Here is a 50,187-nt window from a genome sequence, read left to right on the forward strand (position 1 = left end):
AGCTCAGAGCAATGGGTGTGGTGGGGCCGAAAACGAAAAGGCCCGCACAGTGGCAGGCCGTGAATTAACGATTGATAGGCCCGAACGTGAGTCCTTTCAGGAAAGAGCGCTGCTCTGGAGTAACCAAGTCGGCATGTTTTGCGTTTTCGATCATGAAATTACTGATCGTCGCGTAGTTGATGAAAACGATGGTATCGACCACCACAAACGGCTTGGTTTCTTCGAGACTTCTCAGCGCCATGTCGAACCTCCGTAAACGAAAAAGCCTCTGCGTATGCAGAGGCTCTGAATAGGGCCCTCATCAGCGTGACAAGTCAGAGGCTCTGAGGGCTTGGGGAAACTTATGCAATAAAAAACCCGAATTCTCCCGGTGAGGGAGTGAAGGAATGGATTAGCGGCGTCGCCAGAGCAGACCGCCCTGACGAAGTTCGGCGTGGATGATTTCCTTGACCTGGTCGGCCTGCGCCAGAGTCAATTTCTCAACCTGCTCTTTCAGGTCTTGACCAAGATTGGTCTCGCCGATCTTGTCGGCAATGTCGCGGCGGATGTCCAAGGCGCTGCGGTCGATGATGGCGAAGCGATCTGCCGACACAACGAACTGCGACGACAAGCCCAGGCCAATGCCAGCGGCGACGTACTGGCCGCTGGTGTCCACCTGCATCTTCAGCGACCAATTGGCGGCGAGCTTGCTGTCGAGACCTTCATCACTGGAAGTATCATCTCGTTTGACGCGGAGTCGACCATCCGTATCGACATACACGCCGAGGATAGGAACGTAGAATCCAGCGCCGATCTTGGCGTTCGTGACCGAACCATCATCGACAAAGGCCTTGCTGATGTAGCCCTGATCGCCATCAACCTTTAAGGGCTCAGGTTGCTCGGGATCAGGCAGCGGTGCGTCTAAGTTGCCAAACTTCCAGCGAACGACACCGTCATGAATCACCGTAGTGCAGCCACCCGCGCGCACGATCCGCGTGCCGGCGCACTTCGCCTTCGCGAGCCGATTGGCAAGCTCTTCCTCGGTCTCGAGACGGGAGTAGCTCAGGAACAGGCGAGCATTGAATGACTCATCGCCGTAGCTTGCATCGAACTCTTCGAACTCGGCGGCGTGGCGATACTCTTCCGGAACACGTTGCAGCTCGGCCTGCATGAACTGGAGCAGGTTGGCAGCGTTCTTGGGCAAGTCGTACTTGCTCCAGCTGGTCACTTCGACCGATACCATCTGGCGCTCTGGCGCATTCGCCGCGCTACCGAGGGTGCAGGAGTTGATCTCGAAGTCACCGCCAGGGTTGAGCTTCCAGCCGGAAACGCCCGGCACGTAATTGCTTGATTGGATAGAGCCGGACATTTGCTGTGCCTCATAACGAGAAAAGCCCCAGCAAATGCCGAGACTCATAATGGGTGCAGATGGCCGGTGCTGATCTCCGACGTTTTCATACCCCGGTCCCGGACTTACGAGCGGCCTTCGGTTGTAGCGCTTCAGCTTGCGCAATCATCTGCATAAGGTGCGCGTCTTTCCGCGCTGCCCGCCAAAGACAATCACAGCGTCGACGCCCCAATGCATCGATCTCGCCGTTCCTGCCTCGCGCCACCCTGGAAGCACAGTGAGGTCAGGGTGCACGGGCTGCCGGTGTTGTTTCCGTACGTCGCACTATCCGGCCATCGACGTCCAGGCCTTCCCGAGGGCTGTGCTGGCTACAGGTGAATTTTTTTAGCGACCACAAAAAAGCCCCACTCGAAGGCGGGGCTATTTCATGAGATTACTGATGCTCTACTTAATAGATGGTTACTTCGCTGAACTGGACTTTGGAAAATGAAGGCGTGTCAGGAATTGCAGAAAACTTCCACTTTTCTCCAGGGCCAATATTACTTCCATTATCAATGGCCGTACCAACAACAGCTCCACCGCTGTCATACAGCTTGAATTTCACGTAAACGCTTCCTAAATTCTGGCTGCTCGTATTTCTTGCAATACCTTCTACTACCTTGCCATCGGCATAGGTCTTGACTTCGAATGTATCGACTTGAAGGCGGTTATCCGCGAATAGATACCCGGAAAAAATCAGCAGAATCGAAGCTAAGAAAACGCGCATTACGAAGTCCATCCATGTGAGGGCGAAGCCACATTCGGACATTTTAACGAGCCATATGTCAATATAACATCATCAAAAAACCCGGCTGTCGGCCGGGTTCAGGGCTTCGTGTGCGTTTCGCGTTACTTGTGCACTATGGGAAAAGTACCTTCAATATTCATTCGTGTCAATAACTTTATGCCGCATCCTTGTCATTTTCTGAGTGAATCACCTGCCATAGTGGTTGTTGCGCCTGTATATCCACTTCTTCGATGACCTTTCTCAGTGCAATCCACAGGTCTCGCCAATCGCGGTTCCAGTTGTTCTGATCCACCGTGGCACCGAAGAACGCCATCATCTCTGCGGATACCCGAGCCGGCCCCCACTCTGCCGATCCAGCGACCTCCCCCTTATACGACTGCAGGGCCAGAGTAACCAGGTATTGCGCCTTCACGCGCTTGGCCGAAGTCAGGTCTGGCAGCGCGGCCTTGGCAGTGATCAGCAGCACCGCATTCAGCAGGTGCCGCATGTTCATAGCCGGGTGGTACAGGTAGTGTCCGAACTGCTGCACCTGGAACGGCAGCGTGTCGATGGCGCGCAGTACCTTGCCGATGGTGGCCAGGTGCGCGGCGCGAGCGGTGGATCGGCCGGCGGGCGTACCGCGGGTCTCGCTGATGCTGATCTTCTGGCGCACAACCTGAATGCGCCCCTCCTTGTCTTCCCCAAGCGCAGCGAACACAGCCTCGGCGCGGCGCATGCGCTGCCCTTTCTTGATCGGTACCGATTGTGCTTTGTCGATGGCCACAGCGCTGATCGACGCGTTCGATTCGTGCTGAGCTTCGGTCCATACCTGCCTTGCGTTGATCAGTTTCATGCTGCCTGCCCCTTCTTCAGTTCTTTGGTCTTGGCCCGATATTCAGCGGTGATCGCCTTCAGTTGTTCGATGGTGTACCTCTTGGCCGCATGAGGCCCTTCGATCCAGGCCAGCTTCTCGGCGCCGATCTTTTCCAGCAGGCGCGGGCGGTAGCCGAGGATGTTCCCGGACTTCGATAGGTTGCAGTTCTTGTTGCATTGGAGGTGCACGTTCAGCGGCTCAAAACGCAGCTCCGGGCAGGAGCCGGTCGTCCTGTAGTGGCCCGCACAGTATTGAACGTCCGCCGTGGTGCCGCATGAGATGCATGGCTGACCAGCATCGCGCGCCCGTATCCAGGCGTTGAATGCCTGCTGCGTATCCTTGAGGTGATCCGCCCTGCTCTTCAGCTTCTCCTTGCGGACCTTGATCTCGCGGCGCCCTACTTCTGCCAAGGCCTTCCCGGCGATCGCCCGGCCTTTCTCCGACTTCCCATGAGCAATCGCGCACTCGATCTCCCCGCATACGGCTTGCGCGGCCCGGGCAGGCACGAACATCACTCGGCACGCTGGGCAGCGCCGGCGGCGTGGACCGCCGGACGCGAGCGGGGTTTTGCGCTGTAGTGGGGTGCGCTTCATACAGCCTCCTTGGCTTTCTGTTGCTCATATGTGAAGTTGCCGCGTAGGGGCATCAGGTTCTTTTCGTGCTTTACCGCATGCATGCATCTGAATTTGCACAACCATCCACCTACTCCGGCCGCCGGCCTGAATTCGTAAACCTTGCCCGTGGTGGGTGAGACGATCAGGTCGCCAGGCATTACAAAACGCACCAGTTCCGCGGTCTCGCCCAGGTACCCACCTGAAATCACCAGTGCCAGATCGCCCGGCTTGAAGTTATGGCTCATGCGGCCTCCTTGAACGCTTCGAACTCGGCCATTTCGGTCAGGCGCTCTTCCGTGAGCGTTGGCCAATCGTGCAGCACCAGGTACGCGCAGCACTGGCGCCAGAAGTCTTGGAATGTCTCCTCCCCCATCGAGTCGTAGGAAAGGCTGCGGGGTGTCTTGCGGGTGAGCTGGCCCAAGCCAGGGATGTCGAACAGTTCCTCGTCGCAGTACACACCCGACTCCAGCTGCAGGGCCTTGATAGCGTCGTGTGACTGCTTGCCAGAGAAACGGTCGATGTTCTGGCTAAGCACCCGGCCCAGGCCATGGACCAAGCCGTTAAACCTTGGGTTGCGTGGCTGCTTGAGGTCAGCGCGGATCTTCGTGTTAATCCGGAAATCCCGCTCGCGAAGGATCGACCGGTCTGCGTCGGAGGACGGCACGAATGCGGCCACCTCCTTGCCTGTGGCGGGATCTACCAGGCGGCGCAGCACCAGGTACACGGGCATTGGGCGAGGCTTTGCTGACTTGCTCATGGCCGCCCCCCCGCTTTCACCCAGCGCCGGACGTAGAATTCACAGCCACCCGTGAGGGCCACGCCATTGGCCTTGCCGATATGCGTTTTAGGCGTCCCACAGCCGCAATGGCACTTAGGTTGACGGCCGCGGCGCTTTGGGCGCACTTCCATGTACAGGATATGCTCGGCAAGGCCCCCGACTTGCCCCCAGCCAGTAGTTCCGCCACGCATTGCGGCAGATCGGGCTGCCGACGAAAGCTGATTCAAGTCAGTCATGACTGTTCTCCCTTGCTCATGGCGGCGAGCACCTTCTGTGCCGCCTCGTGTGCATCTTCGAAGCGCTGAACGTTGCTCTGCATGCAAAGCAGCCCGCCATCAACCAGATCCCAGCAGAAGCCGTACATGGAGGTCATGCCCTTGAGAGCCGTGAGCAACGCCTCGTTCTCGGCCTTGAGCTGGTCGCGCTCGGCACCCCACTGCATGGCAGCGTCTTCCCACTGCCGAGCACACAAAGCGAGATGATCGTTATCCGCGACAAGCCGGCCAAGCGCCTCACGACACTTGGCAAGTAGGTCATTGGCCTCATAAAGCGAAGCTACAGGGCGCTGACAGCGTGCTTGAAGCTTGGTGTAGTCGGTCATGGCTTCACCTGTGGCGTCAGTTTCGACTCAGCAGCAATACGGACAGCCACATAGGCAACCGCGTACAGAGCTGCGAGGATCGGGAATCCGGCATAGATGAGCGCGCCGATGTAAATCATGGAAATTAGAACGTGGAGGAGTTTCGTTGCCAAGGATCGTCCCTGAATCTTCTCCGCAATCGCTGGGCTCATCGCTAGCAACCCCAAGAACAGCAAGACAACCATGATGCTGATCACCCAGAAGACGAACATTTTCACGTCAGAGCTACCGAAAATCAGGCCTGCGATCAGCGCTGCATCAGCGAGGCGCGTTACTACTTGGCTAGAAGTCTTCATTGCGAGATCCCCTTCAGCAGATCCTGCAGCTGTTTCAGCTTGCCCACGGCTGCTGCATTGATCTCGCGCTCAGCCTCTACGGACAGCGCCACCTCCTCGATGCGAGCCGCCAGTGCCTTCATGCGCTTGCTGAAGTCATCAGCCAGGCCCACCACTTCACCGGAAAGGCTGGCCAGGACATCCAAGGCGCCTTCGGACTTCTTAATTGAAACTACGGTCTGTTTGGCTACCTGGGTCACGGCTTGCTCCTTGATTGGCTTAGGGGTTGCTGCGTCACGTTGAAACTTGCCGCCGATCGGTTCACGAATCAGGCCGGCTTCCTTGAGTTCGCCAAGGGCGCGACGGATGGCATAAGGCGATGCGCCTGTAGCCTTGGCTGTCGATACGGCGCCGTGGATTTCGTGGTTGCTCCAGCTCGTTTGGATCGGGACGTAGGAGAAGATCTTCTGGGCAATTGAGGACTGGCCGGCGAGGATTTGGGATTGTCGGGATTCGTTCATCAGATGGCCCCTTTGCGCTGTACTGCTGCAATAGCCTCGCGGGCTTTGCGCTTGCGTAGATATGTATCGACCCGGTCAACCTGGGCCTTCTTGAGTCGTTCGCGCTCCTGCCGAGCCTTGGCTGCTGTGACAATCTGACGAACCTCAGCGAGCTTTTCCCGGAGGTGTGGCGATGGCGCTACAGTTGAGCCAGTGATCAATCCAGCGATTGCTTGGCCGTCGGCGGTGATTGGCGCGATACGCAGATCAGACAGGTATTGGCTGCCCGCTTCATGGGTGATTAGCTGCATACGTACTGCCGACTCGATGGCCGTCACGCGCCGCGCAGGATCAAACCCGAGCGAGACACTCCAGGTGATCGGTACCGCTTCGGCCCGAGCAGCGGAAACCAAGCGCTCGTAAGCGCCCATGAAAGCCATCCGAGCGCCAACCTTATCGCCCAGGCGCAGTATCGGGCTGGCGGCCGTCATGGCCTGCTGGATTTCAGCGGTCATCACCACAGTCTCGATTTCGTCGCCGGCGAGCAGAGCAATCGACCAGGCCTCATCCTTTCCAGGTCGGCCATCGGAGGACTGGACGCGCTGCAGGATGTCGGCCATCGCCAGCTTGCCCTTCACCTCGAAGCGGCAAGCCTTCAGTGCGGCTTTCACGACAGGCACCGGATAAGCACAGAGGTCTTCAGCCATCATCGCTGCGGTACCTGGGTTCATTTCCTGGCCCATGGCCTCGGCGGTGGCGCAGATGGCGGCGGCCAGCCCGGCAACCTGCTGGTCGTTCATTTCAGAGGTATTCATTGCGGTCACCTGCTTGGCGTTTGGCCAGAACCATCTGGGCGGCCTGCTCCGCTGCGGAGTGGTTCGCCTCTGTCCGTTCCATCTGGCGGGCGGTTGTGCCGTTGATGCGCTGCCCGGTCACCCACTGGGTGTGATAGCTCTCGGCGTTGGCCAGCAGCTCGTTGAGGCTGTGGCACTTGCGCAGCACAGCGGCATCGCTGGTTTTCAGGAAGTGGGCAGCGACGTGGTGGGCGACGTCGGCGCCGAGACGGTCTACCAACTGTCCGAGCTGGCCGCCGACCTTGGCATTCCACACAGGCCAGGCGCTGTAGCGCTTGCGGTAAGCCATGGCGTAGTTCGCCCAGACCTTGAAGGTTTTGCAGGTCTGGTCTTTGGGGCCAGGCATGTCGGCGGGGATCTCGACCCGTGGGGTGTCGGTGCGATCAACCACCAGCACCAAGCCGCGGGACTGAGCCGGGACAACCTCGGCGGAAGCCGGGGGTGCAATTGGTTCAATGACTGGTTCCATGACTGGTTCAAGAGAGTTACTGATTCTGGGTGCAACTGCTGCACTACCCCCTGGTGCAGGAGATTCACTAGGGGGTGAACCTGCTGCACTACCCGGGTGAATCTTCTGCACTACCCCTGGTGCAGGAGGTGCACCACCACCGTCGAGGGTTAGGAAGTAAACGTTCGACGAATTCCCCTTTGGTCCACCCTTCCGGATCTCCTTGCGCAACAGTCCTGCCTCACAAAGCGCGGTGATGTGGTTCATGACGGAGCGCTTGCTGATCTCGCACTGATCGGCGATGTGCTGGTAGGACGGCCAGCACTCGCCTACGTCGCTGGCGTTGTCGGCCAACTTGATTAGCACCAGCTTGCGCAGCGGATTACCAACGCGAAGCTTCATTGCGGCAACCATAAGGCCCATGCTCATGCTGCACCTCCGGCGAACGCGCGGAAATCAATCGTCCGCACGCCCTTCCAGCTATTGCAGGACATGCAAAGGGTCTGGAGGTTGCCCAAAGAAGCCTCTCCACCTTGGCTCTCAGGTACGACGTGATCAGCCCTCAAGCGCATCAGCACCGAACAGCCGCAGCGCAGGCAGGCGTGACCATCGCGAGCGAATATTTGCGCGCGCAGTCCAGAAGGAATGGGTTTCTTTTTCGTCCGGCGCCGAGGCGGGAGAACGGGAGGCTGGAGGGCGGTGACGTGGCCCATGCGGTTCGGATTCCACTCACAGCCTTTTTCGGTTAGTCGAAATGCCTCTGTTTGCAGCTCAATCAAACCGGCCTCTTCCAGGGCCTTCAGCATGCGGTAAGCGGTGTCTGGCTTGTCAGTGAGCAGCGGTAGCTCCTCAGTGATCTTGGCCTTGCTCAGCGCGAAGAAGATCCCGTCATCAGTCTTGATTGGCTTGGCCCAGCTCGGGCAGCCATAGACGAACGCGAACAGCAGGGCCTGCTGAGAATTCAGCCCCCACTCCAGCGCCTTCACCTGGTTAATCGTGACGGTGTACTGCATGTCAGGCCTTCCCGACCTTAGCGGCCAATTCGAGGAAGCGATCCACGTACCAATGAGGCTGCGTCTCGCGGGGGCATTGAGGGCTGGTGAGGTTCTTGCCGTAGGCCATGCCCTTCTCGGTGATCGACCAGAACTCGACTGTCTCCTGCTTGGAGTTCTTGCGCTGCATGACCTTGAGGAAGCCGTGGGCAGCCAGGGCACGGTTGAAGCCCGGCGCGGTGCTGGCGATGGAGTGATCTTTGATCAGGGCGGTGATTGCCTTGGTTGGCATCGAAGACCCACCAGCAGCGTCTGGAGCGGCGTCGACGGCGTAGCCCGGGAGGAATTTGGCATCCAGCCCGTTGTTGGCAGCGATCTGAGCAAGCATCATCATTTTGCTGGAGGGTGCAGGCTTCAGTAGGCGATCGAAGCACTCAAGGATTGCCAGCTCGCCAATGACCTTGGAGTTGTTCGTCTCCTGGGCGGTGTAAGAGCCCGTCTTTCGAATGGTCGGCAGGACCTGGCCCACCACCCACTCTTCGAACTGTTCAGCGGCCGGAAGCTTGGACTTCATCACCAGTCGGTAGAGATCACGCTCAGGGATGATTTGGACTGCGCGGACCTGACCTCCCATTTCGGTATGGCAGGTACTGACCGCTTTGCAGTGAACATTGATCGCCTTCGAGGTGTTGGCGTAACCCAGGGCTTCGGCGATGTCTTTGGCTATAAACCAAGGCTCCCCGTGACCGTCGTCAATTACACGGACGGGGAAGCCATGGAAGTCGAAAGGTGTCACTGGTTTAATCCGCGCCACGTTTTCAGATTGAGAAAAACGTGGCGCGAGATTGTTGGGGGTATTGATCGATTCTGTGTGTTGGTGCATGATTCGCTCCAGTTGTTTACCGCTGTAGAAAAAGCCGACCTCGTACGTCGGCTTTTTTGTGCCTGGCATTCAGGCGATTGATTTCAGTGCAGGCTTGCCGTTGAGCAGAGCCTCAGCCTTGCGGCGCAACTCCCCCGCCTTCGCTTCAACTTGGCGGCACTGCTTGGCGAAAGCTGGCAAGTGCGGCAGATCCAGTTCGCACATCACCTGGTCGTCAAACACTTCGCTGCCGGTGTCGATCACATCGCCCAGGGCGCGGATCAGTGCGCCGAAGCTTTTGTTCGCGCACTGGTCGCTGGTCATCTGGCGGGCGCCGGTCAAGCCGTGGCGGCTCGCCAGTTCGTTCAGGCAGTGATCGCGGTATTCAGGCTCAAGGGCGTTGACCCAAGACTCCTCCAGCCAGGACGGCATTTCCTGATCGCCGTTTAGCCAGCGCTGTACACGCTTGAGCCAGCGGCCGGTCGCCTTCACGAACTCACTCACGTCGCCGGTCAGCTCGGGCGAATCGAAATCAGGGACGACCTTCTCCTTGGCGCGATCAGGGATCGACAGGTGCAGCTCGCGGCTCAGTGCCTGGGCGAAATCGTCCTGGCTCAAGCTGGTGCGCGCGATCTGATTTGCAGCGTGGGCGACCAGCACCTGATCACGGGTTTGTACGGTGTGTCTGGAACTGGACGTTTGCATGGGGACTGCTCTCTTCTAATCTGGCTTCAATGGAGCGGGGAACAGGGGTGTCAGGCGGCGCCGCGTAGGACTTTGTGCGCCAGGTCGAGAAGATCCGGTCGCAAACCAGCGATAGTGATCTCTCCACCTGATGCGTCCTGAAGGCGTTCTGCCAGGTCAGCCGAGGCCTTTCGGTGGCCGCCCGCCAACTGCCACAGGTGCCCTACCGTCGTCTTGGCAGCAGCAGCCACTGACTGGCGCCGTTCGTTTGAAGCGCTGGCGAGCCAGTCACGCAGATGGTCATTCATGGGAGCTCTCCTTAAACATAGGAGAAATTTAGCTTATGGCTAATATCGTAGCAAGGAATATTTAGCTGTGAGCACATTTAGCATTGAGCTAAACGCTGGCATTCTTGCCCGCATGGATATTTATGCGATTCGTAAACAACAACTGATCAGCCTCATAGGCAACCAGCGGAAAGGCGCGTGCGCCGAGCGCTGGGGAATGGCTCCTGCGCACCTGAGCCAGATTTTGTCGGACAAGACGGCGAAGAATCTGGGGGACGACGTTGCGCGGAGAATCGAGGCGATTGAGGGGCTGCCCAGAGGTTGGTTTGACTCCATATCGCCAGGTGAGTCGATAACTCCAGCTGAAGAGCTGACTTCGAGCGATCACTCAGGCGAGACATCCGCACAGACAGCGGCGGACCAGATAAAGCAGATGCTTTCGAGGGTCAAAGGGTTAACGAGCACGGCTCGTGACAGGATCATTGCGGCTGCTGACGAGACGAGCAACGTCATAACCGTAGACTTCTCTCGCCCCGGCCAGGTTGGCGACGAGGTGTGGATTGCGCACTACGACGTGCGGGCAGCGATGGGCGGCGGACAGATCCCGCACGAATACCCGGAAATGCTCCAGGACATACGGGTCAGCCCCAAGCATCTACGCGATCTGGGGGTCACCTTCAAAGAGCACTTCCATCTCAAGATGATCACCGGGTGGGGTCAATCGATGGCTCCAACCATCAAGGATCGCGATCCCCTACTCGTGGACATTACGATCCGGGAGTTCACTGGAGATGGCATCTACCTCTTCTCCCACGACGACATGCTTTACGTGAAGCGCCTGCAGAAGAAAGGCAGGGACCGCTTCAAGATGATCTCGGACAACAAGCACCACGACGCAGAGGACATTCGGGTCGACGATACGCACATTCTGGCTAGGGTACTTTACGTCTGGAACGGCCAGCCCGTGTGATCCGCAGATTTCCAGGAACTCAATCCGGCCGTGAGGAGTTGCTTGACGTCATATTTTGGCGGGCTGAAAATTTGGCAGTTACAGAAAGGACTGCTGAGGAATATATAGGCGTCGCGGCCCGAATATAATTGACGTCCCGCAACGCGACACTTTTTATTGAGTTAGGTTAAGGTTGAAAACATGGATGATGAAAGCGTTGATGATGAGCCCGTAAGCCCTGAAGTCAAAAAATATCTAAGCGAGCCAATGACAAGGCTCGAGGTAGTGAACCTCGTCCAGCCGCTTCGAGGCGCACTCATTCCCCTGATAAGCGCCTCCATGAACTCTCTGGCTATTTTGACAAAAGAAGCGAGCTCAGAAGAAAGCAGGAAGAGAGCGAAAGACTCCTACCATGAATTGGGCGAAATCTTTACTTTTCTTGACAAGTTTGATGCTACTTTAGACCTTCTTCTGGACGGAAAAGAAACCGTTACTCACGGAGAGGAGGCTGATGATGAGTGATAAAATCAGTTACCTTAAGGCTGAATACAAGCAGCAAGCCGAAGTCATCGACCGAGCAGATAGAAATGAACGTAAAGGAGGAGGAGAACCTCCTGGAGGTAACGAGTTGGAATCGCGCGTTGTAGCACTTGAAAAGACATCCCAGGATATTCGGGAGAAACTAGTGCGCGTGGAAACCAAATTGGAGGGAATAGAAAGCTCGATGGCAACCAAGGCAGAAATCGCGGCTGTTGGGACCATGATTGCCGAGCTGAAGACTTCCGTCGCTGAAAGTATGATCTTGCAGACTCGATGGCTCATTGGCGCCTGTATCGCTTTGGCCGGACTGGCGTTTACCGCTGCCAAATATCTCCACTAAACGCAATTGCATTATTCAGTACCGCCCAGCTCCGGTTTCTTTTTCCGCCCCTCCCTTCCCGAATCCGTAGCCCGCCCTTGAGCGGGCCTTTTGCTATCCGTGCGCCCTACCTCTCCAATGGTGGCTTTACACCGCGAATGATAAAGTGCGGGCTCAATACGGGAGGGATCCAATGAAAGGATTTGGGACATTCGCCCTGATCGTCGGCGCGTGCTGGCTGATCTTCGCACTGAGCATGGATGTGTCCGTGCCGACTGGCGCTGGCGGCCGGGTGAATAACCTGGGGCTGATGGCTGACCGCCAGATCCACACCATTGTTGGCGGAGTTATTGCGCTCGCCGGCCTGCTCATGGTTTTGTTGGGCGGTAAGGGCTCCCCTGCTGCCGCCCAGGCAGAGAAAGATACGCGCCCCTGCCCTTTGTGTGCCGAAAGCATCAAGACTGCTGCGGTCAAGTGCAAGCACTGCGGCGCCGATGTTGAGCCAGTAGCCGCCCCGCGCCTTAAAAATGGATGGGTTGCATCAACTGCCTGCCGTGACGAAGAAGAACAGCAGCGAACCATCGAGGCGATTACCAGCACCGGACTTCCGGTTGTTCCAATGATCGGCCTGGCAGTGGGTGCCGGCCCATTTGAAACGAAGGAAGAGGCAAAGCAGGCCGTGGTCGTTATGCGCGACGGCCCCAGGCTGTTCAGCGAGATTGTTTACAGGGACTCGGTGAGCGGCAAGTACCCACCGATTACAGACTGACTAAACATTCTTAAGTGAGCCCGCAAAGCGCGGGCTTTTTCTTGTCAGTCAGAAAGGCGCCGCCTCTTCTTCTGACTCAGACTCGACCTCTCTTATTCCCAACGCCTCGACTTCCTGCTGTTCCCACCTCACCGTCACGCTGCCGTCGTCATTGAGCGTTAACTCAAGCTCGTCCGTATCAGCGATCACGCCCAACACCTCTTCCCACTCCCGATCCCCATCCGAGTCCAAGCGATGAATCGTGACCCAGCGCTGCGCCTGCGCCACTGGGTGATTGATCATCGACGACACGCGCAGCGCAAGGCGCTCCATGCCACTCACCTCTTCACGAACCGCGGGTGCCGCCTGCTTCTTCGCCATGAAATCCCCCCAATTAAATGCTGTATATACATACAGCAAATGGAAAAATCATAGCTCACTGCTAACTGGCGCGTAAAGCGCTTATGGACCTCAGTCGTTGACCTGGCGGATCGTGATGATTTCGCCCATCGCTAAATATTTAGCTCGGAGCTATTGACGACATTTTAGCTTGCGGCTAAATTAACCCCATCGCAGCGACACACAGCCACTGCGAAGGGCCTCCGCCCGGCGCTCTTTGGTTTCACCCCTTGCCGGATCACCACCGGCCCAGATTCAAAGGCAGCGATGAACCGGCCTAAACGGTTCAGAGGGTTGGCAACTGACCTGGGCGTGCAGCGTAAAGCGCCAAGAACAGTTATCCAGCGGGAGAACAAGCCGAAAGGCCCGCGGCTGGAAGAACATTTGATTCAAGCCGGTGACCGACGCCAGTAGCGGGTCACGGCGGAAGTTTTCACTGATGCACCCAACTGCAGCTCGGTCGGGTGCATTGGGAAAACAACCGAGGGCAAGACGAGATGATCATCATAGAAGACGACTTCACAAGCGGCGCGCAAGTGAGCATGCAGATGGACAAAGAGGCGGGTGAGCTGTTCGTGTTTTATTGCCCCGCTGGTCAAGGCTGCAAAGTCAGCAAGTGGCCTCTCGACAGCTATCACATGCCAATCGCAGTGGCTTATTACGAACAGTGCTGCGAGCTGGAACGCGCCGCCTGAACAACCAGCGCCACGTCAGCACTGACGTTAACTGCCCGATCCTCTCTATGAGAGCGCATCGGGGTGTGAACTGAGTACCGCCAGCCAGCGCGAGAGCAAAGGCAGACAAACGTCAAGCAGTTCACACCCCGATGCGGACGAAATCGCGGCCTATAACCGCCCACCTGCATCACCGGCGAATAGCTCAACCCGCATTGCGCAGGGTCAGCGCCAACCTGGTATTGGCGAGCTACCTCGATCTGGCACGAGCGCCGTGACAGCCGGGAAAGACCGGCCCCCTTCCCCACCTCTATTACGTCAGCACTCCTCCCCCGCGCCCATCGGCAACCAGCGGGAGGCATGAGTGTTGACGAATACAGGTGAACAACCCGCCACATTGGAGGCGACCATGAGCGCAGCATTGAATATTTGCCAGGAGCTTTACGACGCTCAATTGCCTCCAGAGGTAAGCGAGAGCGACGAAGTGACAGACTGGCTTGAGCATTCAGCGGAACGCTTGGTGTGCGGCGTCGACATCAAGTGGAAGCGCCGCTACGGCCAGCCGCAGGTCGTGACGTTCGACCGGTTCTGTACCGTGCTGCAGGGTCACCTAAATCAGCGCCAAATCGACGGCTTGGACCAGCGTGATTCGTTTGCCCGCCTGCTGCTGTCGGCGATGCTTGGCAGCCAGAGCGACGCACGGTCCCACGCCGCGGACCTGCTGGGCCAGCAACGGCCAATTGAAGCAGTCGAGAAGATCGCTGTAGCGCTGCTGAGGCCGTATGCGGAAGACGCGGTAGCAGCGGAAAGGGAAGAGCGCGAAGACGACGTGGATGCCGATGTATGAGCCCGCACATCTTGATCGACGAAGCGCTGGAGGCGCTTGAACACCCAAGCTGCGAGCTCGGCTCCCAAGCCGTCGTGGCACGGATGATCACCAACATGCTTACCGGCGACGCGATCACCGTCGAAGAATTCAACCACTACAGCCAGCGCCTGCTGAAGATCACCAGGCAGCGCAAGGAGGCCGCATGACCACCGCACCGGTTAAATCGCTGATTGATGAGCAGCTTGAAGACGTTGAGTCAAAGCTGATCATGCTGGGCTTCGGCCTCCCCTTCAATGAAGTGATCGGCCAGCCGCGAGAGCGTGCCGTGGCCACCTTGCCGAAGCGCCTGGCGGCAACCATGAAGGGCGGTCGAATTGCGGTGAGGGTTCGGCCGTGACCACCCACCAGCGCACCAGGCGCCTACTCATCTGGCGCGGCTCTTTCCCGGTTCTCGCCTTCCTCACCTTCCTAATGTTGCTCAGCGCCCTCGCTGATCGAATCACTCAATAAATAACACTTTCAATCGCTGCGAGCATCGCGGCAAGGATTCCCCATGTCCGCAGTAATGAAGCAGGACGACAACACGCCTGCGATGTCGGAGGCCGCACTCGTTGAAGTGCTGAGCAGCAGCCTCTACCCCGGCGCAGAAAAGAACTCTGTTGTGATGGTGTTGGCTTACTGCCAGGCCGCGCACCTGGACCCGATGTTGAAGCCGGTGCACATCGTTCCTATCTGGAACTCAAAGACGAAAAAGATGCAGGACACAGTGATGCCCGGCATCGGCCTGTACCGCATCCAGGCTGCGCGCACCGGCCAATACGCCGGAATCAGCGAGCCTGAATATGGTCCCGCAGTAACGGCGAAGCTGAGCGGCGTAGAAGTCACGTATCCCGAATGGTGCCGTGTAACGGTCAAGCGGCAGATGAGCAACGGTCTGGTTGCCGAATACACGGCCAATGAGCGCTGGCTTGAAAACTACGCGACGTCTAGCAAGGACACCGCGGCACCCAACGCCATGTGGAAGCGTCGGGCATTTGCCCAGCTCGCCAAATGCGCCGAGGCCCAGGCCCTGCGCAAAGCTTTCCCTGAAGTCGGATCAGCGCCAACGGCCGACGAGATGGAAGGAAAGACATTTGAGGAAGCCGCCAAAGACGTCTCGCCGGCGCGGCAGCCCACACCGGAACCGGACGCCAAGACTGCCTATCCCGACGAACTGCTGGCTGAAAACATCCAAAAGTGGCAGCCGCTGATCGACGCTGGCCGCACCAGTCCAGAGCACATCATTGCCAACGTCATCAGCAAGTACTCATTGCGCGATGACCAGATCGAAACCATCACCAACCTCAAAGCCCTCGATGGAGATTCAGCATGAAAATTCACAACGTAGCTCAAGGCTCCGCCGAGTGGCTTGCCCTGCGCGCCAAGTTCCGCACCGCCTCCGAAGCCCCGGCAATGATGGGCGCTTCGAAGTACCAAACCCGCACGGACCTGCTGGCAGCCAAAAAGACCGGCATCACGCCGGACGTCACGCCCTCTCAGCAGTTTATCTTCGACAAAGGCCACGCTACTGAAGCCCTCGCCCGCCCACTGACTGAGGCGTTGATCGGCGAAGAGCTGTATCCAATCGTTGCGACCGAGGGCAACCTGCTAGCCTCCATGGATGGCGCCACGATGCTCGGCGAGACACTGTTCGAGCACAAACTGTGGAATGAGTCAGTCGCGGCCCAGGTGAAAGCTGGCGATCTAGCTCCGCACTACTACTGGCAGCTTGAGCAGCAACTGCTGGTGAGCGGCGCTGAGCGAGTCATCTTTGTTTGTTCGGATGGCACGCCGGAGAACTTCGTGCACATGGAGTACCGGCCCGTCGCCGGGCGCGCGGCCCAGTTGATCGAAGGCTGGAAACAGTTCGAGGCGGACCTGGCCAACTTCGAAATGGCCGACGCGCCTTCAATCGTAGTCGGCAAGGCACCTGATGAGCTGCCAGCCCTGCGCATCGAGCTGACCGGCATGGTTACTGCCAGCAACCTGAAGGTGTTTGAAGATTCAGCCCTGGCTGTCATCGACTCGGTGAAAACCACTCTCTCCACCGACCAGGACTTTGCCGACGCCAAGAAGGCGGTCAAGTGGTGCGGTGATGTCGAAGAGGCCGTGTCGGTCGCAAAGAAACAGGCCCTGTCGCAGACCCAAAGCATCGACGAGCTGTTTTCGTCACTGGATCGCATCAGCGCCCATGCCCGCGAGACTCGCCTGAAAGTCGACAAGCTGGTGAAGGCCCAAGAACTGCTGGTAAAGACCACCATCAAGCAAAAGGCCGAGCTAGCGCTTGCGGACCACATCGCGGCGATCAATAAGACGCTGGGCAAAGTCACGCTGCCTCATGTCGTTTCGGACTTCGCCGGCGCCATGAAGAACAAGCGCACCATCGCCAGCCTTCAGGACGCGGTAGATACCGAGCTGGCCCGGGCGAAGATCGATGCAAGTCAGGCAGCGGACAGTATTCGCTTGAACCTGACCAGTCTGGCAGAGCTCGCCGTTGATCATGCCTTCCTGTTCAGCGACGTGCAGCAGCTGGTCACCAAAGCCAACGATGACTTGGTGACGCTGATCAAATTCCGAATCTCCGAACACCAGAAGGCGGAGCAGGCAAAGGCCGACGCGAAGCGCATCGCCGAAGAGCAGGAAGCCCAGCGACTGGCAGCCATCAAGCCAGAGCCGGTCGTGGAGAAGGTGGCGGCGCCCGAGCCAGTCCGCGCCACGCCAGTCCAGACAGCGACACCCGTCGCCCAGGCTACAAAGCCAGTAACGAGCCACGTGGTCGAGCAGGTAGCGCTGCAGGCCAACGTGACGGACTTCGAGGCACTGATAAAAGCGGTGGCACATGGTCAGGCGCCGATCACGCTGCTTCTGGTGAACTGGGAAGCGCTCGACGCGATGGTCGCAGCGCAGGGTGCAAACTTCAGCATGGCTGGGGTGACACTCGGCAAGGCGGCAGCATGATTAGCAACCTCAGATCAGATATCGACTTCCGGCGCGAGAAGGCGCTGGAGCTTTCCAGTCAGGTTCGCCGGCACTTGGCCGCCGGCGGGAAGATCACAATCGGCGAGAGCCCGGCGATCAATCCAGATCCGGCAAAGCGATCAGAATTAATCGACCCGACAACCATCCTCAAGCGTCGCAAGCCGCCCATCACGCGGGACGAGCGTAAGGCGCTGCGCAAACTCGCGGAGGCATTATGAGCAAGCGCAAACCCCACAACCTAAAAGCACGCATTGTCCGGTCCTGCCGGTCGCTGCTGGCCGCTAACCACGTCGCAGTGGTCAACATCGACCCCAGTGGCCGCCAGGGCATGATCAATTACAAGTCGCTGAAAAACATCGCGCCGGGGAAGATTGGCCAGGCTGTCTGCGGCATTCCCCACAGGTGGACGATCTACCTGAGTGCCCTCTGCATCGACGCCCGCGGCGACCGCTACAGCAAGTCGGTGGAGGTGGCGCCCGATGGTGTTTACCTCTCCGACCACCTGGAAGACGTGATCGAGCATTGCTACAAGAAGCTGCGCGAAGAGGCCAACCAAAGTCAGATGGTGGCTTCTGGCTGGATCGCCATCCCCGACACCCTATCGCTGGACGAGGCCCACGCGGCGCGCATCTTCGAAGCCGTCGGCGCCTGGCGCCAGGTGAAGGTCGATTCATGCGCCGCATAGCCCGCACCCAGCAACGCAAACGACAAATCTGGCTCGCACTGCCGGCCAGCGGAATAGAAGAGGTAGGCCATGGCCAAGACTGGACGAGAGCGATCAGCGAAAGCCGCGCTGAAGCGGATCGAGTTCGACGAGAAGGAGTTGCGGCACCGCTGCAGGCTCGGCACGCGGCAGAAGCTGGAGGAGCTCATGGCTTGGAGTGAGGACACCGAACAAGCTTCTGTGATTGAAGGCTGTCTACGCTATGTTCATTCGCTTGGGCCAGACGGTGCGCGGGAAGCATTGAAAGAGCGCCACGAAATCGTGATTAGCAAAAACGTGGCGCTGGAGTTTCGGAATCAAACCTTAGCTGAGTTGAAGCGCGATCCAGGGGATGAAATCATTGCGCCGGCGCTTTCAAACTCTTAAGTGCAGCTAGGGCCTCCATATTCTTACCAAACGCCCTTTCCTCCATGAAAAGTACGTGACCAACATCCAATAGCAAGTTGATATCTAGATTGTCGAATAGCTCATAGGTATTTGCATACTTCTGAAAGTTACTACCTTTACGACTCAAGCAATTATAGTACAGAAAGACTAGCTCGTAGTCCGACAGAAGCGATCGCGCCACCCGTGCCAAGTGTTTTTCGTCTCCATACTCAGCCAATTCAACGAACCTGAAAACGGAGTACAAACTTCTAAAATACAACCCTAAATCACCTTGGTGAGATCGTAAAACGTGCTCGTATGCCATGCCTGCCCGGAAGCTCTTGCTCCGTCCATCTTCATAGTTCGCATTATATTCACGACACAATTTTCTATGCCAATCCCTAAAACAGTCTCGCCCTTCAATAGTATATTGAAGATCGTTTCTATTTACGTGCAGATCAAATCCTTGAATCACTTGCTGCTGCAGCGTCAACATACTGTAAAACTGCGACTCGGTTTGCTGCTTGGCATTTTGCAACTGGCTTTCAGCCAAATCCTTCCTCTGAAGCAATAAAGTAATTAATACACCAGAAAACGCTAGCCCCGAAAAAAGAGCATTCAAAACTCCAAATGCGTCACCAAACACGCCCGAGCGAACGCCGGTTAAGTTACCACTACTATCGATTGATGTTTCGTACCCCGCATACAGAAAAATATAGTAAGCGGTGTATACACCAATCACAAAAAAAACGGCGAGAAGCCCTAAAATTATAGGTTTCCAAGATTTACTTTGTTTACTCATATCAAGCACGCTCATTGATTCGGCTCCATGCCGGTCACCCGTAATACCCCAACCCTAACCAAATTGCCACCACCGGTCACGGAGGACGGCGCCTACCTGAGGTAAACGCAATGCCCATCCGCCACAGCATCATCCATCAGATCGACAAGAAGCCCGACGGGAGCCCGGCCGTTCTGCATCTCGCCAGCGACGAGCAAGTGGATAGCGGCGCCCGTGACGACCTGATGCAGCAGTTCAACGAAAACTACAACGCCACCGCCGGCAAGGCCTGGGGGTTCTTTCACGCCGAGTCGGGTGCGTATCCCCTCAGCGGCTGGCTGAGCAAGTACCTGGCCGGCGGCTCCACCTTCTTGGAGTTCAGCACCACCGCGGTCGAACACCTGACCAAGCTGATGGAAGAATCGAACCTTTCCACCGGTGGGCACGCGCTCTTCTGCCATTACCAGCAAGGTATTACCGATTACCTGGTCATCGCCCTGGTGCGGGAAACAGAAGCGGTGACCATGACCGAAGAACTCCACCTGATGACAGTGAAGCGCCTGGACCTGGACCATATCCGCTTGGCCGCGCGGATCAATATCAGCGAATGGAAGAACAACCCACAGTCGAAGCAGTACATCTCGTACATCAAGGGCAAGCAGGGTCGGAAGTTCAGCGAGTACTTCCGCGACTTCATTGGCTGCCAGGAAGGGATCGACGGACCGGGCGAAACCCGGACGCTGCTGAAGGCGTTCAGCGACTTTGTTGAAAGCGAGGATCTGCCAGAAGAGTCGGCACGCGAGAAGACCCAGGCGCTGGTCAGCTACTCCATGGCCCAGGCCAAACTGGGCGAGCCGATCGCGCTCAACGAACTGTCGAGCCTGGTCGACGAAGACCGGCCGAAGAACTTCTACGACTTCATCAAGGCCAAGGACTACGGAATTTCCGAAACCCTGCCGCTGGACAAGAAGACCCTCAACAAATTCCGGCGGTTCACCGGGCGGGCTGAGGGTATGTCGATCAGTTTCGAGGCGCACCTGCTGGGCGACAAGATCGAGTTCGACGAAGCGGGCGGCACCCTGACGCTGCGAAACCTGCCCACGCAGCTGACGGATCAGCTCAAGCGCGCAACGGTCTGATCAGAGCTATCCGTGCCTCGAAATCCTAATTAGCGCAAACGTGGCGCGAGCCTTTCATAGCGAAAGTCTGCGAGAATTACGCAACGATCCATGCGACGAATATCTTTCTACAGCCTGAGTTCATAAGCTGGGTCAGTTCATTATTTTGAACCCCGCTTTACCGCAGCAGTCGTGATTTTATAGAGGGCAAAAAGCCCCGATTGGCATATCGCCTAAAAACCTTGTGTGTGCGTTCGGAGTCAATGATGACCAGTGAAAGTTTCGACTTGCCAGTCGCAGCGCTGCGTCCTGCAGAGAAAATTCTCAGAGATATAGAAACGGCTGGATCACTAATACTGGCGGTGAAATACGGCGCGAAAGCTCATGGCTTTGTAATCGGCCTGATTTGCGCTGGCGTCATCACTGGAGAGCAAGGTGAGGAGCTTCTCCTCCAGTTTGATCGAGCAACCGAGCGTAAGCTCAGAGAGTTGTCGATGTAACTAACGCATTCGTTCCTCGATATTCTGCGTGTCTAGACGGGTACGATGGAGTGTCGCGACACCTAGTAGTTACGGAAAGGTGTCGCAGATCATCAGGGCGGCGGGATTGAAGTCGCTCGCCGGCGACCCGCCAGAGCCAGACGACGAAGTCACCACGCCTCACTGACTGTCCTTCAGTCCTGCCAGTATTTCGAGACGAAGTTATCAGCCGCCAGCTTGCCAATCCAGACAGCTTCCTCATAAGAGGACCAGCCAATCTGCCGGGTCGCCGCGACGATGATATCGTTGCCAACCTTTGTCAGAACGATGAGCTCTTGGGGAACCGGATTGTACTGATCGCCCCAGTTAAAGGCGATCACGAAGGGCACGCCGTGAATCGGGTCGTCGTAGTCAACTGGCGGCGTACGGTCAACTAAAAGTGGCATCTCGTTTTCCTTGATCCGGCTCCATGCCGGTCACCCGTAATACCCCATATCAACGAGCCGTGCCAGCCGCGCACTATCGCGCCAATGGCTCCGAATACTCGTCGATCTGGTTTCTGTAGCTCGCAAGGTCGATTATCTGTCGCAAGCAGATCAAGACTTCAAGCTTCTGCTTGTCGTCGGGAATGCCTATCCGCTTCAGCATCGCGCGTGCGTCTTCCTCGATTGCTGCGAGTGCATCGATATCGCTTTGCAGTCTCATATCGGCCTCCTGCCAAGTCGAGCAACGCAGATACCAATAGCCCACAAATCCACTTCACGCCAGCCAGCGAGGCGGGCGCACGCTTGGAGATAACACATGAGCATTCCTGCAAGCGCTTTGAGCGACGAAGAGTGCCTGCACTACGCAGCGCTTGAGCCCGCCGCCGCCGCTGAGCTTACCCGCCGCCTTACCGCGCAGTGCATTGATCCAGGCGCAGAGGCCGAGAGTCTTCGCGAAGACATCCGCATGCTCGAAAGCCAAGCCCAAGACGACGATGAAGAGCTGGATCGGTTACGAGGCGCTGCTTACGAGGCATGCGAGCTGATCAGGCGCGCAATAAATCACAGCGAAGATGAAGAGCTGCCGGTGAGCAAGCTGCTTCAGAAAGCACTCAACTACCTGGAGTAAAGCCATGACCACCTTTGCAGTGTTTGGAATGAGCGAGAACTGGGCTCGCGAAGAGGCAAAAGAGCACACGCCCACCTTCAAAAACGAGAACGGCAAGCGCATCGACCTGACCGTCTCGCAGTGGGAGGCGGAGGTAGAGGTGCAGGTCGCGAAGATTATGGCCGGCAAAAAATGCGTGCGCCTGTCGCCTATGTTCGACGCCCCCCAGTACGCCCAGCAGTTCATGGACATGGCCCGAAAGAGCATTGTCTGCCGCGACCTGAAGATCAGGACCAAGGCCGTCCTGGTCGACGCCAAGAAAAAGCCGATCCTGAATACCAAAACTGGTGCGCCAAAGGTTGGGTTTGCAGACTGGGTGCCGGAGGCGACTTACGCCGCCTGACCGCACTGATTAACGAGCTTCGAGCCCGGCAATCAACCGGGCCCCGACCTCACGCCCTGCAACCTGCGCAAGACCACGGTCAACATAGGTTCGGTCACCCGCAACCACCGGCACCACTACCTCACCACCGCGCTTTACCTCGACGTTGATACGCCAGGTCTCCCGGCCTTCCTCGTCCTTGTCGCACTCCATGTAGTTCCAAACCTGAAAGCCTTCGATCTCATCGTAAATATCGTGCTTGGTCATGGTCCAGCCCATTTAGAGGAAGGGGCCATCGTAGCACCACACCGCCCGGGCATGGCCCGGCAAGGAAATTACCGTGTCCGAAGTAATGCGATGGAAGCTGAAAGGCTTCATTCCAGGAGTTGAAGGCGTTTCGAAAGCGCTGTTCCAGCCCTGGGTTGTTCAGCCGGAAGACCTAGACCGGGTAACCGCCGAGCGTGACGCGGCTCTGGGGCGGGAGGCTGACCTACAAAAGAACTTTGATCATTTGTTGGTTACCACGAACTACCTACAGGCAGATAACGATTCAGCAGACGCCAGTGCACAGACATTGCACGAAGTTATCACTCGTCTTCGATCTGAGCGTGACGCACTCCAAGTCCTGCTGACCGCAGCGGATGAGCGGGTGGATGTGCTGGAGGGGTTGTTGCACAGATGGAGTGCTGAAGCTGGCGGCGTTTTCTGCGTGCTGAAATACGAAACTGACGCCGCACTCAAGCCAGCAGAGGGTGGTGGCGATGCGTAAATATCCTGGTGTGCGTACGAGCGCGGCGACTGGCAATGCCGCAAGGGTGGCTACCTTTGGTATGCAGGTGATGGTGAAGGATACGACCCGACTGACTGCACCTACATCTGCCCTCATTGCAGAACCAAGGACTACCTCGAAGCCGCCAAGGATGATGCAGAGTCTTGCAGCAGCTACTCCAATAACGGAAACAGCGGAACTGGGCTAGACATCTGGGTAAGCGCAGAAAGAACTGCTCTCGAAGCTAATCACCCGATGGCGGCAAAGGCATTGAGTGAAATCGGCGTCGTGTCCGCGCTGGATGATGATGAGGTGGTGCTATGCAATGTTGCCGCCAAGTCGTGACCCAACTCCCCGCCTACTGCTGGTGCCTGCTGGCACTGGCACAACTGATTTGCTGAGGTATTTATGACAGCAATTACTGACCACGACATCGCGTTTGCCCAAGCGGTAGTCGCTCTGGCGCGCCAGCACGGCATGACCGGAATCGACATGGGGTTTCGCCAGAACTTCGACCTGTCGCAGCAGACCGGATGCTATTGCAGCAAGCGCATCAACTGGACAGAAGGTCGCCACGGCGATACTGCGCCAATCAAATTCCGTACCGAGGCGGAAGCATCAGTGCCCGAAAAGGTAGCCAAGCCATGACCACCAACCAAACGATTGACGGCGTGCCGCGCTACATCGGCGAGGCCAGAATTGTCGGGCTTTACTACCCGGCGCGGTGCACTAAATGCGGCTGGCTTGGTAGCTCGGCAGACCTCACGGACGAGGCTGAATGCACGCGACATGAAGGCGATAGGCTATGCCTTGGTTACACCGAAGAAGTTGACGCGGTTTATTTGCTTGGAGTGGTTCAAGCTATGGCAAAGGTAGCCGCCCAGCCCCAGGGCGAGCCGGTGGCGTGGATCTGTCACGGGCCAGAAGGGAGCGGCCTAGCTGCGCTGCAGTGGTCGCACTTACCAACGCCGCCAGGCCTTGTTCGCAAAATTGGGCTCTACGCCGAGCAGCCCGCGCTGGTAGCTACGATTGCTCTTATCGTGCAAGCCATTCACGACATCCCCGAATTCCCCGGAATTACTGGTATCCAGATCCGCCAGCTCGCAGAGCGCCTGAACGTCAAATCCAGATAAGAGTACATCCGTACTCCACCCGCAAAACCTGTAACCCCTCCCCCTTCAAAGTCAGCCGCTATAGCGGCAAGGACGAAGTCATGCCTGAAGAAATCAAATTGATCCAGCAAGCCCCGGTCGTGCGCGATGAATACGGCATGTTCGCTCACCCCGATATGCCCGACTTCGACGAGGGCGACGGTGATAAGTGCAAGGCCTGGATCGTTGCACAGGGCTTGCAGGTGAAAATGGTGAGCCTCGAATACCACAGCGACGAAGCGGTCTCTGAGCGCTATTTCGAAGCAGGCGACCCGGACTGCAGCTACTGGGAACCGGGTCGGCCTGATGGCGAAGGCTGGTTCTGCCTGGCTATTCACGACACCGACGACGGTCCGGTCTGCTGGTGGGCGCGCCGGGAGGTGACGCCGTGAGCATCATCGACGACGTAATGACCGACAAGATCACCCTGCACGGCCTGGGCTTTGTGCAGATCCAGTTGGAAGGCAAACAGCGCATGCACGTCTGGCACCCTGAGCTGCCGCGCCGGGCGTGCTTTGAGCACTCGGCCATCCACAATCACCGCTTTGATTTTGACTCCCTGGTAATCGTGGGCACGCAGATCAACGTTGAATTTGCCGAGTTACCGCCCGCAGCCGCCTGTTTCAAGCAGGCAACGCATGAGCTGTACATCCATGAAGGCGCCCGCAGCGCCAGGGGCGGCCGGCCATGGGTGCGCAATGGAACTGTAGAGATGCTGCAAACCAGTCGACAGGCCATTGCTGCCGGGTCGATGTATCGCATGCGGGCCTACGACTTTCACCAAACAGAGCCAGGTGGTGACGGAAAGGTAGCGACGATCCTGAAAAAGGGCTGGGAGGGCCAGAAAGGCGCGCAGTCGAGTTGCGTAATCGGTGTTGAGCCAGATGGCGACTTCGACCGCTACCAGTGGTCACCACCCCAACTCTGGGAAATTGTGGCCGATGTGATGCTCGGCCAGCGGGTGACGCCATGATCGCCACCCCCTGGTTCGCCTACGTCTTCATCTACAAGGGGCCGAGGCCATGAACGCAAAGACTGAAGTGAGAGTCGCCGACCTTACAGGCCAGGCTTTGGACTGGGCAGTTGCCAAGGCAATCGGCCGACCTGTATTTGTCCACACGGTCGCTGAGCAGATGGCTGAGTTACAGCCTGGCGATTTCACCGACTACGAAAAGCAACGGCTTTGGCAGATAAAAAAGCCGAGGCTTCGGATTGCCGAAAGCCCCAGCTATTCCAACCCATGCCCTGCTTACTCCAGCGACTGGAGCCAAGGCGGCTCACTGATCGACAAGCACCGTATCAGCTTTGGGACCATCGGCACCGGGCCAGAAGATGAGCACGGGAATGAGCCGATTGTCGCGCTTACCAGTGCGCTGCATTACAAGGCTTGTGAAGGGACGACGCACCTCATTGCTGCCTGCCGCGCGATCGTAGCCACTGCGTTTGGCGACACCATCAGCATCCCTGCAGAACTCGCCTAAACCCCAATCCCCCTACATGCCTGCCGGTGAGCGGCCCTAGGGCAACTGGCTGTCGATCCAGCGTTCAGCAGCGGCCATAGCTTCGTCCAGTGCCGCTGGATAATCAGGCCATGGCCCTTCCAGTTCAGCAGCAACTTGGCCCAAGCCGTCGATTGGAGCGGGCTCGATGATCTTGGCCGCGACCGGGGCGTTGTCGTTCGGGCGTCGCCAGTCGAACTTGAGAAACATCACGTGGCCCCGGTAAGCATGCGCTATCGGGGCATCAATACTGTGTGACACGTCCATGCCTCATCACGAAGTGGTTTTAGCCTTTTTTACATCACTTCTGAAGCAGTTGAAATCACAGCAAAACGCCATTACTCCATCCCCCTAGATGCCTGCCGGTGAGCGGCGGGCGAGGTATTCCTGCATGTTTATTTGCGCAGAAACGAAGATCGGGAAGTGCAAATCACTCGGCGACCAAGTGCGAGTGTGCGCGCTTCGTCGTGGCGGCGGCTGGAGCCACGCCCGCGAGGATCTGGCAAACGATGCTGAGCGTTGGTTCGGCCGCGAGCCAGTGACCACTAAGCAAGAATGGCGCGCCGTCCGCGCCGAAGTCTTCCGCACCGAATAACCCACCTTCTGCCGCCCAGCGCGGCAAGGACGCCCCAAACCAATAAATCCACCCGGCAACGGCGTGGCGAGGCATTTCCTATGGCCAACACAAAGTTAGCGCCGGTCCTAGAGACCGCTCCCCGCTTCATCCGGGCGATGCACGCACCCGCTTACCTCGGTATGTGCAGGGAAGAATTCAAGAACACGGTTCGCCCCCACATCCGCGAATTCCCTATTGGAAAACAGGGCGTTGCCTTCGACCGGCATGAGCTTGACCAGTGGGCCGACGCCTATATCGAAGCCATGGCAATTGAAAAGCAGGCAGAACAGGACAACAATCCGCCCCGCAGTGGGCGCCAAGGAGCAAAACAATGGCGCGAAAAACAATGTCGGGCCTCTACCAGAGGAACGGGATTTGGCACATCGACAAAGTCGTCAGAGGTAGCCGACTTCAGGAAAGCACTGGAGCAAGCGAAAGGGAGGAAGCCGAGCAGTACCTGATTCATCGGCTGGAAAAGCTGCGGCAGGAAAAAATTTACGGCGTGCGTCAGGTGCGAACCTGGCGCGAGGCAGCCACGCGGTTCTTGGTCGAGTTCAAAGACCAAGCGTCGATCGGCCTTTCCGCCTCCCATATCGAACAGCTTGATCCGTACATCGGGGATCTGCCAGTAACGCACATCGATGACGGGACATTGGCCACATTCATCCGTGACCGGCAGCGACCGAGCAAGACGGACAAAGGGAAGGTCAAGCCAGGCGTATCCAACAGGACGGTAAACATTGCCCTGCAACGAGTCGTCAGGATCTTGAACCTATGCCACCGCAAGTGGCGCGATGCTGAAAAACGGCCATGGCTGGAAAGTGTGCCGATGATATCAATGCTTGAGGAGAAGAAGTCGAGTCGTAAGCCCTACCCTATGTCATGGGAAGAACAGGCTCTTTTGTTCCCTGAGCTGCCCGACCACCTGTTGAGGATGGCCCTCTATAAGGTGAACACGGGTTGCCGGGAGCAGGAAGTGTGCAAGTTGCGATGGGATTGGGAAATACGGGTGCCGGACCTGAACACCAGCGTGTTTCTGATACCTGCCGGATTCGGCGGGCGGAGTGAAAAGGCGGGGGTAAAGAACGGAGATGAGCGCCTGGTGATCTTGAACAAGGTGGCGATGTCCATCATTGATGGGCAGCGCGGCCTGCACCGAGACTTGGTGTTTCCGTACGGGCAGCCAGATCAGTTCGGTCCAACAGCCATACACCGAATGAATGATTCGGCCTGGAAGAAAGCCAGAGTGCGCGCAGCGGACAGTTGGGAGAAGGTCCACCAGTCGCCAGCACACCCCGGATTCAGGTCGATCCGGATTCACGACTTGAAGCACACCTTTGGTAGAAGGCTACGTGCAGCGAGCGTGACGGAGGAGGATCGGAAAGCGTTGTTGGGGCATAAGAACGGCAGCATTACGAGCCACTATTCTACCCCGGAGTTGCAGCACTTGATTGAGGCTGCGAACAAAGTGTCGGCAACTGACTCTCGTGGGCCAGCGCTGACAATCTTGAGGAGGAAGTTGGGATGATCCCCCGCAAAAGTCCCTACACGTAAAAAAGCCGAACTGGCTAGAGTTCGGCTAAGTCACTGTAAAATATGGTCGGGACGGAGTGATTCGAACACTCGACCCCTAGCACCCCATGCTAGTGCGCTACCGGACTGCGCTACGCCCCGACTAGGCGTGTTACTGGGTTCGCTTCGCTACGAAGCGATCCGGAATATACCGCAAGCTTTTGAAATGTGGAAGTATTTTAAAAGCCGACGTTATTTCTTCAAAACCACCAGCACATCTTCGAGTTCGGAGATCATCTGGCGGATCAGTTGCTTGTATTGGGTGGTGTCGTCTTTGGCTTCATCACCGGACATGCGCTGACGCGCGCCACTGATGGTGAACCCCTGGTCGTACAGCAACGCACGGATCTGTCGGATCATCAGCACATCCTGGCGCTGATAATACCGACGGTTCCCGGTGCGTTTGACGGGGTTGAGTTGAGGAAACTCCTGCTCCCAATAGCGCAGCACGTGCGGCTTGACCGCACAAAGCTCGCTGACTTCACCAATGGTGAAGTAGCGTTTGCCTGGGATGACGGGTAGTTCGTCGTTATGACTTGGTTCCAGCATAAGCCTCAACTCGGGCCTTCAACTTCTGCCCTGGACGAAAGGTGACCACACGGCGAGCCGTGATCGGGATTTCTTCTCCCGTTTTTGGATTGCGGCCAGGCCGCTGGCGTTTGTCCCGCAGGTCAAAATTGCCGAAACCGGACAATTTGACCTGTTCGTTGTCTTCCAGAGCGTGCCTGATTTCTTCAAAAAACAGCTCGACCAATTCCTTGGCCTCGCGTTTGTTCAGACCCAGCTCTTCGTACAGACGTTCCGCCATCTCAGCTTTCGTCAAAGCCCCCATACGTCACTTCCTTAACGTGGCGTTCAACCTTTGTTCGAGCGAGGTGAGGATATTTTGTGTCGTGGTATTCACCTCATCGTCATTAAGAGTGCGCGATGGATGCTGCCAGGTCAAGCCAACTGCAAGGCTTTTTCTATGCGGATCAATGCCTTTACCCTGATAGACGTCAAATAGCCTGAGGTCTGTCAGCCATTCCCCTGCATTTTCACGGATTACATCCAGAACGGCAGTGGCGGCGACTTCGCGATCGGCGATCAGGGCCAGGTCACGACGCACTTCAGGGAAGCGCGACAACTCGCTGAATTTAGGCATCTTGCCCGACGCGACTTCCGCCAAGACTAGCTCAAAAACGAACACCGGACGGTCCAGACCGAGGGTTTTCGACAACTCCGGATGGATGGCGCCTACGTAGCCCACCAGGCGCCCTTCGCGTTCGATACGCGCAGTCTGGCCCGGATGCAACGCTGGGTGGCTGCCCGGCACGAACGTGAAATCGTCGAGCGCGCCAGCAAAGCCCAATACCGCTTCCACGTCAGCCTTGACGTCGAAGAAGTCCACGGCGTCGCGGCCTTGGGCCCAGCCCTCAGGCAGGCGGCTGCCGCACACCACGCCAGCCAGCATCGGTTCTTGTTTCAGGCCGTCGAGTTGGCCGACAAAACGCAGGCCGCTTTCGAACATGCGCACGCGGTCTTGCTGACGGTTCAGGTTGTGGGACAGTGCCTTTACCAAGCCCGGCCACAACGACGAACGCATGGCCGCCATGTCGTTCGAGATCGGGTTGGCCAACAGCAGTGGCTCGACGCCAGGGTTGAACAACTCGAACTGTTTAGGATCGATGAAGCTGTAGGTCACCGCTTCCTGGTAGCCACGGGCGACCAGCAGGCGACGCAACTCCGGCAAGTGCGCACGGGCCTCAGCTTTAGGCTGCGGCGCCAGGCGTGCTTGCGGGTAGCGAACCGGCAGGCGGTTGTAGCCATACAGCCGGGCCAGTTCTTCGATCAGGTCAACTTCCAGGCTGATATCGAAGCGATGGCTTGGCACTTCAACGTGCCACTGCCCTTCCCCGCCCGCGGTAATGCTCAGGCCGAGAGCCGACAGCAGCTGCTCGATTTGAGCCGGATCAATCACCAGGCCGAGCATTTGCTCGACGCTCTTGGCGCGCAGGGTGATCGGAGCAACGGACGGCAGGTGCTGCTCGCTCACGGTTTCGGTGATCGGGCCAGCTTCGCCGCCGGTGATTTCCAGCAGCAGGCCAGTGGCGCGCTCCATGGCTTCACGGGCCAGCTTCCAGTCCACGCCACGCTCGTAGCGATGCGAGGCATCGGTGTGCAGGCCGTAGGAACGGGCCTTGCCGGCGATGGCGATCTGATCAAAGAACGCGCTTTCGAGGAAAATATCGCGAGTGGTCGCGGACACACCGCTGTGCTCGCCACCCATCACGCCGGCAATGGCCAGGGCGCGGGAATGATCGGCGATCACCAGGGTATCGGCGCGCAGGCTGACTTCCTGGCCGTCGAGCAAGACGAGCTTCTCGCCTTCTTCGGCCATGCGTACGCGGATGCCGCCATTGATTTCGGCGAGATCGAACGCGTGCAGCGGTTGGCCCAGCTCCAACATCACGTAGTTGGTGATGTCGACGGCAGCGTCAATGCTGCGTACGTCGGCGCGGCGCAAGCGCTCAACCATCCACAGCGGGGTTGGTTTGGACAGGTCGACGTTGCGGATGACACGGCCGAGGTAGCGTGGGCAAGCGTTTGGCGCCAGCACTTCGATCGGGCGTACTTCCTCGTGCACGGCAGCTACTGCGGCAACCACAGGACGGGTTACCGGAGCGTTGTACAACGCACCTACTTCGCGGGCCAGGCCAGCGAGGGACAGGCAATCGCCGCGGTTCGGGGTCAGGTCGACCTCAATGCTGGCGTCTTCAAGCTCCAGGTAGACACGAATGTCCTGGCCTACTGGCGCGTCGGCCGGCAGTTCCATCAGGCCGTCGTTGCCCTCGCCCACTTGCAGTTCAGCCTGGGAGCAGAGCATGCCGTTGGACTCAACGCCACGCAGCTTGGCTTTCTTGATCTTGAAGTCGCCTGGCAGTTCGGCGCCGATCATGGCAAACGGAATCTTCAGGCCCGGGCGCACGTTAGGCGCTCCGCACACGACCTGGAACGTCTGCGCGCCATCACTGACCTGGCACACACGCAATTTATCAGCATCCGGGTGCTGCTCGGTGCTCAGCACCTCGCCTACGACCACGCCGCTGAAAACACCGGCGGCCGGCGTTACGCTATCGACCTCAAGGCCGGCCATCGACAGACGAGCAACCAGCTCGTCGCGATCTACCTGCGGGCTTACCCAGCCACGCAGCCATTGTTCACTGAATTTCATCCTGCTCTCCTAAAGATTCGTTACGACTAGCGAAATTGCGCGAGGAACCGCAAGTCGTTGTCGAAGAACAGACGCAAGTCGTTCACGCCGTAACGCAGCATGGCCAGACGCTCAACGCCCATGCCGAAGGCAAAGCCCGAGAACTCTTCCGGGTCGATCCCGGACATGCGCAGCACGTTAGGGTGAACCATGCCGCAGCCCATCACTTCCAGCCAGCCGGTCTGCTTGCAGACGCGGCAGCCTTTGCCGCTGCACATCACGCATTCCATGTCGACTTCAGCGGACGGCTCGGTGAACGGGAAGAACGAAGGACGGAAACGCACCGCCAGCTCTTTCTCGAAGAACACCCGCAGGAATTCTTCGATAGTGCCTTTGAGGTCGGCAAAATTGATGTCGCGATCAACCAGCAGGCCTTCGACCTGGTGGAACATCGGCGAGTGGGTGATATCCGAGTCGCTACGGTACACACGGCCTGGGCAGACGATGCGGATCGGCGGCTTGTTCGCTTCCATGGTGCGGACCTGTACCGGCGAGGTATGGGTGCGCAACAGCATGTTTGCGTTGAAATAGAAGGTGTCGTGCATCGACCGGGCCGGGTGATGGCCTGGGATGTTGAGCGCCTCGAAGTTGTGATAGTCGTCTTCGACCTCAGGGCCTTCGGCAATGCCGTAGCCGATGTGGGTAAAGAACTGCTCGATACGTTCCAGAGTCCGGGTGATCGGGTGTAGACCGCCCGAGGCCTGGCCACGGCCAGGCAGGGTCACGTCAATGGACTCGGCGGCGAGTTTGGCCGCAAGATCGGCCTCCTCGAGCGACGCCTTGCGCGCATTGAGAACCTCTGTGACACGCTCCTTGGCAACGTTGATCAGCGCACCGACTTGCGGACGCTCTTCAGCCGGCAAATTCCCCAGGGTCTTCATCACCTGAGTCAATTCACCTTTCTTGCCAAGGTAGTGAACCCGGATTTGCTCCAGGGCATTTACATCTTCAGCGCTTTGCACAGCCTCAAGGGCTTGAGCGACGAGCGCGTCCAGGTTTTCCATGTACAGACTCCAGATACAAAATAGGGGAAGAGCTTGAAGGCTCTTCCCCTATTTATGACGTTTACCACCGTGGGCTACAGGAGTAGCCCACGGTGACTGTCGGGGGTACTTAAGCCAAGGTGGCTTTAGCTTTCTCGACAATCGCAGCAAACACCGCTTTATCGTTCACGGCCAGTTCAGCCAGAACCTTACGGTCGATTTCGATGGACGCTTTTTTCAGGCCAGCGATGAAACGGCTGTAGGACAGACCGTTAACACGAGCACCAGCATTGATACGAGCGATCCACAGAGCGCGGAACTGACGTTTTTTCTGACGACGGTCACGGTAGGCGTATTGGCCTGCCTTGATTACCGCTTGCTTGGCAACACGGAATACGCGCGAGCGTGCGCCGTAGTAGCCTTTAGCGAGTTTCAGAATTTTTTTGTGACGTTTACGGGCAATGACGCCACGCTTTACACGAGCCATGAGTTACTTCCTCTAGTCTTGATCCAAAAATTAACGAAGGCGCAGCATGCGCTCGACTTTTGCCACGTCAGACGGATGCAGCAAGCTGCTACCGCGCAGTTGACGCTTACGCTTGGTCGACATTTTGGTCAGGATGTGGCTCTTGAAAGCGTGCTTGTGCTTGATACCGTTAGCAGTTTTCAGAAACCGCTTAGCAGCACCACTTTTAGTCTTCATCTTTGGCATGTTCGGATACTCCGCATTCAGTTGATAAACATAATCAGAAGGCCTGCCGTGCCCTGTTGATTACTTCTTCTTTTTCGGGGCGATGACCATAATCAGCTGGCGTCCTTCCATCTTAGGATGCTGCTCGACGGAACCGTACTCCAGCAGGTCAGCTTCAACCCGCTTGAGGAGTTCCATCCCCAGCTCCTGGTGGGCCATCTCACGGCCGCGGAATCGCAAGGATACCTTGGCCCTGTCCCCATCACTCAGGAAACGTACCAGGTTGCGCAGTTTTACCTGGTAATCCCCTTCCTCCGTCCCTGGACGAAACTTGATTTCTTTTACTTGAATCTGCTTCTGGTTCTTCTTCGCTGCGGCAACCTGCTTCTTCTTCTCGAAGATCGACTTGCCGTAGTCCATCACCCGGCAAACGGGTGGGATTGCATCGGCGGAGATTTCCACCAGGTCCAATTTGGACTCTTCAGCAATACGAAGCGCTTCATCAATCGAGACGATGCCAATCTGCTCGCCGTCAGCGCCAATTAACCGAACCTCGCGTGCCGAGATATTCTCGTTGATCGGGGCTTTCGGTGCAGCTCGTTTATCTTGTCTCATTTCACGCTTAATAATAATTACTCCGAATCTGGGCGACCACGCCGGGAAACCGCTTGCGCGAGGAACTCAGCGAACTGGGCGACGGGCATCGAGCCCAGGTCAGCACCTTCACGAGTACGCACAGCGACAGTCTGCATCTCGACTTCCCGATCTCCGATAACCAAAAGATAGGGAACCTTGAGCAAAGTATGCTCGCGGATTTTAAAGCCGATCTTTTCATTTCTCAAGTCGGACTTGGCACGAAATCCGCTTTCGTTGAGAGTTTTTTCAACTTCAGCTGCAAAATCTGCCTGTTTATCAGTGATATTCATGATCACTGCCTGAGTCGGAGCCAGCCACGCAGGGAACGCACCCTCGTAGTGCTCGATCAGGATTCCGACAAACCGTTCGAACGAGCCAAGGATCGCTCGGTGCAACATAACCGGGTGTTTGCGGCTGTTGTCTTCGGAGACGTATTCGGCTCCCAAACGAATCGGCAGGTTAAAATCGAGCTGCAAAGTACCACATTGCCAGACACGACCAAGACAATCTTTCAGCGAGAACTCGATTTTCGGACCGTAGAAGGCGCCCTCACCCGGCTGCAGATCGTACGCAAGGCCCGCGCTGTCTAGGGCGGCGGCCAGTGCAGCTTCGGCGCGATCCCACAGCTCGTCGGAGCCGACGCGTTTTTCCGGACGAGTGGACAACTTCATTTCGACTTCGGTGAAGCCGAAATCGCGATAAACGTCCATGGTCAGCTTGATGAACGCGGCGGATTCAGCCTGCATCTGCTCTTCGGTGCAGAAGATGTGGGCGTCGTCCTGAGTGAAACCGCGCACGCGCATAATGCCGTGCAACGCACCCGACGGCTCGTTACGGTGGCAGGCACCAAACTCGGCCAGACGCATCGGCAACTCGCGGTAGCTCTTCAAGCCCTGGTTGAACACCTGCACGTGGCATGGGCAGTTCATCGGCTTGATGGCGTAGTCGCGGTTTTCCGACTGAGTGGTGAACATGTTGTCGGCGTAGTTGGCCCAGTGCCCGGACTTTTCCCACAGGCTGCGGTCTACGACCTGCGGAGTCTTGATCTCCAGGTAGCCGTTTTCGCGTTGAACCTTGCGCATGTACTGCTCAAGCACCTGGTACAGGGTCCAGCCGTTCGGGTGCCAGAACACCATCCCAGGCGCTTCCTCCTGGAGGTGGAACAGGTTCAGGCGCTTGCCGATCTTGCGATGGTCACGTTTTTCGGCTTCTTCAATGCGCTGGATGTAGGCCGCCAGCTGCTTTTTGTCAGCCCAGGCAGTGCCGTAGATGCGCTGCAGTTGCTCGTTCTTCGCGTCGCCGCGCCAGTAGGCGCCAGACAGCTTGGTCAGCTTGAACGACTTGAGGAAGCGCGTATTCGGCACGTGCGGGCCACGGCACATGTCGACGTATTCTTCGTGGTAGTACAGGCCCATCGCCTGCTCGTCCGGCATGTCTTCCACCAGACGCAGCTTGTAGTCTTCACCACGCGCGGTGAACACGTCGATCACTTCGGCGCGCGGCGTGACCTTCTTGATTACGTCGTAATCTTTTTCGATCAGCGCATGCATGCGCGCCTCGATAGCGGCCAGGTCGTCCGGAGTGAACGGACGCTCGTAGGCGATATCGTAATAGAAGCCTTCATCGATGACCGGACCGATCACCATTTTTGCGGTGGGGTACAGCTGTTTGACCGCATGGCCAATCAGGTGCGCGCAAGAGTGGCGAATGATCTCCAGCCCCTCTTGATCCTTGGGCGTGATGATTTGCAGGCTGGCGTCGCTGGTGATCAGGTCGCTGGCGTCAACCAGCTTGCCGTCGACTTTGCCGGCTACGGTGGCCTTGGCCAGGCCTGCACCGATGGAAGCGGCGACTTCGGCTACAGATACCGAATGATCGAATGAACGTTGACTGCCGTCGGGAAGAGTAATAGTTGGCATGGCGCCTCCTCTCCTAGTGGTGACCCCTACCAAAGGTCACGTGGGTTGGGATGAGCCAGTACAAGATCCAACACCAGGCCGTTCAATGATGAACGCCTGCCTTACAGCGGCAGGAGCCTTTCGGCCAACCGATAATCGAACCAGAGTGACTGGAGTGAGCTAAAAAGAACATGGCAAGGCGGCAATTTGGCACGCCTGTAAATAGCCAGGCCGAGGATGCTAGCACAGATGAACGGTCATAGCGCTGGCGCCGCCTTTCTGAAAAGACAAATTCCAGGCTTTATAGGTGCAAAAGTGAACTTGAGCTGTACGCCATGCCTCAAACACACCGAGAATCGCTGTTCGTCCTCGACCCAAAGGAGCATCCACATGATGCGTTTCACCTCGACCCTCGCTCTCGCTGCTTCCCTGGCCTTCCTGTCGCTCGGCGCCCAGGCAGCCGCCCCATCGAACTGGCCAACCGGCGCTCGCGACAACTTCATCAAAGATTGCAGTTCGGCAGCCCAGCAAAGCGTGGACGCCAAAACTGCCAAAGACCATTGCGAATGTGGCGCTGACAAGATCAACGCCGAATTGAGCACCGCTGAGATCAAGGAGCTCATGACCAACCAGAACGCAGATCCGGCGCTTAAGAACAAAGCTGTCGCGGCTATTTCGTCCTGCAAAGTCGTGAAGAAATAATCAGAACGATCACTGATCAGACGGCCGTCGCGCTGAAAAAACAGCCCAAAAATTGCCATTTCGCACAAATTACGCAGCTTTTACGGCTTTTTTTAACAGCTGATATTTCGCACCAAAGCCCCGTAGATCGGGGCTTTCAGCCAGCCCAGGCAGTAAATGCAACGCTATTGATTAGCAAACAATGCCTTGGGGGGGCTCCCAAGTCGAACATTTCGACTATGATAGCCAAGTGTGCCCAGTTGGCCTGAGCAGCACAGCACTACTGAAAATATATGTTTCTTGGAGATACACCATGTCTAATCGCCAAACCGGCACCGTTAAATGGTTCAACGATGAAAAAGGCTTCGGCTTCATCACTCCTCAAGGTGGCGGTGACGACCTGTTCGTACACTTCAAAGCTATCGAAAGCGACGGTTTCAAAAGCCTGAAAGAAGGCCAAACCGTTTCCTTCGTGGCTGAGAAAGGCCAAAAGGGTATGCAAGCTGCACAGGTTCGCGGCGAGTAATTCTCCGCTGAGCTAAAAAAAACCCCGTCCATGTGACGGGGTTTTTTATGGGCGCTACAAAAGCCGCGAAGTTCTTAGCCGCAGTTGACTCGTGTGATCACCAGATTGTCATCGGTGTTCAGGTTCAGGCGGTCGGAACGGTATTCCAGGGTGATCATGTCATTAGGCTTGAGGATACGTGCGTTCTGCGCACCGGCACGTGTACGCGCCTGTTCCAGCAATTGGGGCGAGGCTTTCTGGCCGATCGCGAACTCGGCGGCCTTAGCCTCACAGCGGCTATGACCGGCATCGGCCACGGCGGCGTCTTTGGCTGGCTCAGAGGTACCCGGGGTGCTGCAACCCGCCAACGCGAATGCTGCCAACAAAGTACCGAATGATGCGAGCTTCCAAGGCATGAAGCCTCCTATGATAAAAATGGACAGAGATCGTGCGACAGCGATCCGGGGGATTGGTTTCAAGACGTGAATCGCCCGCGGGCAAGTCTGCCTGACTCAGGCCGAGCATTCGCTCGGTCAATCGTCACCAGATATGAATGTATTCAGTAGATGTCGATGTAGTCGAACGGTGGGTTCGGCCAATTCTGCTTGAGCGCGTTGAATATCTGCATGACCCAGACTTCATCACTGGCCGCCACGTTACCGACATAACCGGAGCCTTTGGCCCAGGTCTCAAGGCGAAACAGCAAGCCGGCGATATCAGTGCCGCCCACCACGCCTGACGAAATGTAGGCAATCCCGGCCTTGGTCACACGCAACTGGGTATGCTCGTCATCGCTGGCGCTGGCCAGCAACTGACGAACAGCTTCCAGCGTCAGGTTCTCGGGGTTGTTCAAATCGATCTGCACCTGGCGTTCCCCGGCAATTAAACAGAGGCACAGTGTCGCACAGCACATGCCTCATGCCTAAGTAGCAGTGCCAAACGCTGCCCAAAAATGGTTAACTGCGCCGGTAAGAGCCGCGTTTTAGCGCACTGCCCAGTACTTCCAACTCCGCGAGCCCCCCCCCCATGACCACTGTTACCCTCCAAGCCGACATCAAAGCCAAGTGGCCCCAAGGACAAAGTTCCTACAGCCCCGGAAGCCCGGAGGAGTTGGCAATCATCGGAATCGACCTGCTGGTCAAGGAACTCGGCACTCGGGCTGCACAGGCCTTCATCGGTCAGGTATTCGAAAAATACCCGGCCGATCACATGGGCGCACACAACCCCGAGCGCGAATAAGAACCGGCCGGCGAACGCCGACCGGCCTACACATTACTTCAGACGCGCCAGACGCTCGGTCAGCAGATCGAAGAAGCCCTGAGCATCGCCGTTCTCGACCCAAAAGGCATTTTTCGGCTGCTTCAGGCCGTCGTACCAATCGACGATGGTCTGGCCGAAGGTCGGGCCTTCACGGCTGTCTACCACCACATTGACTTCACGGCCGCTGAACAGCTCAGGTTTGAGCAGGTAGGCAATAACGGTAGCATCGTGAACCGGGCCGCCTGGAATGCCGTAGTGCTCCATATCGCCTTTGACGTATTCATTCAGAATATCGCCGACAACCTTGCTCGCGTTGTTGTTGATATCGGCGATTTGCTTGAGGCGCGCCTCACTGGTCAACACCTTGTGGGTTACGTCCAGTGGCAGGTAAGTCAACTTGACGCCGCTTTTGAGCACCACCTCAGCCGCAATAGGGTCGGCAAACAGGTTGAATTCGGCCACCGGCGTGATATTGCCGCCATTGAAATGTGCACCGCCCATCACCACCACTTCCTTGATGCCTTGGGTGATTTCCGGAGCCTGGGTCAACGCCAGCGCCAGGTTGGTCTGAGGGCCGAGCATGGCGATGGTAATGCTGTGGGGCTTGGCGGTGCTCAGGGTCTTGATCAGGTAATCAACGGCATTGCCTTCGGCCAGGCCTTTTTTCGGCTCGTGCACGGTGACGCCCGAAATACCCTCTTTACCGTGAATATTCTCGGCGTAGATCGGTGTGCGCAGCATCGGTTTTGGCGCCCCTGCGTACACCGGGATATCCTCGCGCCCTGCCCATTCGCGGGCCAGGCGCGCATTGCGAGAGGTTTTGTCGAGGCGCACGTTACCGGCGACGGTGGTCAGCGCACGAATATTCAATTCCTGTGGAGAGGCCATTGCAAACAGCAAGGCCACTACATCATCAGCACCCGGGTCGGTATCGATGATCAGGTCGATTTTTTCCGCCGCGTGGGCGCTGGCTGCTGTGAGCGCGGACAAAAGCAGGACACTCCGAAACAGGTTTTTCAGGGATGGAAGACCACGTTGCATGAAACACTCCTTGTCGTAGGAAAACTCTAGAAGGTTACGCCGGAGACCAGCGCGATATTGCAATAAGGCTGGCACTCGCCGGTGCGCACGACGGCGCGAGCCTTGCGGCTCAGTTGCTTGAACTCTTCGTGGCTGACCAGGCGTCGTTCGCCCAGGGCTGCCTGCTCGGTCAGCGTGTTGAGTTCTGTGAGTGCAGGCGGTTGCTTGAGCAGGATTTCTTCGGCCAGCACGTGGCTTTCCACCTGCATCTCGCTGAGCACAATGCGCAGGGTGCTGATGAAGTCAGGAATGCCTTGGGTCAGCGCCAGGTCGATCAGCTCGACACCCGGCGGCACGGGCAAGCCGGCATCGCCGATCACCAGAACGTCACCGTGACCGAGAGACGCAATCACACGCGACAGGGCAATATTGAGCAGCGGTGTCTTTTTCATGAGGGCACAGAACCTTGAACGTCATGCAGCTTGGGAATAGAGGGTTGCGCACCGGCGCGAGTCACAGACAGTGCTGCGGCCACCTGACCAAAGCGGATGGCCTCGGCTTCGCTCTTGCCATTGGCAAGCGCGGCGGCAAACCCACCGACAAAGGTGTCGCCCGCCGCCGTGGTGTCCACCGCCTTGACCTTGGGCGCCACCAGATGCTCAAAGCCGTGGCCATCGGCAAACAATGCGCCCTGGGCACCGAGGGTGATGATGACCTTGCCCGCGCCTGCCTTGATCAACTGCGTCGCAGCCACTTTGGCACTCTCAAGAGAGTCGACCGTCACGCCGCTTAAGGCGGCGGCTTCACTTTCATTGGGAATCAGGTAGTCAATCGAGGCGTACCATTCGGCCGGCAAAGGGCCGCTGGCGGGTGCCGGATTGAGGATCACCGTCTTGCCCAGTTCACGTCCGCGCTTGAGCGCCTGACCCACCGTGTCCATCGGCGATTCCAGCTGGCAGACGATGACGTCGGCGGCCTGCAACACTGCGTCAGCCTGTTGTAACGAGGCTGGCGTCAGCGCGCCGTTGCCGCCGGCCACGATTACAATTGCGTTCTGACTACTGTCATCCACCACAATCAAGGCCACGCCGCTGGAGCCGTCTACCGTGCTTACGGCCTGGCAATCAATGCCTTCCACCACCAGCGCATCACGCAATTGGGCGCCGTAGGCATCAGTGCCAACACAGCCAATCATCGCCACATCAGCGCCCAGACGCGCAGCAGCCACCGCCTGGTTGGCGCCCTTGCCGCCGGGGACGGTAGAGAACGTTTGGCCGATCAGGGTTTCACCGGCACGCGGCAACCGACTGGCGCGGGTGACCAAGTCCATGTTCAAGCTGCCTATTACCACTACTTTTGCTGGCATACATCAGTACTCATCAATTCGGTTCAGCGGTATTGGGCGAACACACCGGCGACCGGTGCGGTTGACTCACGCAAAACAATACTCGGCGTCACGATACGTTGATCGATCGGCAGTTGGGGGGTTGCAATTCTTCGCAGCAAAAGCTCGGCCGCCGTTTCGCCCAGTTGCACGATCGACTGCCCGACCGTGGTCAGCGCCGGATATACGTAACGGCCCATTTGAATGTCATCGAAACCAATCACCGACAAATCGCCGGGCACGCGAATATTGCGCTCTGCCGCAGCACGCAACACGCCAAAACCGATCATATCGTTACTGGCGAAGATCGCGCTCGGTGGATTGTCCGCCAGCAACTGCACGGCTGCGGCATACCCGCCGGTGCTGGTGAAGTCGCTCTCTTGAGTGCGATTGACCGCCACTTGCACACCCGCCTCACGCAGCGCCCGTTGATACCCCGCCAGACGCATTTGCGCCACGCGGGTGTGGCCGGGGCCGCCAATGCAGGCGATGTCGCGATGACCCAGTTCAAGCAAGTGCCGGGTCGCCAGGTAGGCGCCCTCCTCGTGGTCGATGCGCACCAGATCGACATCGATACCATCCAGCGCACGGTCGACGATCACCATAGGCGTGCGCACCGCGCTCAAGCCAGCGGCGAGGCCACTGTCGTCGCCTCCCACCGAGGTCACGATCAAGCCGTCGACGCGCTTTTCGAGCAACACGCGCAAGTAGCTGCGCTGTTTTTCAGCGTTGTCGTCGGAGTTACAGAGGATCACGCAGTAACCATTACGCTCGCAGTAATCCTCGATCCCGCGGGCCAACTCGGCAAAATAAGGGTTGAGGCTGTTCGGCACCAATAGGCCGATGGTGGCGGTGGTCTTGGCCTTAAGCGATCGCGCGACCGCACTGGGCACATAGTCGAGCTGCTTGATCGCCGCTTCGACCTTGATCCGCACAGGCTCACTCACCGGCCGCGTCTTGTTCACCACGTGTGACACAGTGGTGTAGGAAATACCCGCAAGCGCTGCCACATCCTTGATCGTTGCCATGGCTCAGCCTCGCCGACTGGCGCGCTGGCTGCGGTAAGTGTCGAGGACCACGGCAATCACGATCACCGCACCGGTGATGATGCGTTTGGTGGGCTCCGTAGCGCCGATCTGCGCGAGGCCTGCGGCCAGTACCGAAATGATCAACACACCGAAAAAGGTGCTGATAACCGAACCGCGCCCGCCCATCAAACTGGTGCCGCCGATCACCACAGCGGCGATCACCTGCAGCTCCAGGCCGGAGCCGGCATTCGGGTCCGCCGCTTCCAGGCGCGAAATCTGGAACAGTGCCGCCACACCGGCCAACAGCCCCATCAGGCTGAACACCAGGATTTTGTAGGGTTTGGGATTGATCCCGGCCAGGCGCACGGCCTCTTCGTTGGTGCCGATGCCGATCAGGTAGCGACCAAATACCGTGCGCGTCAACACCAACTGAGCGGCAATGATCACCAGTAAGGCAATGATGAACGACGGCGAAATCCCGAAGGCAACCGGGTTCGACAGCCAGGCAAACGAATCACCGATATAGGCGGTACGCGAGCCGGTCATTTGGTACGCCACACCACGCGCCATCTCCAGCACACCGAGGGACACAATAAACGATGGGATTCGCCAGGCCACGGTGATCGAGCCGGTGATGGTGCCAGCCACTGCCGCACAGCCCATGCCCAGCAACGCTGCCGGGAGCACGCTCCAGCCCCAGCCGAGAATCGCCACGCTGACCGCCGACGCGGCCAATGCCAGCACCGAGCCAACCGACAGGTCGATGCCGCCGATAATCAGGATGAAGGTCATGCCCACCGCCAGTACCATCAAGTCCGGTATCTGGTTGGCCAGGGTGCTGAAGGTGTCGTAGGACAGGAAGTGATCGCTCAACACTGAGAACAGCGCAATCATCGCCAGCAAGGCACCGGCCAGGCCCAGGTAAGTGCCCAGTCCGTAGAAGTTGCCGCCGGTTTTACCCGGGGAATGTGTGGTTTTCATGGGGTATCCCTAAGCACTGCGTCGTTGAGCAGCGCGTCACGTTTTTGATAGCCGGCAAAGGCGGCGGCGAGCAATTCGTCCTGGGTCCAGCTGTCGCGCTCGAAGGTTTCGATCAGGCGCCCGGCGGACAGCACACCGATGCGGTCACAGATCAGCATCAGCTCCCGCAGGTCGCTGGACACCACCACCAGCGCTTTGCCCTGGCGCGTCAATTCGCCGAGCAAGGCATAAATGTCGAACTTGGCACCGACGTCGATGCCTCGGGTCGGCTCATCGAACAGCATCACCGCGCAATCGCGCTCCAGCCAACGGCCGATCACGACTTTCTGCTGGTTACCGCCCGACAGCTCGGACACCAACTGCGCCGGACTGGAGCTGCGGATGCGCATGGCGTCGATCTGGCGCTTGGCCAAGGCGGTTTCATCGCGGCTGTTCACCACGCCACCGCCGGAAATTTCCGGCATGTTGCCCAAGGCAATGTTGGCGCTGATCGACTGGGTCAACAGCAGGCCTTCACCCTTGCGGTCTTCGGTGATCAGGGCAATGCCATGGCCGACCGCATCTACCGGGGAGCGAATGCTCACCACGTTGGCCGGCGAGCCCAGAGCGACGGTGCCGCTGTCCGCCAGGTCCGCGCCGAAGATCAGGCGCAGCAGCTCAGTGCGGCCGGCGCCGATCAGGCCGGAGATGCCATAGATCTCACCGGCGCGCACTTCAAAAGACACATCACGCACCTTGTCCGAGCGGGTCAGCCCTTTCACGGTCAAGGCCGGGCCGCCGATAGTGCGCGGGCCCAGGTCAATTTTTTCACCCAGCTCGCGACCGACCATCAGGGTGACCAGTTGCTCACTGTTGTAGTTGGCCATCGGCTCGACGCAGACCAGTTTGCCGTCGCGCAATACCGCAATACGCTGGGCAACACGGGCCAGCTCTTCGAGCCGGTGTGAAATATAAATGATCGCCACGCCCCGAGCCTGCAGGCGGGTGATTTGTTCAAAGAGCATTTCGACTTCACGCGCGGTCAGCATCGCCGTGGGTTCATCGAGGATCAGTACGTGGCAGTCGCCGATCAGGTTGCGGGCGATTTCGACCATCTGTTGATGGCCAATGCCCAAGGTGCCAACCAAGGTATCCGGGTCGATCGCATCCAGGCCGACCTGAGCCATGGCTTCGATCGCGGCTTTGCGCAGCTGTTTGCGGCTGATCCATCCACACTTGCTGGGCAGGTTATCCAGGAACAGGTTTTCGGCCACGGTCAGTGTGGGCAGCAGGTTGAGCTCCTGCATGACCATGCGCACGCCCAGCTCTTCAGCCTGGGTGCGGCTGCCGGGACGGTAGTCCTGACCATTGAACTGCATGTGCCCGGTGGTCGGCGTGACCAGCCCGCCGATAATTTTCGACAGGGTACTTTTACCCGCGCCGTTCTCACCGGTCAGCGCCAGCACTTCCCCGCGGTTGAGCGTCAGGGTGATGTCGGACAGAACCGGTTGGGCATAGGTCTTGCCGATACCGCTGACCGAGAGGACAGCGTTCGGGGCGGAAGATGACATAGGAAAATCTCCAGGCGCCCACTCAGGACGAGCGGGCGCTGTTGGGTGCTGCCAGGATTACTTCTTGAGGACGAGTTCGACCGGGGTTTCGATCACGCCGTCTTTGGCATCGACTTTCTCACCCTTGACCAGCTTGAGCGCGTTCTGGATACCGAACACGGCTTGCTGGGCGGCAGCCTGGTCAGCGGTCGCGAGCACACGGCCATCTTGCAGCATTGGTTTGATGGCTTCGATGTTGTCGTAGCCTACGACCAGCACTTTGCCGGCTTTGCCCGCAGCGCGTACGGCAGAGACAGCGCCCAAGGCCATGTTGTCGTTACCCGCCAACAGTGCCTTGAGGTCCGGGTATTCGCTCAACATGGCGGAGGCGACTTTCTGACCCTGGTCGATTTCCCAGTTGCCCGACTGAGTGGAGACGATCTTCATGCCGGCAGCGTCCATCGCGTCCTTGTAGCCTGCGGTGCGCTGTTGCGCGTTGGTGGTGGTCGGGACACCTTCGATGATGCCGACCTTGTCACCCGCGGCCAGTTGCTTGGCCAGGTAGTCACCGACCAGCTTGGAGCCTTTACGGTTATCCGGGCCTACGAACGGAATATCGAGGTTTTTGCTTTTCAATACCTCCGGATCAAGGCGGTTGTCGATGTTGACGACCTTGATGCCCGCATCGGAAGCTTTCTTCAACACGGTGACCAACGCCTTGGAGTCAGCCGGGGCGATTACGATGGCGTTGACTTTGGCGAGAATCATTTGGTTGACGATATCGATCTGCGCGCTGGTATCGGTTTCGTTCTTGATACCGTTGGTGATCATGTCGAAGTCGGCAGCATGGTCTTTCTGATAGGACTTGGCGCCATCCTGCATGGTGACGAAGAATTCATTGGCGAGGGATTTCATCACCAGGCCGACCTTGGGTTTGGTGGCGGCGTCGTCAGCAAAGGCAGAGGAAAGAGGTAGCGCAGCGGATGCAGCGGCAAGCACAGCGACAGCAAGAAGACGTCCAGCAAATGGCAGCTTCATGGGTTCACTCCGATCTTATGATTATTGTGAGCAACGCTTGCACGGCAGACCGTCTCGCAAACGTTTGCGTTAGCCAAACTATGAGAACCTTGTCGAGATTTGTCAACGGGTGAAAAACGCCTTTCATCCAAGCCCACTGCTACCTGCCATTACGCTATTGGATGGATGCGATTAAACATCGCCCTCGCCCGTCCGTTCTCTAAAACGACAGCCTGTGACTCTAATGTCATACGCAACCCGTCGATAAACCCTCCTGGCTTTCGGACAACCGAACACGGTACTGCCTTCCCGTTCGGAAAGCCGGACGAACGAGCTTTCACGTCATCTGAAATATCTATGAATACTGTTTTAAATCAATGCCTTAATTTATAAACACGAACACAATCAGCTTGGTACAAATCCTGCTCTTTCCTGGCACCTCGCGGCGTTCAGAACCGCCCGGGTGTTCTAGATGAACCTGCGACCGCACTCATCAAAAACCAGAGAGAAAAATAATGAAATCTGCACTGAAGTCTTTTGTTCCGGGCGCACTCGCCCTTCTGCTGCTGTTCCCCGTTGCCGCTCAGGCAAAGGAAGTTGAAACCAAGACCAAACTGTCCAATGTGGTGATTCTTGCCACCGGCGGCACTATTGCCGGCGCTGGCGCCAGCGCTGCCAACAGCGCCACTTATCAGGCGGCCAAGGTGGGCATCGAGCAATTGATGGCTGGTGTTCCTGAGCTTAGCCAGATTGCCAATGTGCGCGGCGAGCAAGTGATGCAAATTGCGTCCGAAAGCATCAACAATGAAAACCTGCTGCAACTGGGTCGCCGTGTTGCCGAACTGGCCGACAGCAAGGACGTCGACGGCATCGTGATTACGCACGGTACCGACACCCTCGAAGAAACCGCCTACTTCCTGAACCTGGTGGAAAAAACCGACAAGCCAATCGTGGTGGTCGGCTCGATGCGTCCGGGCACCGCCATGTCGGCGGACGGCATGCTCAACCTGTACAACGCCGTCGCCGTCGCCGGCAGCAAGGATGCACGCGGCAAGGGCGTGCTGGTCACCATGAACGATGAGATTCAGTCGGGTCGTGACGTCAGCAAGATGATCAATATCAAGACCGAAGCGTTCAAGAGCCCATGGGGCCCGTTGGGCATGGTGGTTGAAGGCAAATCCTACTGGTTCCGCCTGCCGGCCAAGCGCCACACACTGGATTCTGAATTCGATATCAAGACCATCAAAAGCCTGCCGGACGTTGAAATCGCTTATGGCTACGGCAATGTGAGCGACACCGCCGTCAAGGCCCTGGCTCAGGCTGGCGCCAAAGCCATCATCCATGCCGGCACTGGCAATGGTTCGGTGTCTTCCAAGGTCGTCCCTGCCCTGCAGGAGCTGCGCAAACAAGGCGTACAAATCATTCGCTCGTCCCACGTGAATGCTGGTGGTTTCGTGCTGCGTAACGCCGAACAGCCTGACGACAAGTACGACTGGGTGGTTGCCCATGACCTGAACCCGCAGAAAGCGCGGATCCTGGCAATGGTTGCGTTGACCAAGACCCAGGACAGCAAAGAGCTGCAACGGATGTTCTGGGAATATTGATATCTGGTAACACTGTGGAGGCGGGTTTACTCGCCTCCACTTTCCCTTGAGACTTCCCCGCTACAACTTCCCCGCGAATGTCCTGAGTTTTAAGCAGTTGCGAAATTCCTTATAGTTAAATACTGTATGCACATACAGCAAACTAAGGAATGCTCCGTGGCAAAGTCTTCTTCCGCAGCCCCAACTCCGCCTGATGCTTACGCACGCTTGGCCGTTCGCGTGCAAAAAATCATCAATTCGACCAATGCCCAGAAAGCCAAGGCAGCCTTGATCTTCCGTTTACCGGAAGAGCCGGAAGATGAATGGGCGCGCTTGCTGGAAGAAATTGCTGAGAACGACAACGTCACCCTCGCTTATCGGGACGACGGTGGCGTGCAGATTTTCTGGGTTGTGCCGAAGGAAGATTGATTCAATGAGTGTTCGCTTTACTGCTTTGTTTTGTCTGTTTTTTGCCGTTACCGCCAACGCCCAGGCGCCTCGTACCTTCAGCGAGGCCAAGAAAGTCGCCTGGAAGCTCTATGCCCCACAATCCACAGAGTTTTACTGCGGCTGTAAATACACCGGCAACCGGGTGGATTTGAAAGCCTGCGGGTACATCCCACGCAAAAATGCCAACCGTGCCGCACGCATCGAGTGGGAGCATATCGTTCCAGCCTGGCAGATCGGACATCAGCGCCAATGCTGGCAGAACGGTGGACGCAAGAACTGTACGCGCCGCGATGATGTGTTCAAGCGTGCAGAGGCCGACTTGCACAACCTGGTGCCGAGCATCGGGGAGGTCAATGGTGACCGCAATAACTTCAGTTTCGGTTGGTTGCCGGTGCAAACCGGACAGTACGGTTCCTGTTTGACCCAAGTGGACTTCAAGGCAAAAAAGGTCATGCCACGCCCGTCCATTCGCGGAATGATTGCCCGGACCTACTTTTACATGAGCAAACAATATGGCTTGCGCCTGTCGAAACAGGACCGCCAACTGTATGAAGCCTGGAACAAGACTTACCCGGTACAAACCTGGGAACGCCAGCGCAACCAGACCGTGGCCTGCGTGATGGGTCGGGGCAACGAATTTGTCGGCCCGGTTAACCTCAAAGCCTGTGGTTGAAGGCGGGAGAGGCTCCCGCCCGCTTTTGGTTACTGCGCAACCTTGTGTTCAATTACCTGCGACTCGGTGTCATTTTTCTTGGCGCGCGCCAGTTTTTCGGTCAGCTGCGCTTGCTTGGCTTCGGCTTCGGCCTTACTGGCGAACGGCCCCAGCAAGACATCGTCCTTGCCGTCTGTTTTAACGATATAAAAGCTAAACCCATGTTCCAGCAACCAGGCGGTCAAGTCAGTGATTGCCTGGAGCTTATGGTCCGGCGGGCCAACCCGCACGTCCCACTCCTGAGCGGCAATCGCGCCGGTATCTGGCTGGCTTTCAGTCACGGCAGGCTTGGCCTTGGGCGCTTCGACAGGTTTGCCTTCACCGCAACCGGCCAATGCCAACACCGCAATTGCCATCGCTACTTTACGCACTGCCCTGCTCCTTTGAGGATAAAGAGGCAACTTTATCATTCACTGTCTATTCTGGCCGTCATAAACGTTGGCTTAAACAATGCGAATGATGTATCGCAGACCTGTATGATGCCGCCATGGGAATTAATGTCGCCTCTATGCGTCCTAAAAGAGGCAGTCACAGGGAAGCGCTTAGCAGTAAGCTACACACATCCGACATCTGCCCTGTCTGAAACATGTGTCCTTAAAAGTAATCAAGGAGAAGTCCATGCTTATACTCACCCGCAAAGTCGGTGAAAGCATAAACATCGGTGATGACATCACGATCACCATTCTGGGCGTCAGCGGCCAGCAAGTACGAATCGGCATCAACGCACCCAAGGACGTTGCCGTGCATCGCGAGGAGATTTACCAGCGCATCCAGGCTGGCCTGACGGCTCCGGACAAAAACCAGACTCCTTGACGCACTCTCAGTAGCCAGCCCTTTCGTTCACTGTAACGGCTGGCGAAGACCCTTCAAGCCTGCTCGCCTCTCTTGCGTGAACAGCTCGCTTTGCGCCTCGCGCTTCGCCCCAAGATGAAACTGTCTTGACGACTGGAACTTGTTGCGTAATCCACAGCCGAATCTTCTGACTATTATCCTGCCGTCCGAGTGCATTCAGGAGCACGTCGATGAGGCCTGCCGCCCCCAAGCCCCTAGTTTCCAAGTCCTGGTGGATCGTCCTGCTGATAGGGCTGGTCTTCGTGACGGTGGGTTATGGCCTGAGATACGAAATTGAAAGTACCAGCGCCTCCAGTGGCAGCTCTTGGCCGGATCTGGCGCTGTTTCTCTGCGCTTACCTGTTTGCCTTCTGCCTCAAGCCTATTCAGAAGGCGATTCTGCGCAAGTTATGCCAACGCGCGGCCCAACGAACGCACCACAAAACTGCACGATGAAGCCTCCTTGCGGGCAATCAGATCACCGGTATTTACAGTGTCGCGGCAAGTCCTATGCTTGGGCTTGCAAGGTCAGTATTAAGGGCTGAAACAAATGGATACCCTGAGTAAATCCGAAATCGAAACTGCGCTGGCGGCCCGCCTGCCCAGTTACACAATCGCCTGCACACTGCACGCTGACGGCACATTGTCGGCTGTTCTCAGCGGCCCTGAAACTGACCACTTTGCAATCACCGGCATCGTCCGCGCGCACTATCGCGGCGCAGAAGCGATAGCCCGGCTGGCGAACGAAATCCTCAGGGAAATGGTGATGTCCCGGCAGGGCCTTCGCAGCAGCCGACTGCACGCCCTACCGGAAAACAGCGTAAGGCCGAACAGACCTGACAGCTGATAAAACCTTGGCCATAACGCGGTTGGCTTTCGCGTATCAAGCCGCGGCGATCGATAAACGCAGCAAACCGTCATCGTTACGATGCACGCGCACCTGCTCATACCCCTCAATCGACGTATGTACCGTGGCCATCGGCTGCAAGTGCGTCGAAGTCACGACTACCACGTCAGCCCCCGCCGCCTCCGCGGCGCGAATCCCCACCGTCGCATCCTCGAACACCAGGCAGTCCTGCACCGGTACGCCCAGACGTTGCGCACCCAGCACATAACAAGCTGGATCCGGCTTGCCGCTGGCGACATCCTCAGCCGTCACCAGCACTGCCGGCGGCGCAATGCCCGCCGCTTGCAGGCGTCGCATCGCCAACTCCCTGGGTGCAGACGTGACCAGCGCCCACTGATCGCCAGGCAAACTGTTCAGAAACTCGACCGCGCCCGGAATCGCGACGACACCCTCGACATCGTCGATTTCCGCCTCGGTTATCCACTGCGCTTCAACTTCAGCGTCCACGCCTGGCAATGCCTGCCGGGTAATTGTATCAATGGCTCGTGCACCGTGAATGGTGCTCAGAAAGGCCACCACGTCCAGGCCGTGGCGTTCAGCCCAGATACTCCACACCCGTTCGGCGGCGGCGATGGAGTTGAGCAAGGTACCGTCCATGTCGAATAAAAAGGCGCGGTAACGCTGGGTAAAGGCGGCTGGACCTTGAATAGACACTGTGGGATTTCCTTTTTATCGGTAAAAAATGCTGACCCCGATGCAATCTACGGATCACGTCAACACTTGTAAACGCTGCAGAGCACTGCCCTCCCCCTTTGCATTACAAGCTTGTAATGAAGCTGTAAGTCTTGTCAGCACCCTCACTTCATACAGTGGAGTCGTCAGTCACCCACACCGCGTGACACACCTGCACACTGATGAAGGGCCGCACGATGAAACCTGCAAGCACACTCTGCCTGATCGCCGCCAGCTTGTT

76 protein-coding genes, 1 tRNA gene and 1 pseudogene (1 of these 78 only partly in view) are annotated in these 50,187 nt (G+C 57.6%); 35 read left to right on the top strand and 43 right to left on the bottom strand.

Annotation, left to right across the window (positions count from 1 at the left end):
• Window positions 1–64: 64 nt before the first annotated feature.
• From AACW30_RS16280 to AACW30_RS16360, 17 genes and pseudogenes are all read right to left on the bottom strand, one after another.
• Entirely contained in the window at window positions 65–241 is a 177-nt protein-coding gene (locus tag AACW30_RS16280) for a hypothetical protein (RefSeq protein WP_200625325.1), read from the bottom strand.
• 150 nt (window positions 242–391) lie between these two features.
• The gene (locus AACW30_RS16285; RefSeq protein ID WP_234452718.1) at window positions 392–1,348 is read right to left on the bottom strand and encodes a phage tail tip fiber protein; all 957 of its coding nucleotides are present in this window, start codon (window positions 1,346–1,348) and stop codon (window positions 392–394) included.
• A gap of 427 nt (window positions 1,349–1,775) precedes the next feature.
• Window positions 1,776–2,093 (bottom strand): FxLYD domain-containing protein, encoded by a 318-nt coding sequence (locus AACW30_RS16290; protein WP_200625326.1) that lies wholly within the window; start codon window positions 2,091–2,093, stop codon window positions 1,776–1,778.
• Between the two features lie 175 nt (window positions 2,094–2,268).
• Window positions 2,269–2,946, bottom strand: a complete 678-nt coding sequence (locus tag AACW30_RS16295; protein WP_200625327.1) for a hypothetical protein — start codon at window positions 2,944–2,946, stop codon at window positions 2,269–2,271.
• Complete coding sequence (locus tag AACW30_RS16300; RefSeq protein WP_200625328.1) at window positions 2,943–3,560, bottom strand: recombination protein NinG; 618 nt, start codon at window positions 3,558–3,560, stop codon at window positions 2,943–2,945. The genes AACW30_RS16295 and AACW30_RS16300 overlap by 4 nt, the downstream gene beginning before the upstream one ends.
• Window positions 3,557–3,826: a hypothetical protein gene (locus tag AACW30_RS16305; protein ID WP_200625329.1), complete on the bottom strand. Its 270-nt coding sequence runs from the start codon at window positions 3,824–3,826 to the stop codon at window positions 3,557–3,559. Before AACW30_RS16305 ends, AACW30_RS16300 begins: the two co-directional genes overlap by 4 nt.
• Window positions 3,823–4,338: a hypothetical protein gene (locus tag AACW30_RS16310; RefSeq protein ID WP_200625330.1), complete on the bottom strand. Its 516-nt coding sequence runs from the start codon at window positions 4,336–4,338 to the stop codon at window positions 3,823–3,825. The genes AACW30_RS16305 and AACW30_RS16310 overlap by 4 nt, the downstream gene beginning before the upstream one ends.
• Before the next feature lie 253 nt (window positions 4,339–4,591).
• A complete protein-coding gene (locus AACW30_RS16315; protein ID WP_200625331.1) occupies window positions 4,592–4,960 on the bottom strand; it encodes a hypothetical protein in 369 nt (122 codons plus the stop codon).
• The gene (locus AACW30_RS16320) at window positions 4,957–5,295 is read right to left on the bottom strand and encodes a hypothetical protein (protein WP_200625332.1); all 339 of its coding nucleotides are present in this window, start codon (window positions 5,293–5,295) and stop codon (window positions 4,957–4,959) included. Before AACW30_RS16320 ends, AACW30_RS16315 begins: the two co-directional genes overlap by 4 nt.
• On the bottom strand, window positions 5,292–5,795 hold the full coding sequence (locus tag AACW30_RS16325; protein WP_200625333.1) for a hypothetical protein: 504 nt from the start codon (window positions 5,793–5,795) through the stop codon (window positions 5,292–5,294). The genes AACW30_RS16320 and AACW30_RS16325 overlap by 4 nt, the downstream gene beginning before the upstream one ends.
• Window positions 5,795–6,589 (bottom strand): hypothetical protein, encoded by a 795-nt coding sequence (locus AACW30_RS16330; RefSeq protein WP_200625334.1) that lies wholly within the window; start codon window positions 6,587–6,589, stop codon window positions 5,795–5,797. Before AACW30_RS16330 ends, AACW30_RS16325 begins: the two co-directional genes overlap by 1 nt.
• Complete coding sequence (locus AACW30_RS16335; RefSeq protein ID WP_200625335.1) at window positions 6,576–7,505, bottom strand: helix-turn-helix domain-containing protein; 930 nt, start codon at window positions 7,503–7,505, stop codon at window positions 6,576–6,578. Before AACW30_RS16335 ends, AACW30_RS16330 begins: the two co-directional genes overlap by 14 nt.
• Window positions 7,502–7,789 carry an HNH endonuclease gene (locus tag AACW30_RS16340; RefSeq protein WP_267911453.1) on the bottom strand — a complete coding sequence of 96 codons (288 nt, stop codon included), beginning with the start codon at window positions 7,787–7,789 and terminating at the stop codon, window positions 7,502–7,504. Before AACW30_RS16340 ends, AACW30_RS16335 begins: the two co-directional genes overlap by 4 nt.
• Before the next feature lie 2 nt (window positions 7,790–7,791).
• Window positions 7,792–8,089, bottom strand: a pseudogene (locus AACW30_RS16345) (phage replication protein); the annotation flags it as partial.
• 1 nt (window position 8,090) lies between these two features.
• Window positions 8,091–8,951 (bottom strand): BRO-N domain-containing protein, encoded by an 861-nt coding sequence (locus tag AACW30_RS16350; RefSeq protein ID WP_200625337.1) that lies wholly within the window; start codon window positions 8,949–8,951, stop codon window positions 8,091–8,093.
• Between the two features lie 69 nt (window positions 8,952–9,020).
• The gene (locus AACW30_RS16355; protein WP_200625338.1) at window positions 9,021–9,635 is read right to left on the bottom strand and encodes a hypothetical protein; all 615 of its coding nucleotides are present in this window, start codon (window positions 9,633–9,635) and stop codon (window positions 9,021–9,023) included.
• Between the two features lie 50 nt (window positions 9,636–9,685).
• Window positions 9,686–9,922 carry a hypothetical protein gene (locus AACW30_RS16360; protein WP_017479602.1) on the bottom strand — a complete coding sequence of 79 codons (237 nt, stop codon included), beginning with the start codon at window positions 9,920–9,922 and terminating at the stop codon, window positions 9,686–9,688.
• Between the two features lie 112 nt (window positions 9,923–10,034).
• On the opposite strand from AACW30_RS16360, the gene AACW30_RS16365 reads away from it, so the two are divergent.
• From AACW30_RS16365 to AACW30_RS16380, 4 genes are all read left to right on the top strand, one after another.
• Window positions 10,035–10,871: a S24 family peptidase gene (locus tag AACW30_RS16365; RefSeq protein ID WP_200625382.1), complete on the top strand. Its 837-nt coding sequence runs from the start codon at window positions 10,035–10,037 to the stop codon at window positions 10,869–10,871.
• 180 nt (window positions 10,872–11,051) lie between these two features.
• Window positions 11,052–11,372 (top strand): hypothetical protein, encoded by a 321-nt coding sequence (locus AACW30_RS16370; protein WP_200625339.1) that lies wholly within the window; start codon window positions 11,052–11,054, stop codon window positions 11,370–11,372.
• Window positions 11,365–11,730 (top strand): hypothetical protein, encoded by a 366-nt coding sequence (locus AACW30_RS16375; RefSeq protein WP_200625340.1) that lies wholly within the window; start codon window positions 11,365–11,367, stop codon window positions 11,728–11,730. The genes AACW30_RS16370 and AACW30_RS16375 overlap by 8 nt, the downstream gene beginning before the upstream one ends.
• A gap of 172 nt (window positions 11,731–11,902) precedes the next feature.
• Entirely contained in the window at window positions 11,903–12,478 is a 576-nt protein-coding gene (locus AACW30_RS16380) for a hypothetical protein (protein ID WP_234452719.1), read from the top strand.
• Between the two features lie 48 nt (window positions 12,479–12,526).
• Here the strand turns inward: AACW30_RS16380 and AACW30_RS16385 are convergent, their stop codons facing one another.
• A complete protein-coding gene (locus tag AACW30_RS16385) occupies window positions 12,527–12,838 on the bottom strand; it encodes a DUF1654 domain-containing protein (RefSeq protein WP_200625341.1) in 312 nt (103 codons plus the stop codon).
• A 515-nt stretch (window positions 12,839–13,353) separates the two neighbouring features.
• Here AACW30_RS16385 and AACW30_RS16390 point away from each other — a divergent pair.
• The 9 genes from AACW30_RS16390 to AACW30_RS16430 all read left to right on the top strand — a co-directional run bounded on the left by AACW30_RS16390 (window position 13,354) and on the right by AACW30_RS16430 (window position 18,467).
• Window positions 13,354–13,551, top strand: coding sequence for a hypothetical protein (locus AACW30_RS16390; RefSeq protein ID WP_200625342.1), 198 nt, complete (start codon window positions 13,354–13,356; stop codon window positions 13,549–13,551).
• A 388-nt stretch (window positions 13,552–13,939) separates the two neighbouring features.
• A complete protein-coding gene (locus AACW30_RS16395) occupies window positions 13,940–14,377 on the top strand; it encodes a hypothetical protein (RefSeq protein WP_200625343.1) in 438 nt (145 codons plus the stop codon).
• Window positions 14,374–14,565 carry a hypothetical protein gene (locus tag AACW30_RS16400; RefSeq protein WP_200625344.1) on the top strand — a complete coding sequence of 64 codons (192 nt, stop codon included), beginning with the start codon at window positions 14,374–14,376 and terminating at the stop codon, window positions 14,563–14,565. The genes AACW30_RS16395 and AACW30_RS16400 overlap by 4 nt, the downstream gene beginning before the upstream one ends.
• Entirely contained in the window at window positions 14,562–14,756 is a 195-nt protein-coding gene (locus AACW30_RS16405) for a hypothetical protein (RefSeq protein WP_145163822.1), read from the top strand. Before AACW30_RS16400 ends, AACW30_RS16405 begins: the two co-directional genes overlap by 4 nt.
• Window positions 14,757–14,924: 168 nt before the next feature.
• Entirely contained in the window at window positions 14,925–15,731 is an 807-nt protein-coding gene (gene bet, locus AACW30_RS16410; RefSeq protein WP_200625383.1) for a phage recombination protein Bet, read from the top strand.
• Window positions 15,728–17,356, top strand: coding sequence for a YqaJ viral recombinase family protein (locus AACW30_RS16415; RefSeq protein ID WP_200625345.1), 1,629 nt, complete (start codon window positions 15,728–15,730; stop codon window positions 17,354–17,356). The genes bet and AACW30_RS16415 overlap by 4 nt, the downstream gene beginning before the upstream one ends.
• Window positions 17,353–17,595, top strand: coding sequence for a hypothetical protein (locus AACW30_RS16420; protein WP_200625346.1), 243 nt, complete (start codon window positions 17,353–17,355; stop codon window positions 17,593–17,595). The genes AACW30_RS16415 and AACW30_RS16420 overlap by 4 nt, the downstream gene beginning before the upstream one ends.
• The gene (locus tag AACW30_RS16425; protein WP_200625347.1) at window positions 17,592–18,062 is read left to right on the top strand and encodes a hypothetical protein; all 471 of its coding nucleotides are present in this window, start codon (window positions 17,592–17,594) and stop codon (window positions 18,060–18,062) included. The genes AACW30_RS16420 and AACW30_RS16425 overlap by 4 nt, the downstream gene beginning before the upstream one ends.
• A gap of 69 nt (window positions 18,063–18,131) precedes the next feature.
• Window positions 18,132–18,467 carry a hypothetical protein gene (locus tag AACW30_RS16430; RefSeq protein WP_200625348.1) on the top strand — a complete coding sequence of 112 codons (336 nt, stop codon included), beginning with the start codon at window positions 18,132–18,134 and terminating at the stop codon, window positions 18,465–18,467.
• Here the strand turns inward: AACW30_RS16430 and AACW30_RS16435 are convergent.
• Window positions 18,439–19,284 (bottom strand): putative phage abortive infection protein, encoded by an 846-nt coding sequence (locus AACW30_RS16435; protein WP_200625349.1) that lies wholly within the window; start codon window positions 19,282–19,284, stop codon window positions 18,439–18,441. The two genes, AACW30_RS16430 and AACW30_RS16435, sit on opposite strands and share 29 nt — an antisense overlap.
• A gap of 95 nt (window positions 19,285–19,379) precedes the next feature.
• Between AACW30_RS16435 and yejK the strand changes: the two genes are divergently transcribed.
• Together yejK and AACW30_RS16445 are read left to right on the top strand one after the other, a co-directional pair.
• On the top strand, window positions 19,380–20,387 hold the full coding sequence (yejK, locus tag AACW30_RS16440) for a nucleoid-associated protein YejK (RefSeq protein WP_200625350.1): 1,008 nt from the start codon (window positions 19,380–19,382) through the stop codon (window positions 20,385–20,387).
• A gap of 245 nt (window positions 20,388–20,632) precedes the next feature.
• The gene (locus AACW30_RS16445; protein ID WP_200625351.1) at window positions 20,633–20,866 is read left to right on the top strand and encodes a hypothetical protein; all 234 of its coding nucleotides are present in this window, start codon (window positions 20,633–20,635) and stop codon (window positions 20,864–20,866) included.
• A gap of 173 nt (window positions 20,867–21,039) precedes the next feature.
• On the opposite strand, the gene AACW30_RS16450 is transcribed toward AACW30_RS16445, so the two are convergent.
• On the bottom strand, window positions 21,040–21,291 hold the full coding sequence (locus AACW30_RS16450) for a hypothetical protein (protein ID WP_200625352.1): 252 nt from the start codon (window positions 21,289–21,291) through the stop codon (window positions 21,040–21,042).
• Window positions 21,292–21,364: 73 nt separating this feature from the next.
• Window positions 21,365–21,550 carry a hypothetical protein gene (locus tag AACW30_RS16455; protein WP_200625353.1) on the bottom strand — a complete coding sequence of 62 codons (186 nt, stop codon included), beginning with the start codon at window positions 21,548–21,550 and terminating at the stop codon, window positions 21,365–21,367.
• A gap of 96 nt (window positions 21,551–21,646) precedes the next feature.
• Here AACW30_RS16455 and AACW30_RS16460 point away from each other — a divergent pair, with 96 nt between their 5' ends.
• Both AACW30_RS16460 and AACW30_RS16465 read left to right on the top strand, forming a co-directional pair.
• On the top strand, window positions 21,647–21,958 hold the full coding sequence (locus AACW30_RS16460; RefSeq protein ID WP_200625354.1) for a hypothetical protein: 312 nt from the start codon (window positions 21,647–21,649) through the stop codon (window positions 21,956–21,958).
• 4 nt (window positions 21,959–21,962) lie between these two features.
• Complete coding sequence (locus AACW30_RS16465) at window positions 21,963–22,340, top strand: hypothetical protein (protein ID WP_200625355.1); 378 nt, start codon at window positions 21,963–21,965, stop codon at window positions 22,338–22,340.
• 9 nt (window positions 22,341–22,349) lie between these two features.
• Here the strand turns inward: AACW30_RS16465 and AACW30_RS16470 are convergent, their stop codons facing one another.
• Window positions 22,350–22,586, bottom strand: a complete 237-nt coding sequence (locus tag AACW30_RS16470; protein WP_200625356.1) for a hypothetical protein — start codon at window positions 22,584–22,586, stop codon at window positions 22,350–22,352.
• 73 nt (window positions 22,587–22,659) lie between these two features.
• Between AACW30_RS16470 and AACW30_RS16475 the strand changes: the two genes are divergently transcribed.
• The 6 genes from AACW30_RS16475 to AACW30_RS16500 all read left to right on the top strand — a co-directional run bounded on the left by AACW30_RS16475 (window position 22,660) and on the right by AACW30_RS16500 (window position 25,720).
• On the top strand, window positions 22,660–23,088 hold the full coding sequence (locus AACW30_RS16475; protein WP_200625357.1) for a hypothetical protein: 429 nt from the start codon (window positions 22,660–22,662) through the stop codon (window positions 23,086–23,088).
• 408 nt (window positions 23,089–23,496) lie between these two features.
• Window positions 23,497–23,736 (top strand): hypothetical protein, encoded by a 240-nt coding sequence (locus tag AACW30_RS16480; RefSeq protein ID WP_200625358.1) that lies wholly within the window; start codon window positions 23,497–23,499, stop codon window positions 23,734–23,736.
• Window positions 23,733–24,221: a hypothetical protein gene (locus AACW30_RS16485; protein ID WP_200625359.1), complete on the top strand. Its 489-nt coding sequence runs from the start codon at window positions 23,733–23,735 to the stop codon at window positions 24,219–24,221. The genes AACW30_RS16480 and AACW30_RS16485 overlap by 4 nt, the downstream gene beginning before the upstream one ends.
• Before the next feature lie 80 nt (window positions 24,222–24,301).
• Window positions 24,302–24,631, top strand: coding sequence for a hypothetical protein (locus AACW30_RS16490; protein ID WP_200625360.1), 330 nt, complete (start codon window positions 24,302–24,304; stop codon window positions 24,629–24,631).
• Entirely contained in the window at window positions 24,628–25,212 is a 585-nt protein-coding gene (locus AACW30_RS16495) for a hypothetical protein (protein ID WP_325167595.1), read from the top strand. The genes AACW30_RS16490 and AACW30_RS16495 overlap by 4 nt, the downstream gene beginning before the upstream one ends.
• Before the next feature lie 49 nt (window positions 25,213–25,261).
• The gene (locus AACW30_RS16500) at window positions 25,262–25,720 is read left to right on the top strand and encodes a phage protein NinX family protein (RefSeq protein ID WP_200625361.1); all 459 of its coding nucleotides are present in this window, start codon (window positions 25,262–25,264) and stop codon (window positions 25,718–25,720) included.
• A 36-nt stretch (window positions 25,721–25,756) separates the two neighbouring features.
• Here the strand turns inward: AACW30_RS16500 and AACW30_RS16505 are convergent, their stop codons facing one another.
• A complete protein-coding gene (locus tag AACW30_RS16505) occupies window positions 25,757–26,005 on the bottom strand; it encodes a hypothetical protein (RefSeq protein WP_234452720.1) in 249 nt (82 codons plus the stop codon).
• Window positions 26,006–26,129: 124 nt separating this feature from the next.
• On the opposite strand from AACW30_RS16505, the gene AACW30_RS16510 reads away from it, so the two are divergent.
• Together AACW30_RS16510 and AACW30_RS16515 are read left to right on the top strand one after the other, a co-directional pair.
• Window positions 26,130–26,333, top strand: a complete 204-nt coding sequence (locus AACW30_RS16510) for a hypothetical protein (protein WP_200625363.1) — start codon at window positions 26,130–26,132, stop codon at window positions 26,331–26,333.
• 352 nt (window positions 26,334–26,685) lie between these two features.
• The gene (locus AACW30_RS16515; protein WP_200625364.1) at window positions 26,686–27,882 is read left to right on the top strand and encodes a tyrosine-type recombinase/integrase; all 1,197 of its coding nucleotides are present in this window, start codon (window positions 26,686–26,688) and stop codon (window positions 27,880–27,882) included.
• Between the two features lie 69 nt (window positions 27,883–27,951).
• On the opposite strand, the gene AACW30_RS16520 is transcribed toward AACW30_RS16515, so the two are convergent.
• The 9 genes from AACW30_RS16520 to thrS all read right to left on the bottom strand — a co-directional run bounded on the left by AACW30_RS16520 (window position 27,952) and on the right by thrS (window position 35,408).
• Window positions 27,952–28,028 (bottom strand) — tRNA-Pro (locus AACW30_RS16520).
• 90 nt (window positions 28,029–28,118) lie between these two features.
• Window positions 28,119–28,475, bottom strand: coding sequence for a MerR family transcriptional regulator (locus AACW30_RS16525; protein WP_003174972.1), 357 nt, complete (start codon window positions 28,473–28,475; stop codon window positions 28,119–28,121).
• On the bottom strand, window positions 28,456–28,758 hold the full coding sequence (gene ihfA / locus AACW30_RS16530; protein WP_002553164.1) for an integration host factor subunit alpha: 303 nt from the start codon (window positions 28,756–28,758) through the stop codon (window positions 28,456–28,458). Before ihfA ends, AACW30_RS16525 begins: the two co-directional genes overlap by 20 nt.
• Before the next feature lie 3 nt (window positions 28,759–28,761).
• Complete coding sequence (gene pheT / locus AACW30_RS16535) at window positions 28,762–31,140, bottom strand: phenylalanine--tRNA ligase subunit beta (protein ID WP_200625365.1); 2,379 nt, start codon at window positions 31,138–31,140, stop codon at window positions 28,762–28,764.
• 26 nt (window positions 31,141–31,166) lie between these two features.
• On the bottom strand, window positions 31,167–32,183 hold the full coding sequence (gene pheS, locus AACW30_RS16540; RefSeq protein ID WP_003192486.1) for a phenylalanine--tRNA ligase subunit alpha: 1,017 nt from the start codon (window positions 32,181–32,183) through the stop codon (window positions 31,167–31,169).
• Between the two features lie 109 nt (window positions 32,184–32,292).
• Window positions 32,293–32,649 (bottom strand): 50S ribosomal protein L20, encoded by a 357-nt coding sequence (gene rplT / locus AACW30_RS16545; RefSeq protein ID WP_053257052.1) that lies wholly within the window; start codon window positions 32,647–32,649, stop codon window positions 32,293–32,295.
• A gap of 30 nt (window positions 32,650–32,679) precedes the next feature.
• Complete coding sequence (gene rpmI, locus AACW30_RS16550) at window positions 32,680–32,874, bottom strand: 50S ribosomal protein L35 (protein ID WP_002553160.1); 195 nt, start codon at window positions 32,872–32,874, stop codon at window positions 32,680–32,682.
• A gap of 60 nt (window positions 32,875–32,934) precedes the next feature.
• A complete protein-coding gene (gene infC, locus AACW30_RS16555; protein ID WP_015884933.1) occupies window positions 32,935–33,486 on the bottom strand; it encodes a translation initiation factor IF-3 in 552 nt (183 codons plus the stop codon).
• Window positions 33,486–35,408 (bottom strand): threonine--tRNA ligase, encoded by a 1,923-nt coding sequence (thrS, locus tag AACW30_RS16560; RefSeq protein WP_119742672.1) that lies wholly within the window; start codon window positions 35,406–35,408, stop codon window positions 33,486–33,488. The genes infC and thrS overlap by 1 nt, the downstream gene beginning before the upstream one ends.
• Before the next feature lie 369 nt (window positions 35,409–35,777).
• Here thrS and AACW30_RS16565 point away from each other — a divergent pair, with 369 nt between their 5' ends.
• The gene (locus AACW30_RS16565) at window positions 35,778–36,089 is read left to right on the top strand and encodes a hypothetical protein (RefSeq protein ID WP_106580537.1); all 312 of its coding nucleotides are present in this window, start codon (window positions 35,778–35,780) and stop codon (window positions 36,087–36,089) included.
• A gap of 292 nt (window positions 36,090–36,381) precedes the next feature.
• Window positions 36,382–36,594 carry a cold-shock protein gene (locus AACW30_RS16570; RefSeq protein WP_003234260.1) on the top strand — a complete coding sequence of 71 codons (213 nt, stop codon included), beginning with the start codon at window positions 36,382–36,384 and terminating at the stop codon, window positions 36,592–36,594.
• Between the two features lie 74 nt (window positions 36,595–36,668).
• On the opposite strand, the gene AACW30_RS16575 is transcribed toward AACW30_RS16570, so the two are convergent.
• Together AACW30_RS16575 and AACW30_RS16580 are read right to left on the bottom strand one after the other, a co-directional pair.
• Window positions 36,669–36,989, bottom strand: coding sequence for an I78 family peptidase inhibitor (locus tag AACW30_RS16575; RefSeq protein WP_106580536.1), 321 nt, complete (start codon window positions 36,987–36,989; stop codon window positions 36,669–36,671).
• Between the two features lie 143 nt (window positions 36,990–37,132).
• Window positions 37,133–37,438, bottom strand: coding sequence for a hypothetical protein (locus AACW30_RS16580; protein ID WP_106580535.1), 306 nt, complete (start codon window positions 37,436–37,438; stop codon window positions 37,133–37,135).
• A gap of 161 nt (window positions 37,439–37,599) precedes the next feature.
• On the opposite strand from AACW30_RS16580, the gene AACW30_RS16585 reads away from it, so the two are divergent.
• Entirely contained in the window at window positions 37,600–37,812 is a 213-nt protein-coding gene (locus AACW30_RS16585) for a hypothetical protein (protein ID WP_106580534.1), read from the top strand.
• A 33-nt stretch (window positions 37,813–37,845) separates the two neighbouring features.
• On the opposite strand, the gene AACW30_RS16590 is transcribed toward AACW30_RS16585, so the two are convergent.
• Genes AACW30_RS16590 through AACW30_RS16620 form a run of 7 tightly spaced genes read right to left on the bottom strand, consistent with a single transcriptional unit; the run spans window position 37,846 to window position 44,813 of the window.
• Window positions 37,846–38,874, bottom strand: a complete 1,029-nt coding sequence (locus tag AACW30_RS16590; protein WP_106580533.1) for a nucleoside hydrolase — start codon at window positions 38,872–38,874, stop codon at window positions 37,846–37,848.
• Window positions 38,875–38,900: 26 nt separating this feature from the next.
• A complete protein-coding gene (gene rbsD / locus AACW30_RS16595; protein WP_106580532.1) occupies window positions 38,901–39,305 on the bottom strand; it encodes a D-ribose pyranase in 405 nt (134 codons plus the stop codon).
• Entirely contained in the window at window positions 39,302–40,219 is a 918-nt protein-coding gene (gene rbsK / locus AACW30_RS16600; protein WP_200625366.1) for a ribokinase, read from the bottom strand. Before rbsK ends, rbsD begins: the two co-directional genes overlap by 4 nt.
• 23 nt (window positions 40,220–40,242) lie before the next feature.
• Entirely contained in the window at window positions 40,243–41,265 is a 1,023-nt protein-coding gene (locus tag AACW30_RS16605; protein WP_200625367.1) for a LacI family DNA-binding transcriptional regulator, read from the bottom strand.
• A 3-nt stretch (window positions 41,266–41,268) separates the two neighbouring features.
• Complete coding sequence (locus tag AACW30_RS16610; protein WP_106580529.1) at window positions 41,269–42,246, bottom strand: ABC transporter permease; 978 nt, start codon at window positions 42,244–42,246, stop codon at window positions 41,269–41,271.
• Complete coding sequence (locus AACW30_RS16615) at window positions 42,243–43,796, bottom strand: sugar ABC transporter ATP-binding protein (protein WP_106580528.1); 1,554 nt, start codon at window positions 43,794–43,796, stop codon at window positions 42,243–42,245. The genes AACW30_RS16610 and AACW30_RS16615 overlap by 4 nt, the downstream gene beginning before the upstream one ends.
• A gap of 57 nt (window positions 43,797–43,853) precedes the next feature.
• Complete coding sequence (locus AACW30_RS16620; protein WP_106580527.1) at window positions 43,854–44,813, bottom strand: sugar ABC transporter substrate-binding protein; 960 nt, start codon at window positions 44,811–44,813, stop codon at window positions 43,854–43,856.
• Between the two features lie 494 nt (window positions 44,814–45,307).
• On the opposite strand from AACW30_RS16620, the gene AACW30_RS16625 reads away from it, so the two are divergent.
• The 3 genes from AACW30_RS16625 to AACW30_RS16635 all read left to right on the top strand — a co-directional run bounded on the left by AACW30_RS16625 (window position 45,308) and on the right by AACW30_RS16635 (window position 47,498).
• Entirely contained in the window at window positions 45,308–46,396 is a 1,089-nt protein-coding gene (locus tag AACW30_RS16625) for an asparaginase (protein WP_200625368.1), read from the top strand.
• 156 nt (window positions 46,397–46,552) lie between these two features.
• A complete protein-coding gene (locus AACW30_RS16630; protein ID WP_106580525.1) occupies window positions 46,553–46,804 on the top strand; it encodes a DUF1654 domain-containing protein in 252 nt (83 codons plus the stop codon).
• A gap of 4 nt (window positions 46,805–46,808) precedes the next feature.
• Window positions 46,809–47,498, top strand: a complete 690-nt coding sequence (locus AACW30_RS16635; RefSeq protein ID WP_200625369.1) for an endonuclease — start codon at window positions 46,809–46,811, stop codon at window positions 47,496–47,498.
• 29 nt (window positions 47,499–47,527) lie between these two features.
• Here the strand turns inward: AACW30_RS16635 and AACW30_RS16640 are convergent, their stop codons facing one another.
• Window positions 47,528–47,908, bottom strand: a complete 381-nt coding sequence (locus AACW30_RS16640) for an SPOR domain-containing protein (RefSeq protein WP_200625370.1) — start codon at window positions 47,906–47,908, stop codon at window positions 47,528–47,530.
• 247 nt (window positions 47,909–48,155) lie between these two features.
• On the opposite strand from AACW30_RS16640, the gene csrA reads away from it, so the two are divergent.
• The 3 genes from csrA (at window position 48,156) to AACW30_RS16655 (ending at window position 49,214) form a co-directional block, all read left to right on the top strand.
• Window positions 48,156–48,350, top strand: a complete 195-nt coding sequence (gene csrA, locus AACW30_RS16645; RefSeq protein WP_003192511.1) for a carbon storage regulator CsrA — start codon at window positions 48,156–48,158, stop codon at window positions 48,348–48,350.
• Window positions 48,351–48,559: 209 nt separating this feature from the next.
• A complete protein-coding gene (locus tag AACW30_RS16650) occupies window positions 48,560–48,823 on the top strand; it encodes a hypothetical protein (protein WP_200625371.1) in 264 nt (87 codons plus the stop codon).
• Between the two features lie 94 nt (window positions 48,824–48,917).
• Window positions 48,918–49,214: a hypothetical protein gene (locus tag AACW30_RS16655; RefSeq protein WP_106580521.1), complete on the top strand. Its 297-nt coding sequence runs from the start codon at window positions 48,918–48,920 to the stop codon at window positions 49,212–49,214.
• Window positions 49,215–49,250: 36 nt separating this feature from the next.
• Here AACW30_RS16655 and AACW30_RS16660 read toward each other — a convergent pair whose 3' ends face one another.
• Window positions 49,251–49,928, bottom strand: coding sequence for an HAD family hydrolase (locus AACW30_RS16660; protein WP_200625372.1), 678 nt, complete (start codon window positions 49,926–49,928; stop codon window positions 49,251–49,253).
• Window positions 49,929–50,143: 215 nt separating this feature from the next.
• Here AACW30_RS16660 and AACW30_RS16665 point away from each other — a divergent pair, with 215 nt between their 5' ends.
• Window positions 50,144–50,187, top strand: partial view of an alpha/beta fold hydrolase gene (locus AACW30_RS16665; protein ID WP_200625373.1) — the start only. It continues 727 nt past the right edge of the window; the window shows 44 of its 771 coding nt (coding positions 1–44); the start codon lies at window positions 50,144–50,146; its stop codon lies beyond the right edge, outside the window.

This window comes from Pseudomonas sp. MF6747, assembly GCF_963890955.1.
Classification (GTDB): Bacteria; Pseudomonadota; Gammaproteobacteria; order Pseudomonadales; family Pseudomonadaceae; genus Aquipseudomonas.

Bases quoted from the DNA above. Each gene is read 5' to 3' on its own strand.
- AACW30_RS16280 (WP_200625325.1), bottom strand. From the start codon at position 241: ATGGCGCTGAGAAGTCTCGAAGAAACCAAGCCGTTTGTGGTGGTCGAT.
- AACW30_RS16285 (WP_234452718.1), bottom strand. From the start codon at position 1,348: ATGTCCGGCTCTATCCAATCAAGCAATTACGTGCCGGGCGTTTCCGGC.
- AACW30_RS16290 (WP_200625326.1), bottom strand. From the start codon at position 2,093: ATGCGCGTTTTCTTAGCTTCGATTCTGCTGATTTTTTCCGGGTATCTA.
- AACW30_RS16295 (WP_200625327.1), bottom strand. From the start codon at position 2,946: ATGAAACTGATCAACGCAAGGCAGGTATGGACCGAAGCTCAGCACGAA.
- AACW30_RS16300 (WP_200625328.1), bottom strand. From the start codon at position 3,560: ATGAAGCGCACCCCACTACAGCGCAAAACCCCGCTCGCGTCCGGCGGT.
- AACW30_RS16305 (WP_200625329.1), bottom strand. From the start codon at position 3,826: ATGAGCCATAACTTCAAGCCGGGCGATCTGGCACTGGTGATTTCAGGT.
- AACW30_RS16310 (WP_200625330.1), bottom strand. From the start codon at position 4,338: ATGAGCAAGTCAGCAAAGCCTCGCCCAATGCCCGTGTACCTGGTGCTG.
- AACW30_RS16315 (WP_200625331.1), bottom strand. From the start codon at position 4,960: ATGACCGACTACACCAAGCTTCAAGCACGCTGTCAGCGCCCTGTAGCT.
- AACW30_RS16320 (WP_200625332.1), bottom strand. From the start codon at position 5,295: ATGAAGACTTCTAGCCAAGTAGTAACGCGCCTCGCTGATGCAGCGCTG.
- AACW30_RS16325 (WP_200625333.1), bottom strand. From the start codon at position 5,795: ATGAACGAATCCCGACAATCCCAAATCCTCGCCGGCCAGTCCTCAATT.
- AACW30_RS16330 (WP_200625334.1), bottom strand. From the start codon at position 6,589: ATGAATACCTCTGAAATGAACGACCAGCAGGTTGCCGGGCTGGCCGCC.
- AACW30_RS16335 (WP_200625335.1), bottom strand. From the start codon at position 7,505: ATGAGCATGGGCCTTATGGTTGCCGCAATGAAGCTTCGCGTTGGTAAT.
- AACW30_RS16340 (WP_267911453.1), bottom strand. From the start codon at position 7,789: ATGGGCCACGTCACCGCCCTCCAGCCTCCCGTTCTCCCGCCTCGGCGC.
- AACW30_RS16350 (WP_200625337.1), bottom strand. From the start codon at position 8,951: ATGCACCAACACACAGAATCGATCAATACCCCCAACAATCTCGCGCCA.
- AACW30_RS16355 (WP_200625338.1), bottom strand. From the start codon at position 9,635: ATGCAAACGTCCAGTTCCAGACACACCGTACAAACCCGTGATCAGGTG.
- AACW30_RS16360 (WP_017479602.1), bottom strand. From the start codon at position 9,922: ATGAATGACCATCTGCGTGACTGGCTCGCCAGCGCTTCAAACGAACGG.
- AACW30_RS16365 (WP_200625382.1), top strand. From the start codon at position 10,035: ATGGATATTTATGCGATTCGTAAACAACAACTGATCAGCCTCATAGGC.
- AACW30_RS16370 (WP_200625339.1), top strand. From the start codon at position 11,052: ATGGATGATGAAAGCGTTGATGATGAGCCCGTAAGCCCTGAAGTCAAA.
- AACW30_RS16375 (WP_200625340.1), top strand. From the start codon at position 11,365: ATGAGTGATAAAATCAGTTACCTTAAGGCTGAATACAAGCAGCAAGCC.
- AACW30_RS16380 (WP_234452719.1), top strand. From the start codon at position 11,903: ATGAAAGGATTTGGGACATTCGCCCTGATCGTCGGCGCGTGCTGGCTG.
- AACW30_RS16385 (WP_200625341.1), bottom strand. From the start codon at position 12,838: ATGGCGAAGAAGCAGGCGGCACCCGCGGTTCGTGAAGAGGTGAGTGGC.
- AACW30_RS16390 (WP_200625342.1), top strand. From the start codon at position 13,354: ATGATCATCATAGAAGACGACTTCACAAGCGGCGCGCAAGTGAGCATG.
- AACW30_RS16395 (WP_200625343.1), top strand. From the start codon at position 13,940: ATGAGCGCAGCATTGAATATTTGCCAGGAGCTTTACGACGCTCAATTG.
- AACW30_RS16400 (WP_200625344.1), top strand. From the start codon at position 14,374: ATGAGCCCGCACATCTTGATCGACGAAGCGCTGGAGGCGCTTGAACAC.
- AACW30_RS16405 (WP_145163822.1), top strand. From the start codon at position 14,562: ATGACCACCGCACCGGTTAAATCGCTGATTGATGAGCAGCTTGAAGAC.
- bet (WP_200625383.1), top strand. From the start codon at position 14,925: ATGAAGCAGGACGACAACACGCCTGCGATGTCGGAGGCCGCACTCGTT.
- AACW30_RS16415 (WP_200625345.1), top strand. From the start codon at position 15,728: ATGAAAATTCACAACGTAGCTCAAGGCTCCGCCGAGTGGCTTGCCCTG.
- AACW30_RS16420 (WP_200625346.1), top strand. From the start codon at position 17,353: ATGATTAGCAACCTCAGATCAGATATCGACTTCCGGCGCGAGAAGGCG.
- AACW30_RS16425 (WP_200625347.1), top strand. From the start codon at position 17,592: ATGAGCAAGCGCAAACCCCACAACCTAAAAGCACGCATTGTCCGGTCC.
- AACW30_RS16430 (WP_200625348.1), top strand. From the start codon at position 18,132: ATGGCCAAGACTGGACGAGAGCGATCAGCGAAAGCCGCGCTGAAGCGG.
- AACW30_RS16435 (WP_200625349.1), bottom strand. From the start codon at position 19,284: ATGAGCGTGCTTGATATGAGTAAACAAAGTAAATCTTGGAAACCTATA.
- yejK (WP_200625350.1), top strand. From the start codon at position 19,380: ATGCCCATCCGCCACAGCATCATCCATCAGATCGACAAGAAGCCCGAC.
- AACW30_RS16445 (WP_200625351.1), top strand. From the start codon at position 20,633: ATGACCAGTGAAAGTTTCGACTTGCCAGTCGCAGCGCTGCGTCCTGCA.
- AACW30_RS16450 (WP_200625352.1), bottom strand. From the start codon at position 21,291: ATGCCACTTTTAGTTGACCGTACGCCGCCAGTTGACTACGACGACCCG.
- AACW30_RS16455 (WP_200625353.1), bottom strand. From the start codon at position 21,550: ATGAGACTGCAAAGCGATATCGATGCACTCGCAGCAATCGAGGAAGAC.
- AACW30_RS16460 (WP_200625354.1), top strand. From the start codon at position 21,647: ATGAGCATTCCTGCAAGCGCTTTGAGCGACGAAGAGTGCCTGCACTAC.
- AACW30_RS16465 (WP_200625355.1), top strand. From the start codon at position 21,963: ATGACCACCTTTGCAGTGTTTGGAATGAGCGAGAACTGGGCTCGCGAA.
- AACW30_RS16470 (WP_200625356.1), bottom strand. From the start codon at position 22,586: ATGACCAAGCACGATATTTACGATGAGATCGAAGGCTTTCAGGTTTGG.
- AACW30_RS16480 (WP_200625358.1), top strand. From the start codon at position 23,497: ATGACAGCAATTACTGACCACGACATCGCGTTTGCCCAAGCGGTAGTC.
- AACW30_RS16485 (WP_200625359.1), top strand. From the start codon at position 23,733: ATGACCACCAACCAAACGATTGACGGCGTGCCGCGCTACATCGGCGAG.
- AACW30_RS16490 (WP_200625360.1), top strand. From the start codon at position 24,302: ATGCCTGAAGAAATCAAATTGATCCAGCAAGCCCCGGTCGTGCGCGAT.
- AACW30_RS16500 (WP_200625361.1), top strand. From the start codon at position 25,262: ATGAACGCAAAGACTGAAGTGAGAGTCGCCGACCTTACAGGCCAGGCT.
- AACW30_RS16505 (WP_234452720.1), bottom strand. From the start codon at position 26,005: ATGGACGTGTCACACAGTATTGATGCCCCGATAGCGCATGCTTACCGG.
- AACW30_RS16510 (WP_200625363.1), top strand. From the start codon at position 26,130: ATGTTTATTTGCGCAGAAACGAAGATCGGGAAGTGCAAATCACTCGGC.
- AACW30_RS16515 (WP_200625364.1), top strand. From the start codon at position 26,686: ATGGCGCGAAAAACAATGTCGGGCCTCTACCAGAGGAACGGGATTTGG.
- AACW30_RS16525 (WP_003174972.1), bottom strand. From the start codon at position 28,475: ATGCTGGAACCAAGTCATAACGACGAACTACCCGTCATCCCAGGCAAA.
- ihfA (WP_002553164.1), bottom strand. From the start codon at position 28,758: ATGGGGGCTTTGACGAAAGCTGAGATGGCGGAACGTCTGTACGAAGAG.
- pheT (WP_200625365.1), bottom strand. From the start codon at position 31,140: ATGAAATTCAGTGAACAATGGCTGCGTGGCTGGGTAAGCCCGCAGGTA.
- pheS (WP_003192486.1), bottom strand. From the start codon at position 32,183: ATGGAAAACCTGGACGCGCTCGTCGCTCAAGCCCTTGAGGCTGTGCAA.
- rplT (WP_053257052.1), bottom strand. From the start codon at position 32,649: ATGGCTCGTGTAAAGCGTGGCGTCATTGCCCGTAAACGTCACAAAAAA.
- rpmI (WP_002553160.1), bottom strand. From the start codon at position 32,874: ATGCCAAAGATGAAGACTAAAAGTGGTGCTGCTAAGCGGTTTCTGAAA.
- thrS (WP_119742672.1), bottom strand. From the start codon at position 35,408: ATGCCAACTATTACTCTTCCCGACGGCAGTCAACGTTCATTCGATCAT.
- AACW30_RS16565 (WP_106580537.1), top strand. From the start codon at position 35,778: ATGATGCGTTTCACCTCGACCCTCGCTCTCGCTGCTTCCCTGGCCTTC.
- AACW30_RS16570 (WP_003234260.1), top strand. From the start codon at position 36,382: ATGTCTAATCGCCAAACCGGCACCGTTAAATGGTTCAACGATGAAAAA.
- AACW30_RS16575 (WP_106580536.1), bottom strand. From the start codon at position 36,989: ATGCCTTGGAAGCTCGCATCATTCGGTACTTTGTTGGCAGCATTCGCG.
- AACW30_RS16585 (WP_106580534.1), top strand. From the start codon at position 37,600: ATGACCACTGTTACCCTCCAAGCCGACATCAAAGCCAAGTGGCCCCAA.
- AACW30_RS16590 (WP_106580533.1), bottom strand. From the start codon at position 38,874: ATGCAACGTGGTCTTCCATCCCTGAAAAACCTGTTTCGGAGTGTCCTG.
- rbsD (WP_106580532.1), bottom strand. From the start codon at position 39,305: ATGAAAAAGACACCGCTGCTCAATATTGCCCTGTCGCGTGTGATTGCG.
- rbsK (WP_200625366.1), bottom strand. From the start codon at position 40,219: ATGCCAGCAAAAGTAGTGGTAATAGGCAGCTTGAACATGGACTTGGTC.
- AACW30_RS16605 (WP_200625367.1), bottom strand. From the start codon at position 41,265: ATGGCAACGATCAAGGATGTGGCAGCGCTTGCGGGTATTTCCTACACC.
- AACW30_RS16610 (WP_106580529.1), bottom strand. From the start codon at position 42,246: ATGAAAACCACACATTCCCCGGGTAAAACCGGCGGCAACTTCTACGGA.
- AACW30_RS16615 (WP_106580528.1), bottom strand. From the start codon at position 43,796: ATGTCATCTTCCGCCCCGAACGCTGTCCTCTCGGTCAGCGGTATCGGC.
- AACW30_RS16620 (WP_106580527.1), bottom strand. From the start codon at position 44,813: ATGAAGCTGCCATTTGCTGGACGTCTTCTTGCTGTCGCTGTGCTTGCC.
- AACW30_RS16625 (WP_200625368.1), top strand. From the start codon at position 45,308: ATGAAATCTGCACTGAAGTCTTTTGTTCCGGGCGCACTCGCCCTTCTG.
- AACW30_RS16635 (WP_200625369.1), top strand. From the start codon at position 46,809: ATGAGTGTTCGCTTTACTGCTTTGTTTTGTCTGTTTTTTGCCGTTACC.
- csrA (WP_003192511.1), top strand. From the start codon at position 48,156: ATGCTTATACTCACCCGCAAAGTCGGTGAAAGCATAAACATCGGTGAT.
- AACW30_RS16650 (WP_200625371.1), top strand. From the start codon at position 48,560: ATGAGGCCTGCCGCCCCCAAGCCCCTAGTTTCCAAGTCCTGGTGGATC.
- AACW30_RS16655 (WP_106580521.1), top strand. From the start codon at position 48,918: ATGGATACCCTGAGTAAATCCGAAATCGAAACTGCGCTGGCGGCCCGC.